The 56,024-nt window shown below is 60.9% G+C and carries 59 protein-coding genes (2 of these 59 only partly in view); 27 read left to right on the top strand and 32 right to left on the bottom strand.

Features of this window, described 5'->3' with window-relative positions:
• Positions 1 to 530, top strand: partial view of an alpha/beta hydrolase family protein gene (locus R8871_RS04315; RefSeq protein WP_175049203.1) — the 3' portion only. The gene continues 331 nt to the left of window position 1, outside the view; only the last 530 of its 861 coding nucleotides appear in the window; the start codon falls outside the window, past its left edge; the stop codon is at positions 528 to 530.
• A gap of 6 nt (positions 531 to 536) precedes the next feature.
• Here R8871_RS04315 and R8871_RS04320 read toward each other — a convergent pair whose 3' ends face one another.
• From R8871_RS04320 to R8871_RS04350, 7 genes are all read right to left on the bottom strand, one after another.
• Entirely contained in the window at positions 537 to 1,541 is a 1,005-nt protein-coding gene (locus tag R8871_RS04320) for a helix-turn-helix domain-containing protein (RefSeq protein ID WP_175049204.1), read from the bottom strand.
• Positions 1,542 to 1,634: 93 nt separating this feature from the next.
• On the bottom strand, positions 1,635 to 2,405 hold the full coding sequence (locus R8871_RS04325) for an aldolase (RefSeq protein ID WP_175049205.1): 771 nt from the start codon (positions 2,403 to 2,405) through the stop codon (positions 1,635 to 1,637).
• 28 nt (positions 2,406 to 2,433) lie between these two features.
• A complete protein-coding gene (locus tag R8871_RS04330; protein ID WP_175049206.1) occupies positions 2,434 to 3,753 on the bottom strand; it encodes an MFS transporter in 1,320 nt (439 codons plus the stop codon).
• Positions 3,754 to 3,929: 176 nt separating this feature from the next.
• A complete protein-coding gene (locus R8871_RS04335; RefSeq protein ID WP_175049207.1) occupies positions 3,930 to 4,961 on the bottom strand; it encodes an alpha/beta fold hydrolase in 1,032 nt (343 codons plus the stop codon).
• 241 nt (positions 4,962 to 5,202) lie between these two features.
• Complete coding sequence (locus R8871_RS04340; RefSeq protein WP_175049208.1) at positions 5,203 to 6,519, bottom strand: ATP-binding protein; 1,317 nt, start codon at positions 6,517 to 6,519, stop codon at positions 5,203 to 5,205.
• Entirely contained in the window at positions 6,516 to 7,256 is a 741-nt protein-coding gene (locus tag R8871_RS04345; RefSeq protein ID WP_175049209.1) for a response regulator, read from the bottom strand. Before R8871_RS04345 ends, R8871_RS04340 begins: the two co-directional genes overlap by 4 nt.
• 126 nt (positions 7,257 to 7,382) lie before the next feature.
• A complete protein-coding gene (locus R8871_RS04350) occupies positions 7,383 to 7,754 on the bottom strand; it encodes a GFA family protein (RefSeq protein WP_175049210.1) in 372 nt (123 codons plus the stop codon).
• A gap of 237 nt (positions 7,755 to 7,991) precedes the next feature.
• Here R8871_RS04350 and R8871_RS04355 point away from each other — a divergent pair, with 237 nt between their 5' ends.
• The gene (locus R8871_RS04355; RefSeq protein ID WP_175049211.1) at positions 7,992 to 8,573 is read left to right on the top strand and encodes a thioredoxin family protein; all 582 of its coding nucleotides are present in this window, start codon (positions 7,992 to 7,994) and stop codon (positions 8,571 to 8,573) included.
• 209 nt (positions 8,574 to 8,782) lie between these two features.
• Positions 8,783 to 9,019 (top strand): DUF4148 domain-containing protein, encoded by a 237-nt coding sequence (locus tag R8871_RS04360; RefSeq protein ID WP_175049212.1) that lies wholly within the window; start codon positions 8,783 to 8,785, stop codon positions 9,017 to 9,019.
• A 23-nt stretch (positions 9,020 to 9,042) separates the two neighbouring features.
• On the opposite strand, the gene R8871_RS04365 is transcribed toward R8871_RS04360, so the two are convergent.
• Complete coding sequence (locus R8871_RS04365; RefSeq protein ID WP_175049213.1) at positions 9,043 to 9,207, bottom strand: hypothetical protein; 165 nt, start codon at positions 9,205 to 9,207, stop codon at positions 9,043 to 9,045.
• On the opposite strand from R8871_RS04365, the gene R8871_RS04370 reads away from it, so the two are divergent.
• Positions 9,206 to 10,564, top strand: a complete 1,359-nt coding sequence (locus tag R8871_RS04370) for an epoxide hydrolase family protein (protein ID WP_175049214.1) — start codon at positions 9,206 to 9,208, stop codon at positions 10,562 to 10,564. The genes R8871_RS04365 and R8871_RS04370 overlap by 2 nt on opposite strands.
• Positions 10,565 to 10,676: 112 nt before the next feature.
• Here the strand turns inward: R8871_RS04370 and R8871_RS04375 are convergent, their stop codons facing one another.
• Positions 10,677 to 11,759 carry an aldo/keto reductase gene (locus R8871_RS04375; protein ID WP_175049215.1) on the bottom strand — a complete coding sequence of 361 codons (1,083 nt, stop codon included), beginning with the start codon at positions 11,757 to 11,759 and terminating at the stop codon, positions 10,677 to 10,679.
• Positions 11,760 to 11,925: 166 nt separating this feature from the next.
• On the opposite strand from R8871_RS04375, the gene R8871_RS04380 reads away from it, so the two are divergent.
• The 5 genes from R8871_RS04380 to R8871_RS04400 all read left to right on the top strand — a co-directional run bounded on the left by R8871_RS04380 (position 11,926) and on the right by R8871_RS04400 (position 18,130).
• A complete protein-coding gene (locus tag R8871_RS04380; protein WP_175049216.1) occupies positions 11,926 to 12,834 on the top strand; it encodes an AraC family transcriptional regulator in 909 nt (302 codons plus the stop codon).
• Positions 12,835 to 13,083: 249 nt separating this feature from the next.
• Positions 13,084 to 13,998 carry a LysR substrate-binding domain-containing protein gene (locus R8871_RS04385; RefSeq protein ID WP_175049217.1) on the top strand — a complete coding sequence of 305 codons (915 nt, stop codon included), beginning with the start codon at positions 13,084 to 13,086 and terminating at the stop codon, positions 13,996 to 13,998.
• Positions 13,999 to 14,179: 181 nt separating this feature from the next.
• Positions 14,180 to 15,469: a dicarboxylate/amino acid:cation symporter gene (locus tag R8871_RS04390; RefSeq protein ID WP_175049218.1), complete on the top strand. Its 1,290-nt coding sequence runs from the start codon at positions 14,180 to 14,182 to the stop codon at positions 15,467 to 15,469.
• Entirely contained in the window at positions 15,466 to 16,944 is a 1,479-nt protein-coding gene (gene cuyB, locus R8871_RS04395) for a cysteate racemase (RefSeq protein WP_175049219.1), read from the top strand. The genes R8871_RS04390 and cuyB overlap by 4 nt, the downstream gene beginning before the upstream one ends.
• Before the next feature lie 22 nt (positions 16,945 to 16,966).
• Positions 16,967 to 18,130, top strand: coding sequence for an asparaginase (locus tag R8871_RS04400; protein WP_175049220.1), 1,164 nt, complete (start codon positions 16,967 to 16,969; stop codon positions 18,128 to 18,130).
• Positions 18,131 to 18,485: 355 nt separating this feature from the next.
• Here R8871_RS04400 and R8871_RS04405 read toward each other — a convergent pair whose 3' ends face one another.
• The 15 genes from R8871_RS04405 to nac all read right to left on the bottom strand — a co-directional run bounded on the left by R8871_RS04405 (position 18,486) and on the right by nac (position 31,525).
• Positions 18,486 to 19,241 (bottom strand): glucose 1-dehydrogenase, encoded by a 756-nt coding sequence (locus tag R8871_RS04405; protein ID WP_093642075.1) that lies wholly within the window; start codon positions 19,239 to 19,241, stop codon positions 18,486 to 18,488.
• 19 nt (positions 19,242 to 19,260) lie between these two features.
• A complete protein-coding gene (locus R8871_RS04410; RefSeq protein WP_175049221.1) occupies positions 19,261 to 19,857 on the bottom strand; it encodes a gluconokinase in 597 nt (198 codons plus the stop codon).
• Positions 19,858 to 19,913: 56 nt separating this feature from the next.
• A complete protein-coding gene (locus R8871_RS04415; RefSeq protein ID WP_054033536.1) occupies positions 19,914 to 20,762 on the bottom strand; it encodes a transporter substrate-binding domain-containing protein in 849 nt (282 codons plus the stop codon).
• Positions 20,763 to 20,883: 121 nt separating this feature from the next.
• The gene (locus R8871_RS04420) at positions 20,884 to 21,612 is read right to left on the bottom strand and encodes an amino acid ABC transporter ATP-binding protein (protein ID WP_054033538.1); all 729 of its coding nucleotides are present in this window, start codon (positions 21,610 to 21,612) and stop codon (positions 20,884 to 20,886) included.
• Positions 21,613 to 21,639: 27 nt separating this feature from the next.
• The gene (locus R8871_RS04425) at positions 21,640 to 22,389 is read right to left on the bottom strand and encodes an amino acid ABC transporter permease (RefSeq protein ID WP_175049222.1); all 750 of its coding nucleotides are present in this window, start codon (positions 22,387 to 22,389) and stop codon (positions 21,640 to 21,642) included.
• A gap of 1 nt (position 22,390) precedes the next feature.
• Entirely contained in the window at positions 22,391 to 23,092 is a 702-nt protein-coding gene (locus R8871_RS04430) for an amino acid ABC transporter permease (RefSeq protein ID WP_175049223.1), read from the bottom strand.
• Between the two features lie 368 nt (positions 23,093 to 23,460).
• The gene (locus R8871_RS04435) at positions 23,461 to 24,471 is read right to left on the bottom strand and encodes a 2-hydroxyacid dehydrogenase (RefSeq protein WP_175049224.1); all 1,011 of its coding nucleotides are present in this window, start codon (positions 24,469 to 24,471) and stop codon (positions 23,461 to 23,463) included.
• 32 nt (positions 24,472 to 24,503) lie between these two features.
• Positions 24,504 to 25,262, bottom strand: a complete 759-nt coding sequence (locus tag R8871_RS04440; RefSeq protein ID WP_175049225.1) for an SDR family oxidoreductase — start codon at positions 25,260 to 25,262, stop codon at positions 24,504 to 24,506.
• Between the two features lie 170 nt (positions 25,263 to 25,432).
• The gene (locus R8871_RS04445) at positions 25,433 to 26,200 is read right to left on the bottom strand and encodes a LamB/YcsF family protein (RefSeq protein WP_175049226.1); all 768 of its coding nucleotides are present in this window, start codon (positions 26,198 to 26,200) and stop codon (positions 25,433 to 25,435) included.
• Between the two features lie 84 nt (positions 26,201 to 26,284).
• Positions 26,285 to 26,755, bottom strand: a complete 471-nt coding sequence (locus R8871_RS04450; RefSeq protein ID WP_175049227.1) for an acetyl-CoA carboxylase biotin carboxyl carrier protein — start codon at positions 26,753 to 26,755, stop codon at positions 26,285 to 26,287.
• Positions 26,756 to 26,758: 3 nt separating this feature from the next.
• Complete coding sequence (locus R8871_RS04455; protein WP_175049228.1) at positions 26,759 to 27,766, bottom strand: 5-oxoprolinase subunit C family protein; 1,008 nt, start codon at positions 27,764 to 27,766, stop codon at positions 26,759 to 26,761.
• Positions 27,763 to 28,434, bottom strand: coding sequence for a 5-oxoprolinase subunit PxpB (gene pxpB, locus R8871_RS04460; RefSeq protein WP_246287474.1), 672 nt, complete (start codon positions 28,432 to 28,434; stop codon positions 27,763 to 27,765). The genes R8871_RS04455 and pxpB overlap by 4 nt, the downstream gene beginning before the upstream one ends.
• 83 nt (positions 28,435 to 28,517) lie before the next feature.
• Positions 28,518 to 29,870, bottom strand: a complete 1,353-nt coding sequence (accC, locus tag R8871_RS04465; RefSeq protein ID WP_175049230.1) for an acetyl-CoA carboxylase biotin carboxylase subunit — start codon at positions 29,868 to 29,870, stop codon at positions 28,518 to 28,520.
• A gap of 6 nt (positions 29,871 to 29,876) precedes the next feature.
• Complete coding sequence (locus R8871_RS04470) at positions 29,877 to 30,374, bottom strand: acetyl-CoA carboxylase biotin carboxyl carrier protein (protein ID WP_175049231.1); 498 nt, start codon at positions 30,372 to 30,374, stop codon at positions 29,877 to 29,879.
• Positions 30,375 to 30,598: 224 nt separating this feature from the next.
• Positions 30,599 to 31,525, bottom strand: coding sequence for a nitrogen assimilation transcriptional regulator NAC (gene nac / locus R8871_RS04475; RefSeq protein WP_054033557.1), 927 nt, complete (start codon positions 31,523 to 31,525; stop codon positions 30,599 to 30,601).
• 275 nt (positions 31,526 to 31,800) lie between these two features.
• On the opposite strand from nac, the gene R8871_RS04480 reads away from it, so the two are divergent.
• The 3 genes from R8871_RS04480 (at position 31,801) to R8871_RS04490 (ending at position 35,529) form a co-directional block, all read left to right on the top strand.
• On the top strand, positions 31,801 to 33,009 hold the full coding sequence (locus R8871_RS04480; protein WP_175049232.1) for an aspartate transaminase: 1,209 nt from the start codon (positions 31,801 to 31,803) through the stop codon (positions 33,007 to 33,009).
• A 123-nt stretch (positions 33,010 to 33,132) separates the two neighbouring features.
• Positions 33,133 to 34,245, top strand: a complete 1,113-nt coding sequence (locus R8871_RS04485; protein ID WP_246287376.1) for a porin — start codon at positions 33,133 to 33,135, stop codon at positions 34,243 to 34,245.
• A gap of 249 nt (positions 34,246 to 34,494) precedes the next feature.
• A complete protein-coding gene (locus R8871_RS04490; protein WP_175049234.1) occupies positions 34,495 to 35,529 on the top strand; it encodes an L-idonate 5-dehydrogenase in 1,035 nt (344 codons plus the stop codon).
• A 119-nt stretch (positions 35,530 to 35,648) separates the two neighbouring features.
• Here the strand turns inward: R8871_RS04490 and R8871_RS04495 are convergent, their stop codons facing one another.
• Positions 35,649 to 36,317 carry an RraA family protein gene (locus R8871_RS04495; RefSeq protein ID WP_175049235.1) on the bottom strand — a complete coding sequence of 223 codons (669 nt, stop codon included), beginning with the start codon at positions 36,315 to 36,317 and terminating at the stop codon, positions 35,649 to 35,651.
• A 272-nt stretch (positions 36,318 to 36,589) separates the two neighbouring features.
• On the opposite strand from R8871_RS04495, the gene R8871_RS04500 reads away from it, so the two are divergent.
• Positions 36,590 to 36,973, top strand: a complete 384-nt coding sequence (locus tag R8871_RS04500) for a hypothetical protein (RefSeq protein ID WP_175049236.1) — start codon at positions 36,590 to 36,592, stop codon at positions 36,971 to 36,973.
• A 119-nt stretch (positions 36,974 to 37,092) separates the two neighbouring features.
• Here the strand turns inward: R8871_RS04500 and R8871_RS04505 are convergent, their stop codons facing one another.
• The gene (locus tag R8871_RS04505; protein WP_175049237.1) at positions 37,093 to 38,028 is read right to left on the bottom strand and encodes a LysR family transcriptional regulator; all 936 of its coding nucleotides are present in this window, start codon (positions 38,026 to 38,028) and stop codon (positions 37,093 to 37,095) included.
• Positions 38,029 to 38,144: 116 nt separating this feature from the next.
• Between R8871_RS04505 and R8871_RS04510 the strand changes: the two genes are divergently transcribed.
• Positions 38,145 to 39,002, top strand: coding sequence for an oxidoreductase (locus R8871_RS04510; RefSeq protein WP_175049238.1), 858 nt, complete (start codon positions 38,145 to 38,147; stop codon positions 39,000 to 39,002).
• A gap of 182 nt (positions 39,003 to 39,184) precedes the next feature.
• Complete coding sequence (locus R8871_RS04515; RefSeq protein ID WP_175049239.1) at positions 39,185 to 40,873, top strand: hypothetical protein; 1,689 nt, start codon at positions 39,185 to 39,187, stop codon at positions 40,871 to 40,873.
• An 83-nt stretch (positions 40,874 to 40,956) separates the two neighbouring features.
• Here the strand turns inward: R8871_RS04515 and R8871_RS04520 are convergent, their stop codons facing one another.
• The gene (locus R8871_RS04520; protein ID WP_175049240.1) at positions 40,957 to 41,979 is read right to left on the bottom strand and encodes an aldo/keto reductase; all 1,023 of its coding nucleotides are present in this window, start codon (positions 41,977 to 41,979) and stop codon (positions 40,957 to 40,959) included.
• Positions 41,980 to 42,091: 112 nt separating this feature from the next.
• On the opposite strand from R8871_RS04520, the gene R8871_RS04525 reads away from it, so the two are divergent.
• The gene (locus R8871_RS04525; RefSeq protein WP_175049241.1) at positions 42,092 to 43,003 is read left to right on the top strand and encodes a LysR family transcriptional regulator; all 912 of its coding nucleotides are present in this window, start codon (positions 42,092 to 42,094) and stop codon (positions 43,001 to 43,003) included.
• Positions 43,004 to 43,088: 85 nt separating this feature from the next.
• Here the strand turns inward: R8871_RS04525 and R8871_RS04530 are convergent, their stop codons facing one another.
• Positions 43,089 to 43,421, bottom strand: a complete 333-nt coding sequence (locus R8871_RS04530) for a DUF2322 family protein (RefSeq protein ID WP_172177735.1) — start codon at positions 43,419 to 43,421, stop codon at positions 43,089 to 43,091.
• A gap of 220 nt (positions 43,422 to 43,641) precedes the next feature.
• On the opposite strand from R8871_RS04530, the gene R8871_RS04535 reads away from it, so the two are divergent.
• Positions 43,642 to 44,103, top strand: a complete 462-nt coding sequence (locus tag R8871_RS04535; RefSeq protein ID WP_175049242.1) for a TerB family tellurite resistance protein — start codon at positions 43,642 to 43,644, stop codon at positions 44,101 to 44,103.
• Here the strand turns inward: R8871_RS04535 and R8871_RS04540 are convergent.
• Positions 44,076 to 44,957 (bottom strand): LysR family transcriptional regulator, encoded by an 882-nt coding sequence (locus R8871_RS04540; protein WP_175049243.1) that lies wholly within the window; start codon positions 44,955 to 44,957, stop codon positions 44,076 to 44,078. The two genes, R8871_RS04535 and R8871_RS04540, sit on opposite strands and share 28 nt — an antisense overlap.
• A gap of 121 nt (positions 44,958 to 45,078) precedes the next feature.
• On the opposite strand from R8871_RS04540, the gene R8871_RS04545 reads away from it, so the two are divergent.
• From R8871_RS04545 to R8871_RS04560, 4 genes are all read left to right on the top strand, one after another.
• Entirely contained in the window at positions 45,079 to 45,831 is a 753-nt protein-coding gene (locus R8871_RS04545; RefSeq protein WP_175049244.1) for a TerC family protein, read from the top strand.
• A gap of 37 nt (positions 45,832 to 45,868) precedes the next feature.
• Positions 45,869 to 46,186: a TFIIB-type zinc ribbon-containing protein gene (locus R8871_RS04550; protein ID WP_175049245.1), complete on the top strand. Its 318-nt coding sequence runs from the start codon at positions 45,869 to 45,871 to the stop codon at positions 46,184 to 46,186.
• Positions 46,187 to 46,470: 284 nt separating this feature from the next.
• The gene (locus tag R8871_RS04555; RefSeq protein ID WP_175049246.1) at positions 46,471 to 47,481 is read left to right on the top strand and encodes a YVTN family beta-propeller repeat protein; all 1,011 of its coding nucleotides are present in this window, start codon (positions 46,471 to 46,473) and stop codon (positions 47,479 to 47,481) included.
• A gap of 48 nt (positions 47,482 to 47,529) precedes the next feature.
• Complete coding sequence (locus R8871_RS04560; RefSeq protein WP_175049247.1) at positions 47,530 to 48,534, top strand: sterol desaturase family protein; 1,005 nt, start codon at positions 47,530 to 47,532, stop codon at positions 48,532 to 48,534.
• A gap of 25 nt (positions 48,535 to 48,559) precedes the next feature.
• On the opposite strand, the gene R8871_RS04565 is transcribed toward R8871_RS04560, so the two are convergent.
• Together R8871_RS04565 and R8871_RS04570 are read right to left on the bottom strand one after the other, a co-directional pair.
• Complete coding sequence (locus R8871_RS04565) at positions 48,560 to 49,414, bottom strand: DUF2182 domain-containing protein (protein ID WP_246287379.1); 855 nt, start codon at positions 49,412 to 49,414, stop codon at positions 48,560 to 48,562.
• An 8-nt stretch (positions 49,415 to 49,422) separates the two neighbouring features.
• Entirely contained in the window at positions 49,423 to 50,196 is a 774-nt protein-coding gene (locus tag R8871_RS04570; RefSeq protein ID WP_175049248.1) for a DUF899 domain-containing protein, read from the bottom strand.
• A gap of 130 nt (positions 50,197 to 50,326) precedes the next feature.
• On the opposite strand from R8871_RS04570, the gene R8871_RS04575 reads away from it, so the two are divergent.
• Complete coding sequence (locus tag R8871_RS04575) at positions 50,327 to 51,544, top strand: helix-turn-helix domain-containing protein (RefSeq protein WP_175049249.1); 1,218 nt, start codon at positions 50,327 to 50,329, stop codon at positions 51,542 to 51,544.
• 13 nt (positions 51,545 to 51,557) lie between these two features.
• A complete protein-coding gene (locus R8871_RS04580; RefSeq protein WP_175049250.1) occupies positions 51,558 to 52,226 on the top strand; it encodes a Vgb family protein in 669 nt (222 codons plus the stop codon).
• Position 52,227: 1 nt separating this feature from the next.
• On the opposite strand, the gene R8871_RS04585 is transcribed toward R8871_RS04580, so the two are convergent.
• Entirely contained in the window at positions 52,228 to 53,127 is a 900-nt protein-coding gene (locus R8871_RS04585; protein WP_175049251.1) for a LysR family transcriptional regulator, read from the bottom strand.
• 108 nt (positions 53,128 to 53,235) lie between these two features.
• Between R8871_RS04585 and R8871_RS04590 the strand changes: the two genes are divergently transcribed.
• The 4 genes from R8871_RS04590 to glnQ all read left to right on the top strand — a co-directional run.
• A complete protein-coding gene (locus R8871_RS04590; protein ID WP_175049252.1) occupies positions 53,236 to 54,219 on the top strand; it encodes an aldo/keto reductase in 984 nt (327 codons plus the stop codon).
• 289 nt (positions 54,220 to 54,508) lie between these two features.
• A complete protein-coding gene (glnH, locus tag R8871_RS04595; RefSeq protein WP_175049253.1) occupies positions 54,509 to 55,240 on the top strand; it encodes a glutamine ABC transporter substrate-binding protein GlnH in 732 nt (243 codons plus the stop codon).
• A 64-nt stretch (positions 55,241 to 55,304) separates the two neighbouring features.
• On the top strand, positions 55,305 to 55,961 hold the full coding sequence (glnP, locus tag R8871_RS04600) for a glutamine ABC transporter permease GlnP (RefSeq protein ID WP_175049254.1): 657 nt from the start codon (positions 55,305 to 55,307) through the stop codon (positions 55,959 to 55,961).
• Positions 55,958 to 56,024: the 5' portion of a glutamine ABC transporter ATP-binding protein GlnQ gene (glnQ, locus tag R8871_RS04605; protein ID WP_175049255.1), read on the top strand. 662 nt of this gene lie beyond the right edge of the window; 67 of the gene's 729 nt are visible here — the first part of the coding sequence; its start codon is at positions 55,958 to 55,960; the stop codon falls past the right edge of the window. The genes glnP and glnQ overlap by 4 nt, the downstream gene beginning before the upstream one ends.

The raw sequence follows: 56,024 nt of genomic DNA on the forward strand, positions 1-56,024 counted from the left end.
ATGCGATCGCTATCGTCGATGCGCCATCGGATCGATCATCCGGCATGAATGACGCATTCCGCTTGAGCGAAACTCACGCTCAAGACCTGCACGTCATTGTTGCGACGCTCAAGCAACGCTTTCCAGCCGCAAAGATCGCTCTTGTGGGCACCAGCCGGGGCACGATTTCAGTTGGCAATGTGCTCCAACGGGAACCACGGCTGGCTGACGCGTATGTCCTGACTTCGCCCGTCACGATCGGCATGCGTGGCGAGGCCGGACTTTCGGGCATGCACTGGGAAGTCGGTGCGACTCCGGTGCTGGTGGTGTCGAACGAAAATGACGGATGCCGGGTTTCACCGTTTAGCGCGGCACGCACGCTTGCCAAGGACAACCGGTTCCAGTTCCTGCAGGTATCAAGCAGCGAGCGCGGCGGGATTGGCGCCAGTGAATGCGGGGCGAAGTCGCCACATGGTTTTCTTGGCATCGAGACGCAGGTACTGTCCGCTGTCTCACGATGGCTGGCAGATCCGGGAAGCGTGCCGCACTAGTCCCAACTACAACGCTGCGCCTCTTCTTTCCTTAACAGCGCCACTGCATTGCTTCCTGTACGCACCCGGCGTAGTACCGAACATCGTTCGAAAGCTTCGGCTGAAATGCGCAGGATCGTTAAAGCCATTTCTGTACGCAATGCGCTCGATCGACAATTCCGTGCAAAGTGGATTCGTCATATCGTCACGGCTGCGCGCCAGGCGATGCTCCAGCACGAACCTCCCGTAGTGCGTGCCGTTGGCTTCGAACATCTTGTGAACATAGCGTTTCGACACGCTTAGCGCCTTCGCGCACGCCTCGACGTCCAGTTCGGGATCGTGGAGATTGGACGCAATGAACGCGCGCAGTTGCGACCATCGCAGAGGATTCGCGCCTCCCGCAACCGGCTCGACGGTTGCGTCCCCCGCCGACTCCAGATACGCCGCCGCGAGCAACGACACGAGCGACTGCTCCGCTGCCGCCGCCGTATTTGCGCTCTGCTGCCTGAGCGACGGCAAGACCGATTCGATGAACCGATGCACCGTGAGGACAATCCCCGATTCGCCGCTGGCGCAGGCAGGTGCAAAAGGCGAGAAGCGTGACATCGCACGGCCGAAAAACCGCGTGATTGGCAAACGAAGCATGACAAACTTCGCCGGCTCGTCAATGCGCGCCGTCGACGGCACGCGTGCACGCCGGAATGTAATGTCACCGGCGTTGAAAGGCAGCGTGCGCTCCTGTTGTGTGACCGTGCCGCAGCCATCAAGGACGATCAGAACGATAACGTCGTCGCCAGCGAGATTCTGCAGGTGCGACCATTCGTGACGCACTTCCGACAGCCCCAGTTGCACGGTCGCGAGCACACCGCCGCCCATCAGCCTGCCCGCGCGGATTTCACCCTCGGACATGTCTCCGGGAAGCAGAATGTCGCCCGGCGTGACAATGTCGTCGAGTGAGAGCTTCCAGTCGTCGAGACAACGCGCGGGCATGTCGCAGAGCGTCGGAGCGTACGGCAAATCGATAGTGCGCATGACAAACTCCCGGAAACTGCGTTGGAGGCGGTGTCCGCCCATGTCATGCGATTATCGCGCAGCCCGCTGTCCGCCAAAAGTGAGAGGAACTGACTAGAAAAGAACCTCCGGTTCACGCCGGATCACGCGTCGGCCGAACAGCGCGAAACTCGCCTTGACGATGCTGGGCAGCAGCAGAAAATCGTGCGACTCCTTCGCCAATGCGGGATCGATAGGCACGATCTGCCCCATCGACCTGGCCAGAATCTGGCTGCGCGCAGCGCGTTCAATCAGCACGGACAGATAGGCCGACTCCTCTATCGAGGAAGTGGCCGCGAGAAATCCATGATTCGCCAGCAGGATCGTCCGCTTGTTGCCGAGCGCAGCGGAGATGATCTCGCCCTCATTGTCGGCGATCGGGAGCCCCGGCCATTCTTTCAGAAAAGCGCAATCGTTAAAGAGCGGTGTGGCGTCCATGTGGGCGACTTCGAGCGGCACGCCGACCATGGACAATGCGTTCACATACGGTGGATGCGTATGGACAATGCAGTTGACATCCGGCCTGCGCCGGTAAATCCACAGATGAAAACGGATGGCGGGATTCGCCATACCATTGCCTTCGATCACATGCATTTGATCGTCGATGCGAATCACGCTGCTGCGCGTGATTTCATCGAAGCCAACGGCCATCGCCGTCGTCAGGAATGTACCGTCGGCAGCGCGCAGCGTTATCTGCCCCGCGAGCGTCTCCGAATGTCCTTCGTGCGCGAGCATCCGGCACGCCAGCGCGAGCTTTTGCCTGTCGTCCCATGCGCCCTGCTCGAGTTTATGGTCCATCTCGGCGGCGATGCCGCGGCCCAGGTTCGATTTATCGTGGTCGCTCATGTGAGCCTCCTTGTGGTCGGATAAGTGTTCAGGATTGGCCGACTTGCGATTGCGCGGCCGGCTCAGGAACCGCGATCGATACGCTCCCGCTGCGCGGCGCAAGCAACACGAAGCCAGCGGCGATCAAAGAACTCGCTGCGACATAACATGCAACCCACAGCGGGTCGCCGTTGCGTGCGGCGAGCAGCGCGGAGCAGATCACCGGGCTCATGCCGCCGCCAATGACTGCACCGATTGCACCAATGGATACGCCGGAAAAGCGCACCTTGACGTCGAACATGTCAGCAAAGAAGCCGCCTTGCGGGCCATACATCAACGGATGGATCAGACCGATTGCAATGACGATGGCGAGCTTGACCAGCGCTGGGTCGCGCGTGTTCAGCAGATTGAAATACGGCCAGACGTAAAGCGCACAAGCAACGAGGCCTGCCAGATAGATCGGCTTGCGTCCAATGCGATCGGATAGCGCCGCGAACAGCGGCACCATGAAGACAGCCAGCGCGGCACCCGCCATGATCGCGACGAGCACCACCTGACGCGGCAGTCCAAGATGAACGGTCATGTAGGCCACGGAAAACAGCAGCACGAAAATCGACCACGTGATTTCGCCGAGTCGCGCCATGAAGACAATCGCGATTTCCCGGCGATGGTTGCGAAGCAGGTCGGCGAGCGGGAAACGCGCGACGGTCTGGGTCGCCCTCATCTGTTCGAATTCACGCGTTTCCGGCAACCGTGCGCGTCCAATCAGTCCGATCACGACCAGCACCGCGCTGAACAGGAATGGAATGCGCCAGCCCCAGGCGAGGAAGTCCGCTTCGGGTAGTCGCGACATGAGAAGCAACGCGCCCGTCGATAACAAGGCGCCGCCGTAGCTGCCTGAATTGCTCCAGCTTCCGTAGAGGCCGCGGCGTCCGGCCGGTGCGCTTTCCACACCAAGCACGGTGGCGCCGCTCTGCTCGCCGCCGATCGCAAAGCCCTGGAAAATCCGCAGCAGCGTTAACAGGATGGGCGCCCAGATACCGATTTCGGCGTAGGTCGGCAGGCAACCTACGAGCGTCGACGCAATGCCCATCACCAGCAGCGTGGAGAGCAGCAGCGTCTTACGGCCGAAGCGATCGCCGAAATGCCCGCAGATCAGCGCCCCCGCACCGCGTGCAAAATAGCCGGCCGCGTAGGTGCCGAGCGAAGCGATCGTCCCGGCGAGCGGATCGAGAGTCGGGAAGAAAATCTTGCTGAAGACGAGCGCCGATGCCGTCCCGTACAGCAGAAAATCGTATTGCTCGATCGCCGTACCGAGAAACGCCGAGATGAAAACGTACGGCCGGTGTTTGCGTGGGCTCGGGGACATGTGCTCCTCATGGCATTTGTTTTCGTGCCCCCAGCTTAATTTTTGGCCGCCCCAGTGGATTGTCCCTGCCGGAATCCAGAACTTGATCCAGAGTGAACCAAGTACACCCTATGCGTTGGTTTAGCCCGCCCGGGGGGCCATCGCCGACCTAAGCCCCCCGGACTCCTTCATGCCACTTAAAGCCGGACGACGTCGACGATGGCATCGGCAAATGCCTTCGGCGCTTCCTGTGGTAAGTTATGTCCGATGCCGCCATCGATGTTCCGGTGCTGATACTTGCCCGTGAATTTCTTCGCGTAGGCTGTCGGCTCGGGATGCGGTGCGCCGTTGGCGTCGCCCTCCATCGTGATGGTCGGAACCGAAATGGTCGGCCCCTTCGCCAACCGCGCTTCGAGCTCGTCGTATTGCGGCTCGCCCTTAACCAGACCCAGACGCCAGCGGTAGTTGTGAATCACCACCGCGACGTGATCGGGATTCTTGAAGGACTCAGCCGAGCGGTCGTACGTTGCATCGTCAAAATTCCATTTCGGCGACGCGAGACGCCAGATCAACTTGTTGAAATCGTGGCGGTTCGCTTCGTAACCTGCACGACCACGCTCCGTGGCGAAATAGAACTGATACCACCAGGCCAGCTCAGCCTTCGGCGGCAGCGGCGCCCGGTTGGCTTCCTGACTGCCGATCAGATAACCGCTGACCGACACCATCGCCTGGCATCGTTGCGGCCACAGCGCGGCGATAATATTCGCCGTACGCGCGCCCCAATCGAAAGCGCCAAAGATGGCTTTGTCGATCTTCAATGCATCCATCAACGCGATGACGTCGACGGCAACCACCGCCTGCTGACCGTTGCGCGGCGTATCCGCGGATAAAAACCGCGTCGAACCATAGCCCCGCAGATACGGCACGATGACCCGGTAGCCGGCGGCTGCCAGCAACGGCGTGACTTCGGCGAAGCTGTAGATATCGTAGGGCCAGCCGTGCAGCAGGATAACAACCGGTCCATTCTGCGGACCCGCTTCCGCATAGCCCACGTTGAGCGTTCCGGCATTGACCTGGCGAATGTTCTCGAACGAAGCAACACGCGTTGCAGTATTCGTGCCGTTCGACTGCGCCTTGGCGAGCCCGCTCAAACCCAACTCCATCAAGCTGATACCAGCAACAGTCGTCCCAAGCAGACGACGACGTCGAGTATTGATCTGATCCGGCATCGCGGATTCTCCTCAAAGGTTAGCTACAGAAGCGCAGGACATCTCCGGCCTGCGAAGCCAGACGATCTGGCCTGGAATCATTAAAACCCGTGGACGTATCTGGCGTGTGTCTGCGAAAAGCGCCAGTGAAACCTTATGTATTTACCGACGGTGCAGATACATTGGGATACAAAGACCGGGGTAGTTGACGTTCATCGACGAACGAGTACTGCATACAACGCGATAGTCGAATCATCTGGATCTAGCCGACGCCTTTCAACACAAGCGTGGCTTCAAGGCCGCCATCGGGCCGGTTACGCAACGAGAGTGTCGCGTCCATCGCCAAAGCGAGTTGCCGCGCAATCGCGAGGCCCAACCCGGTACCGCCGGTTCCGCGATTGCGCGATCCTTCCAGCCGATAGAACGGTTCGAATACCGCTTCCAGCGACTCGTCCGGAATTCCGGGCCCACGATCGAGCACGGAGACTCTCACGCGTCCATCCTGCGAGGCGACCCTGATCTCGGCAGCACCACCAAACTTCAGCGCGTTATCGACGAGATTGCCCACGATCCGGCGCAACGCCTGCGGACGCGTCACCAGTGCAGTGTCGATTCGACCGTGTAACGAAACGTCCTGCCCGGCATCGACGTAGTCGAACACGAGGCTGTCGAACAGCGCGTTCGGATCGATACGCAGGGGCGCCTCGCTGGCGCCGTGCATGGTGCGCGCGTACGTGACGCCCTCCTTGACCATCGTTTCCATTTCCTTCAGATCCTGCTGCAGCTTGGCACCCTCCGGGCTCTCGTCCATCACGTCGACGCGCAAACGCATGCGGGTAATCGGCGTTTGCAGGTCGTGCGAGATCGCCGCGAGGATCTGCAAGCGCTCGGTCATGTACAGCCTGATGCGGTCCTGCATGGCGTTGAACGCTCTCGCTGCGCGCGCCACTTCGTCCGGGCCGTCTTCAGGCAGGCGCTCCACCTTAAGGTCGGGGCCCAAGGTATCCGCCGCTCGCGCCAAATGGCTCAACGGGCGCGTTGCCAGCCGTACCGCCAGCCAGCAGCACGCAGCCAGCACCACCAGTTGCAGCACCAGCAACCATGACAACCACGGTGACAGCGGTGCGCCCGGCATGGGGCGATAGTCGATCGTCAGCGGCGTGCCGTCGCTCAACTGCAGATGAACCTGCAAGCGGTCCGGATCGCCGGGGACGGCGTTGGCGGTGAGCGGATAGCGCTTACCGATGCCGTCGGCGATCGATTGAGCCACTCTCGCTGAGAGCTTCGCATCCGGCGGTGCGCCCGCGACCCCGGGTCCGAGATTGAAGGTATAGGTACGCCGTGCCAGCCTCGGCAGCCATTCGGCGCGTTCGTTAGCAGGCAAATGATCGAGCAGCGCAACGGAACTGGTGACCTCGCGTTCGATGTATCCCATCATCACGTTCGTCATGGTCTGGTCCCGCTCCGTCATGGTGAGCCAGACCGACAGCGTTTGCACCAGCGCAAGGCTGACAAAGAGAATCAGGGCAAGCCGTGCGAATAAGGTACGCGGCCATCGCAGCAATGTACTCAGCTTCATGGACTGCCTTCGATCATGGTCACCGCCGCCGAAAATACATAACCCTCGCTGCGCAGCGTCTTGATGTACCGAGGCTCACGCGCAGTGTCCTGCAAGCGTTGCCGCAAACGGCTGACCAGCAGATCAATCGAGCGGTCGAACGCATCGGCCTGGCGGCCCTGGGTCAGATTGAGCAACTGATCGCGCGTGAGCACGCGCTGCGGATGATCGAGAAACACGCGCAGCAGACGATACTCCGCGCCACTTAAGGCCACCATGGTGCCTTCAGCGTCGAGCAAATGACGCGCCGTGGTATCGAGGCGCCAATCGCCGAAGGCAATCATTGGCGCCGTTTCCGTCACCTGCATGCCGGGCGGCAGCATCCGCGCGCGGCGCAATACCGAGCGGATGCGCGCCAGCAACTCGCGCACCGCAAACGGCTTGGACAGGTAGTCGTCCGCGCCCATTTCCAGCCCGACGATGCGATCCGTCTCCTCGCTGCGGGCGGTCAGCATCAAGACCGGCACTGCGCGAAACTTGCCGGCACGCAATTCCCGGCACAGCACGAGACCATCCTCGCCGGGCATCATCAGATCCAGCACGATCAGATCAGGCGCGCCCTGCTCGAGGACGGTGCGCATCTGCCGGCCGTTGGCGGCCAGCGAAACGCGCATGCCGTTCTTCTCGAGATAGGTGGCGAGCAATTCGCGGATGCCGCGATCGTCGTCGACGATCAGCACGTGGTCTGTGGTTTCCATCAATGAATCAATCCCTTCGACGATTGACGCGCACCCGGTTCACGTTGATCAGCGAACAGTGCACGGGGTGCGCCAGTTCCGCCGCCAATCCACCCGCGAGGAAGGCGAGAATTGTCATGAGCCTTCTCATGCATCCTCCACGACCGACAGGCTGGCGCCATTGGCGACGCTCGCCTCCAGCGTATACGGATCGACACCCTCCAGGCAACCGATGTTGACCCGCCACAGCTGCGGATCTCTACGCGTCTGATGGAACGGATAAATTCCGCAATGCTTGCAGAAGTAGTGCTTCGCCGTGCGTGTATTGAACTGATAGAGCGTCAGCGCTTCCTCACCCTGCAGGATCTTCAGTTCGCCCGCGGCAAACGGCGGCGTCATCAGCGCGCCCTTGCGCCGGCACAGGCTGCAATTACAACGCCCGGCAGGCTGAACATCGGTATGGACTTCAAATTTCACGGTCCCGCAATGACAGGATCCTTGCAGCAGTTCGGTACTCATGTGGCTTCTCCACGGTAGGGATGGCTGCTTTATAGCCCAGGACGCACGACGCTTTGTATCTCAATGTATCTGGGCGTTCCCCCGACACAAAACATTGCACCCGCGCCGTCCCGGCGACACAAGCCAGATACGAACGGGCGTTCAAATGCACCCATGCCAACCACTGGAATGCCCGATGCGGCGTACGGGTTCATGCCCGGATCGCCGCTCTGCTCTCCGCTCTGAAAGGACACTGACATGCTCTCCCGACTCAAAACCACCGCTACCGTCGCCCTATTCGCCGCAACCTTCGCAGCCGGCGCCGCTGCAATCGCTACGCTCGTTGCAAGCCCCTCGGCCAGCGCTGCCGCCGGTCCCGTTGCAAACCAGCTCGACAACAACGCGACCGCGCCGGAATTCACCGGCATCGATAAATGGCTGAATAGCGATCCCCTGACCATGCAACAGTTGCGCGGCAAGGTCGTGCTGGTCGATTTCTGGACCTACACCTGTATCAACTGCATCCACGTACTGCCCTACGTCAAGACCTGGAATCAGAAATACAAGGACCAGGGCCTGACGGTGGTCGGCGTCCACACACCCGAGTATCCGTTCGAGCGCAGCACCGACAACGTCAAGACGGCGATCAAGCGCTTCGGCATTACGTTCCCGGTCGCGCAGGACAATAACTACGCAACATGGCGTGCCTACGACAACCAGTATTGGCCTGCGTTTTATCTGGTCGACAAGAAAGGACACGTGGCCTACACGCACTTCGGCGAAGGCGACTACGAACAGACCGAAGCGAAGATCAAGGCGTTGCTGGCGGAAAATCCGTGATTCGTATCGCAATGTATCTGGGCATGCAGGTGATACAGAACATTGCAATTGACCCGGTTTCCCGACACAAGTCAGATACGTCGGCAGGTTCTAATGCCTCAACGCCGGATGCAAGACACACGCAAATCGCAGATGACGGATCGAATTGCTGCCCTTGCTCCTGACATCGCGGCGCCTTCCTTTTAATCTATTGGTTCACGGAGAACGACATGAAAACCTCAATGATCGCTTTGGCATTCGCTGCATTCGCTACCGCTGGCTTCGCTCATGCATCCGAAGCTCCCGCAACAACCAGTGCTCAATCGGCCGCCCCGCAAGTGCAGCAATGGAACCCGAGCCAAACCGGCGCAGCGCAGAAGACCCGCGCCGAGGTCCGCCACGAACTGGTGCAAGCCCAGCGGGATGGTCAACTGGCGCAGCTCAGCAGCTTGTATCGCGGCAGCTGATATCTGAGTTCCGCCGGATTGAACTATGCTTCCAATACGGTAAGCAATCCTCCTGGTTCAAGATCCTTCGTACGCTCCACAACGCCCACACTGAGCACGCTCGGCGTGGGCGTATCGCGTTCAATCGCTCGTGAGATCACGCTGCCATTGATCGGCAACCCCGCTTTGTCGCCCATCGGAAATGCCATGTCAGACACCATCCTTCCCCAATCGCCGTCTCGCCGTCGCTTTGTTAGTGTGGCAGCGGCGGCTGTTGCCGCGGGCTCGCTGAGTCAGCTCGCTTTCGCAGAAACGAATCAGGCAATTATTGAAGTTGCCCAGCCGTCCGGCGGCGGCGACAAGACCGCTATTCGTCCGCTTCGCGTGCATGTGCCGGAATCGCAACTGATCGATTTGCGCAGGCGCATCAAAGCCACGAGGTGGCCCGACCGCGAAACCGTGATGGATGACTCACAAGGCGTGCCGCTTGCGATGATTCAGGAATTCGCGCGCCATTGGGCGACCGATTACGATTGGCGCAGGTGCGAAGCGAAGCTGAATTCGCTGCCGAATTTCGTGACCGAGATCGACGGGCTGGACATTCATTTCATCCACGTCCGCTCGAAACATGAAAATGCGATGCCGCTCATCGTCACGCACGGGTGGCCCGGTTCGGTCATCGAGATGTTGAAGATTATCGATCCGCTGACCAATCCCACGGCATACGGCGCGAGCGCGTCGGATCCCTTTCATCTGGTCATTCCGTCTCTGCCGGGCTACGGTTTTTCAGGCAAACCTACCACGACCGGCTGGGGTCCTGAGCGTACCGCCCGTGCCTGGGTCGTACTCATGAAGCGCCTTGGATACGAGAAATTCGCGGCGCAAGGCGGTGACCTGGGCGGTGTCGTCGCGAATGTCATGGGTAAGCAGGCGCCACCTGAATTGTTGGGCATCCACGTCAACTTCCCTGCCACTGTTCCGCCCGCGATTGCAAAGGCGCTCGCCGCCGGCGATCCGCCACCATCCGGTCTCTCGGACGATGAAAAGGACGCTTACGAACAGCTAGGCAGCGCGGCCAGGAAACGGCGTGCCTATGCGCTGGAGATGGGAACACGCCCGCAAACGCTCTACGGATTGGCGGACTCGCCTGTTGCACTGGCAAGCTGGCTGCTCGATCACGGCGACGGATATGTGCAGCCGGCAGCAGCGCTGACTTCGGCCGTGTTCGGGCGACCCATCAATGGAGAATCTGCGGGCGACCTGACGCGGAACGATCTCCTCGACGACATCACGCTCTACTGGCTGACGAACACGGGGATTTCCGCGGCGCGCTTCTATTGGGAGTCTCACTTCAACTTCCTGGCCGCCGCCGATGTATCCGTGCCGGCTGCCGTGAGTGTCTTTCCCCGCGAGAACTATCAGGCCCCGCGAAGCTGGACGGAGCGCGCGTATCACAACCTCGTCTATTACAACAGGCTCGACAAAGGCGGACACTTTGCGGCGTGGGAACAGCCGCAATTATTTGCCGAAGAGGTTCGTGCCGGGTTGAGACCGCTGCGCACATAGCGAATCATTCTCCGCTTTGGACCGACTTGATGAGCTTGTTGCGCAGCGTCACGTTCGCCTCAGTGCGAGCCCTCTCCGTCTTCCGGTTACGATCCTCGGTCTTCTGTTCGCATCAATACCGAACGCTGCTTGCGGTGACGAGCGGCAACGCTTGCGTCGCCTGTCCATCGACTGTGGCGCCGGCGAAGATAAAACTCGGCGAAAGATGAGCGTTGATATCTGCGGGGAAGTTGAGCGCGGGCTTCGACACCTCGTCGAGCATCGCGATCTGCGCAGCGCTGAGTTCGAGATCCAGCGCAGTCAAGTTGGTCCGCAGTTGATCGATACGTCGCGCGCCGACGATCGCCGAGGTCACGCCGCGACGTTGGTTAACCCACGCGAGCGCGACCGCAGCGGGGCTCACCTGAAGTTCGGCTGCGACCGCAACAAGCACGTCGATCACCGGAAACTCCTTGTCGCCTGGGACACCGACAAGCGCCGAGCGTTCTGACTTCACAGCCTGAGTGTTTTCGCGCGTATATTTGCCCGACAACCAGCCGTTCTTCAGCGGACTCCACGGCATGACGCCAATGCCGAGCTCTTCGGCCATCGGTATCAGTTCGCCTTCGGCCGTCCGCTCCAGCAGCGAATACTCGACTTGCATCGCAATGATCCGGTTCCAGCCGCGAAACTGCGCCATGGTCTGCGCTTGCGCGACCTTCCAGGCCGGTGTGTCGGAGATTCCGATGTAACGAATCTTGCCGGAGGCGACCAGATCGTCGAGCGCGCGCATCGTCTCCTCGATCGGCGTGGTCCTGTCCCAGTTGTGAATCCAGTAGAGATCGATGTAATCCGTCTGCAGCCGGCGCAGCGACGCTTCGCATTGTTCGACCATCGCCTTGCGTCCGGCGCCTCCGCCGTTCGGATCGCCAACGTGCAGGTTGCCGACAAACTTCGTCGCAATGACGCTGCGATGGCGACGGTCTTTGCGCGCCGCAAAGAAGTCTCCGATGATTTTTTCCGAGTGGCCCAGCGTATAGATGTTGGCCGTATCGATGAAATTCCCGCCGCGCTCCAGGTACTCCGAAAGTATGGCTTCGGATTCAGCGGGGCTCGTGCCCCAACCCCAGTCTTCACCGAAAGTCATCGTCCCAAGACAAAAGGGACTCACGCGCAGACCAGAGGATCCGAGTGTGACGTATGAATCGAGCGACATAATGTTTCTCCTGGAAAATGAGCCGACTGGCTAACCCCAATGAGACCATCGCGCGGCTGCGACGCGGTAGACCGAAACGCGCAAGCTCTTGCACAATCCTCTCAGATTGGGTCGGTTCAGGCAGATCCGCTTGCGCTTTCATGGCCGCCCAGGATACGTTTGACTTATGGATACGCTCGCTGAACTTCGCACCCTGATTTCCCGCCATGCCGTCGACGACGTGACGGCAACGAACCTGCCCGGGGTCGTCCTGTCGGTGTCGACTGCACAAACACAGTCGGTTCATCGCATCTACGAGCCAGTATTCGCTCTGGTCGCCCAAGGCGCAAAGTGCGCGACTCTCGGTGACCAGCTCCTCGAATATCACGCGGGACAATGCCTGGTCGTGACCGTCGATCTCCCGATGTCCGGACACGTGATCGAAGCGAACGCGAAAAAGCCGTTTCTGGCAGTGGGCCTGATGTTGAAACCCGCAACTATCGCTTCGTTATTGCTGGACACTGCTTCGGACGCCCCGGCGATGGCGAACCCGTTCGGCGCGGCTGTCGGCGAAGCGACGCCCGAACTGCTTGACCCGTTTGTGCGGCTGCTACGGCTGCTCGAGCATCCGGAAGACGTGCCCGTTCTCGCGCCGATGATCGAGCGCGAGATCTTGTGGCGGATACTCACAGGCAGCCAGGGTGCGTTGCTGCGGCAGGTCGGCCTTGCCGACAGCCGTCTGTCGCATGTCGGGCGCGCGATTCGCTGGATCCGCATGCACTATGCGGAGATGCTGCGCACTGAAGAGCTTTCGGCGCTGGCGGCGATGAGCGTCTCCTCTTTCCATCGGCACTTTCGCGCCGTCACCGCCATGAGCCCGCTGCAGTATCAGAAGCAGATCAGGCTTCAGGAAGCCCGCACGCAACTGCTGACCACCTCGAAGGACATTGCCAGCATAGGGCTGAGCGTTGGCTATGACAGCGCCTCGCAATTCAGCCGTGAGTACAGCCGGCTGTTCGGAAGGCCGCCGGGGAGGGATGCGGAGCGGCTGCGGTCGTCGACTATGCAGGCAAGTGACGCGACTGCGCGATCGTGAGTGACCTCAGCGTCGGCTCATCGCAACCGCCCAAAGTAACCATCGTTTTTTGGCCGGTTATCTGGGAAAAGTACATATAACCGGCAAAAAACTGTCGGTTTGCAATCTATGCCCCCGGTACATTGCTGGCGGAAAATCCGTGATTTGCATCGCAATGCATTGCAGAGGAGGCTAAGCGGGTGTCGAGCCCGCGTAAAATCATCCACTCGTTTCGAGGCACACTCACTCGCCGCACACATCGGACCCGACATGGAAATCAAGTGGATTGAGGACTTCATCGCGCTCTCCCAGTATCAGAGCTTCTCGCGCGCGGCGGAATTTCGGAATGTCACCCAGTCGGGCTTCAGCAGGCGCATTCAGTCGCTTGAGCAGTGGGTGGGCGCGGACCTCATCGACCGAAGCAGCTTCCCGCCCACACTGACGCCTGCCGGACAACTGTTTCGTGAGGCAGCGGTAGACATTCTTGGAAAGCTATTCGACACGCGAGCCATTATTCGCATCGATCAACGCATGGCGGGCAAAGGCCTGCAGATCGCAGCGGGCCATACGATCGCGCTAAGTTTCCTGCCTGCCTGGTTAAAAGCGCTCACTGCGCGCTTCGGAGAGGTACGTGCGCGTGTGATACCCACCAATGTCCACGACTCCATCCTGATGCTCGTGAACGGCAACTGCGAGTTGATGTTTGCCTATCATCACCCGGAACTGCCTCTCCATCTCGATCCGATCAGATACGAGCATCTCACCGTAGGCGTCGATGTGTTGATGCCTGTCTGCCGGCCGAATCCGCGTGGCGCGCCGATATTCCGCTTACCGGGCACGGCGGCTCGCCCATTGCCGTTGATTACGTACACGGAAACTAGCTATTTCGGCCGCTGCCTCGCACTCCTTCTCGGCCGGGTCGATGCCACCCCAGCTTTGCGGCCCCACTACGAGTCCGACATGGCCGAGGTTCTCAAGAAACTGGTACTGGAAGGCGAAGGCGTTGCCTGGTTGCCAAAAAGCTCGATCGTCGCCGAGCTTGACGCGGGCGAACTCGTCCCAGCCGGCCGGGATGCGTGGCATCTCGAAGTTGAGCTTCGCGTCTACCGCGATGCCTCGAACCGCAGCGAGTTTCTGGACACGCTTTGGCGCCACCTTCGCGCCGAATCGCAGGTTGTTGATTAAGGGTAATCCCGTGTTATGCGAGTCTCGCATATCCCCATGCAGGACCCGCATTGAGTCTTTTTTGATCATCTCTATCATCCGTCCATACACAGAAACGTCGCTCCGCTAGCGGCGTTTTTGCCTCCTGCCAGCGTACGGTGGTCACGTCAGACCCTTGTGCGCCTTCCTCGGACTGATGGAAATGAAAAACCGCCTAACGTTCTATATCGTGGTCGGCATGGTGCTCGGCGTGATTGTCGGTTACGTGTGCCATCGAACCGTAGCCGATGCTGCAGAAGCCAAAACAATCGCCGGTTACTTCTCGATCATTACCGATATCTTCTTGCGGCTTGTGAAGATGATTATCGCGCCGCTCGTCTTCGCCACGCTGGTGTCCGGGCTCGCCGGAATGGAAGGAACGAGCGACGTGCGCAGAATCGGGCTCAGGTCGGTGGGCTGGTTCGTGTGCGCCTCGCTTTTCTCGCTCGCCCTTGGCCTCGTTCTCGCGAATGCGTTGCAGCCTGGCGCCGGCTTGCATATGACGCAGACCAGTTCGGATGTTGCCACCGGTCTCAACACCGCGGGTCTGAACTTCAAGGACTTCGTCACGCATGCGTTTCCGTCCAGCATCATCGACGCGATGGCTCGGAATGACATTCTTCAGATTCTCGTCTTCTCTGTGCTGTTTGGCGTGGTGCTGAGCGCCATCAAGACGGACCCGCGCGTCGCACCGTTGATCGCAGGCATCGACGCACTCGTCCCCGCGATGCTGAAGCTGACCGACTATGTGATGCGGCTCGCTCCGATTGGTGTCTTCGGCGCGCTTGCCTCCGCGATTACGGTGCACGGCCTGGACGTGTTGACCACCTACGGCAAGCTCGTCGGAAGCTTCTATCTCGGCCTCGTCCTGCTGTGGGCAGCGCTTATCCTCGTTGGCCACGTCTTTCTGGGCAAATCGATCTGGAAGTTGCTAAGAGCGGTCCGGGAACCCGCGATGCTCGCCTTCTCTACCGCAAGCAGCGAAGCCGCTTATCCGCGCCTGACCGAGAAGCTTGAACAGTTCGGTATCGACAAAAAGGTCGTCGGCTTTACGTTGCCGCTCGGCTACGCGTTCAACCTGGACGGATCAATGATGTACCAGGCGTTTGCTGCGATTTTTATCGCGCAAGCCTTCGGCATCGACATGCCGCTCAGCGCCCAGATCATGATGTTGCTCGTGCTTATGTTGAGCAGCAAAGGGATGGCCGGCGTCGCAAGAGGTTCCGTGGTGGTGGTTGCGGCCGTTGCCCCGATGTTTCATTTGCCGCCGTCCGGCGTGGTGTTGATCCTCGCCATCGATCAGATTCTCGATATGGGGCGAACCGCCACGAACGTGATCGGCAACAGTATCGCGACGGCCGTTATCGCGAAGTGGGAGGCCAAGCGCGCTGCCAGGCAGAACGACGTAGAGAACAACGTTGTTCTCGGCCAACTGCAAGGCGAAACAAAATGATCAGCGCAAACGTGCTGAGCGGGAAGAAGTTTGGCGTGGTGGGCGGCCTGGGTCCACTAGCGAGTGCGGATGTCTTTTTCAAACTCGTCAAATCGACGCCCGCCTCGAGCGATGCCGAACATGTCGATGTCATTTTTGAGCAGCATCCCTTCCGAAGCGCAGCCATAGGAAGTGAGGCGACGACTCAACGGAAACTGTACATTTTCGACATGATTAGCGGCTTCGAGAAGAGGGGTGTGACGACCGTTGTACTCCCCTGCTTTCTCAGCCACACGTTTATCGACGAACTGAAGGCTAACTCGCCCTTGCAGATCGTCGATATGGTGGAAGCCGTCCGCAGCCACGTTCGAAGAAAATTTCCGGCTGCACGGCGAATCGGCGTGCTGACCTCGGACTACACCCATCGAAAGGGACTATTCGAAAAGTACTTCGCGGAGCCGGAATTTGAAATCATTCATCCCCGTCCGCGCGACAGTGTCGATCTCATCACCGAAGCCGTCTACGGCGCGAACGGCATCAAGAGCGGAAATCTGTCCGGCCGGCCCGTCGCGCTTTTGCGCGAGGCGTGCGAGGACCTCATTGCGCAAGGTGCACAAATCATCGTGCCGGGTCTGACGGAGATTGCGCTTGTGGCGGAGGAAATGGGCTCGTTTCGAGTGCCGCTGATCGATTCGAATCTTGCGTATGCGCAGTACGTAATTGCCGGCGAATACGGTTTGCCCGAATCCATTTTCAAAGTGGGCGTGGTCGGTGGCGTCGGGCCCGCGGCGACGGTCGATTTCATGCAGAAGATCGTACGCAATACGCCGGCGAATCGGGATCAGGACCATATCAGGCTTCTGATTGAACAGAATCCGCAGATTCCCGATCGCACAGAAAACCTGATTGGTGACGGCCCCGATCCGACTATTTCGCTTTACGCGACCTGCAAGAAGCTCGAGTCGGGCGATGCGGATCTCATCGCTATTCCGTGTAACACCGCTCACGCATTTGTCGAACGTATTCAGCCGTATCTGGGCATACCGATCGTCAATATGCTGACGGTGACGGTCCGCCATCTGCGCGAAACGTTTCCACTGCTGCGCTCCGTTGGTGTGCTGGCCACCTCCGGCACGATCGCAAGCGGTGTCTATGAAAAGGCCCTCGAATCGCAGGGTTTGCGGCAAATCGTTCCAACAGCGCAATTGCAAGCCCGCGTGATGGAAGCGATCTACGGCAAGGAAGGGGTAAAAGCGGGATTCACTACCGGGCGATGCCTCGACGACATCTCCGCAGCGATTGATGGGCTCATAGCGGAAGGCGTCGAGGTCATCGTCCTCGGATGTACCGAGTTGCCGCTTTTATTGCCACAAACGAGTTTCGTAGGCACGACTGGCGCACGCGTGAGTCTTGTCGATCCAACCGATGTCCTTGCACAGCAATGCGTGGCCTTGGCGACAGCGGCCGCAGAACGCCCCGTTTCTTTGCGCTGTTAAATCCTTTTGTAGGAGACTGGATATGAACATCAACACTACCCTTCAACGGGTCGCCTCCCTGCGCACGCCGAGCACGACGCTCACCGCTGCGCTTCTCGTCTGCGCTAGCTGCTTGTGTGGTACGAGCGTGTGGGCTGCAGACGCCACGTCTGATAGTGCGACAGCCACTGCGGCAGCAAGTCCGGCGGCCGGATCTCCCCGGATTCTTGTTCTCGCAACCGGCGGCACGATCGCCGGCACAACTGACCCGCGTTCGGCCATCGGCTACAACTCGGGCAATGTCAAAGGCCAGGAACTGGTTCGGGCGGTTCCGGGCATTGAGAAACTCGCGAGCATCAACTCCGAGCAGATTTCCAATGTCGGGTCGCAGGATATGAACGACGAGATCTGGTTCCGGCTTGCGCGCCGTATCCAGGAGGCCTTCGATCGAAACGAAGCAGATGGGATCGTGATCACTCACGGTACGGATACGATGGAAGAAACGGCATTCTTCCTGCAAAACGTGGTGCGCTCGGACAAACCGGTGGTACTCGTTGGGTCAATGCGGCCGGGCGGATCGACGAGCGCGGATGGCCCCGGCAATCTTTACGAAGCGGTGGAAGTCGCAGCGAGCCCGAAATCCCGAGGCAGAGGTGTGATGGTGGTCATGAATGACCAGATTCACGCGCCGCGCTGGATCACCAAAACCAACACGACTGCCGTGCAGACTTTTGCTTCGCCCAACGCGGGCGTGATTGGCTATGTCGATCCGGCGAGCATTCGTTTTGTCGCGCCCGCGCCTGTGCTTGCGTCAACGCGCGATGTGCTTGACTTGCCGGCGAATGGCCACCTGCCGCGTGTAGAAATCGTTTATGCACACAGCAATATGGACGGCGCCCAGATTGATCACGCTATTGCCGATGGTGCAAAAGGAATCGTATTGGCGGGCGAAGGCGATGGCGATGCGTCCAAGGAAGCACTGGCTGCCCTCGACCGGGCGGCGAAGAAAGGCATTGTCGTCGTCCGTTCGACGCGTGTGATGTCTGGATTCGTCAACAGAAATGTGGAGGTCGAAGACGACAAGCGCGGCTTCGTCGTCTCGTTCGATCTGAATCCGCAAAAGGCGCGCTTGCTCACCCAGTTACTCGTTGCAAACGGCATCACTAACCCCGGCAAGGTTCAGCAGGCCTTTTCGGCTACCTTTTGACCGTGGTCCGGCAAGCGCTGATTAGCGGCCTGCACCGCTAATCAGGCAGGCGCTCGATGTGAAGTCGTGCGCGATACGTGTCCCCTTTGTTGCCGAGCGCCTGTCACCCGGTGTACATACGGGCCCGAAAGCGAGAGGTGCCAGCGGGATCGCACGGGCACGGTCCGCCTCCGGATACAAGGTGAGATCTCACGCAATGACAAGATCAGCGCCTTCCGAGCTGATCCGTATCGAGCGTGAATTCGGTTCGCAGGCAACGTTTGCTGGCGCGACACCGTTCGCGGCTCGCTCGTTGCGCAGCGCGCAAGTCGCATGACGCGCCGCGCAGCATGACCGCCACAACCTGATCCACGCCCTACAACGTGGCAGTCACGCCGCCATCCACGTAAAGGATATGGCCGTTCACGAAGTTCGAAGCGTCGCTCGCCAGAAACACGGCAGCGCCGACGAGATCTTCCACATCGCCCCAACGTCGCGATGGCGTGCGTCCAATCAGCCAGTTGCTGAACGTTTCGTCCTTGACGAGCGCCTCGGTCAGCTCCGTCTTGAAGTAGCCCGGGCCAAGTCCATTGACCTGGATGCCATGTTGCCCCCAGTCGATTGCCATGCCTTTCGTCAGCATCTTCACCGCGCCTTTGCTCGCGGTGTAGGCCGCGATGTTGGGGCGCCCCAGTTCGCTTTGCACCGAACAGATGTTGACGATCTTGCCGCGCTTGCGAGCAATCATGTGCCGCGCGACCGCCTGGCCGACCAGGAACACGCTGTCGACATTGGTCTTCATCAATTCTTCCCATTGGGCATGGGAAAACTGTTCGAGCGGCGCACGGCGTTGCATGCCGGCGTTGTTGACGAGAATGTCGATCGCACCGATGTCGCGTTCGATATCGGCGATCGCAGCGTCGACCTCAGTGGCCGACGTCACATCGAAACTTGCCGCATGGACGGTCGCGCCCTCGTCGCGCAACCGGCTGACAGCCTCTGCCAGTCTGGCCGCATTGCGGCCATTCAGAATTACTTCGGCGCCGGCGCCTGCCAATCCTTTGGCCAGCGCGTAACCGATACCCGTACTCGACCCGGTAACCAGAGCACGACGCCCCGACAGATCGAACATCTTCAGATTGTTGTTCAACTCAACTCCTCTTCGACTCTAATTCGTCCGGCTTCCATCCAGTACCGTTCGGCGTGCCCAGCCATTGCATGACCTCTCTCAGACTGCATGCGTTGTCCTGCAAAGCAGAAAGATGGAGCACACCATCTTCACCGACAGGCGACTCGAGCGTTGCGAACTGATCCGCCACCAGCGTCGCTGGAAACTCATGATGCAGCCGCCCGGAAACCCGTGCAACCGCCTCGGCCAAGGTGATGTCGAGAAACACAAATCTCAACCCGGCGACACGCGCGCGTAAGCACTCCCGATAGCGACGTTTCAACGCGGAACAGGACAGCACCGCCGTCCCATGCATTTCATCCACCAACTCGGCGAGGCGATCCAGCCACGGCTCGCGGTCACTGTCGCACAACGCGATTCCGCGACACATCTTGTCGCGGCTTTCCGCCAGGTGATGCTCGTCTCCTTCGATGAAAACACCTTCCAGCGCCACGGCCAACTCGCGCGCAAGTGTCGACTTGCCCGAGCCCGACACGCCCATCACCACTATTTTATGCGTCACGTTGCAAAATCCAGCTGTGTTGTCACGGCACGCGATCCAGGGAATCGCGCCGGCCATTCAACCGGCAGCGGTGTGCGGATGAAAGCGCACCGCTGCATCACACGTTTTCCGCTTCAGGACACCGGCGTGAACTTGAGCTGGTCGATCGGCGTGACCTTGTCGGTTCGGGTCAAACCATACGGCGTCTTCGGTCCGAGCCACTTGTTGAAGATACCGCTCATCTCGCCACTCTGCTCCATCGAAGCCAGGGCCTTGTTGACCGCGCTCAGCATGGCCGGCTCGTTCTGGCGCAGGCCCACCGCGATCGGCTCGATCAGCATCGGCTCCGACGCAATCGCCACTGCGCCGTCCGTGCCGTCCACCTGCTTCGCGATCTTCGTGGCCGTCATCTGATTGGTCACGAAGCCTTTGACCTTGTTCTGCTCGAGAGCCAGAAACGCCGAGCTGGTATCGTGAAACGTTACCGCCTGGCCGTCCTTGATCGAAATTGGAATCGACTGAGCAGAAGTCGAGCCATCGGCAGCGCTGATTTTCTGGCCCGCGAAATCGGTCAGCTTCTTGCTCGCGTCGGCCTTCTTCACGACAAGGACTTCCTTGGTGGAGTAGTACGAATCGCTAAAGGCAATCTGCGTAGCACGGGTTTTGGTGTAGGCCAGATTGGCAACCACAATGTCAACGCGCCCCAGCTTCAACTGCGGAATGCGTGCCTCAACCGCCAACGGTTCGAGCTTGGCCTTCACGCCCAACTGTTTCGCCACCGCGTTGCATAGGTCCACGTCCATGCCTTCCAGCTGACGCGTTTGCGCATTGGGATACGAGAAGGGCTCGACGTTCGAATACACACCGCAGCTCAATTCGCCACGGCCCTTGATATCGGCCAATTGATCAGCATGTGCCGGGGCAATCGATGCAACCGCGCCGCCAACCACCAACATCCCCGCGAAAATCTTCTTTACCTGCATCGTGATGCTCCTGAAGTTTATGTGTAAAGCAATCGACTGCTGATCAAAGGTGGCCAAACCGAGCCTGAATCTGAACCTCAATCTGTACTTGTGCCGCGAAAGTCATACCGCCATGCTTGCCTCAATGCGAGCGGAGATCGGACAGAAATCTCTGCGCCCGTTCGTGTTTCGGGCGCAAAAAGAATTCCTCCGGCTCCGCCGTTTCGAGAATCTTCCCTGCGTCCATAAACCAGACGCGATCGGCAACCTCGCGTGCAAACCCCATCTCATGCGTGACGCACATCATCGTCATGCCTTCCTGGGCGAGGCTCTTCATCACGTTCAACACTTCGCCAACCATCTCCGGATCGAGCGCACTGGTGGGCTCGTCGAACAACATTGCCGGCGGGTCCATCGCCAATGCTCTCGCAATCGCCACACGCTGCTGCTGACCACCGGACAATTGCGGCGGAAACGCACTGGCCTTGTTCGACAGACCGACGCGCGCGAGCAGATCCGCCGCTTTGCGTTCCGCATCCGCGCGCTTGAGGCCGTGCACGCGCATCGGCGAAAGCGTGATGTTGTCCAGCACCGACAGATGCGGAAACAGGTTGAATTGCTGAAACACGAAGCCGACACGGCTGCGGTACGCATTCAGACCCAGTTTCTTGTCGTGAATGTTTTGACCGTCGAAGAAGATCTGCCCACGGTTGATCTCCTCGAGCCGGTTGACGGTGCGAATCAGTGTCGACTTACCCGATCCTGATGGTCCGCAAACCACCACGACTTCGCCTTTGCGAACTTCGGCGTTCACGTCCACGAGAGCGTGATATTCGCCGTACCATTTGTTGACGCTGGAAAACTTGATCATGCGAAATACCTCGAAGTGATTGAGCGCCTAGTTCTCGGTGGGCAGCGGATCGGTCAGCGCAACGTTGGCCGCCTTCTGAGTCCTCGCTGCGACGCCGGCTCGCTTGCGCGTGACGCGCCGCTCCAGATACTGCGCAAGCTGTGTGAGCGCGTAACACAGCGCGAAGTAACTCAAGGCGAGAATCAGGTACACGGGAAAGGGCTTCGTCAGCAGCCGGTTGTTGATCTGATCCGCGGCGAAAGAGATTTCCTGGACGTTGATGATGTAACCCAGCGAGGTTTCCTTGATCGTCGACACGAACTGCGTGACCATGCTCGGCACCACGTTGTAAAGCGCCTGCGGCAGGATGACCGCGCGCATGGTCTTCATGTAGCTCATGCCGAGCGCTCTCGAAGCCTCCGTCTGCCCTTTCGGCAGCCCCTCGATACCCGCGCGGATGATTTCCCCGAGATACGCCGAGTCATAGATCACAAGCGCACACAGCATCGTGACAAACCCGGTGACTGGATAGCCGGTCAGAACAGGCACGAGGAAGTACACCCAGAAAATCACCATCAGGAGCGGGATGCCCCGCACCATATAAACGAGCCCTGTGGCCGGCGCCCGCAGAAACCGGAAAGGACTGATGCGGGCCAGGGCGACCAGGATACCCAGGGGAAATGCGATGACGAGCGCGGAAAGCGACAGCAGGATCGTCAGTACGATGCCGCCCAGCGGGCCATGCGGATACTGCCCGATGAGCAGCAGTGTCCAGTTATCGCGCAGGATATCGAACATGTCACTTCACTCCCGGAATGCGGTAGTGCATCGCGATTTTGGCGCCGCACAGCATGATGACGAGAGAGAGGCCGAGATACACCGCCGTGGCGATGAAATACGATTCGAAAGACAGGAAGGTTTCGTTCTCGATCTGGCGAGTGACATAGGTCAGCTCCGCCGCGCCGATCGCCATCGCGAGACTCGTGTTCTTGAACAGCAGGACCGCGTGATTGACCATCGGCGGGATGGCATTGCGCAGCGCTTGCGGAAGCACGACGAAACGCATGCCGTTCAGGAAGTTCAGACCCAGCGCGCGCGAGGCTTCGTATTGACCGTAAGGAATCGCACGCAACCCGCTGCGGATATCTTCGGAGAGGTAGGCCGCGCTGCACAGGCCGATGGCCACGACCGCAAAAATAAACTGGCCGTTGTAGTGGTTCAGCAGAGTCTGCAACGATTCCGGCAGGATGTTCGAAATGCCGAAGTACCAGAACAGGATCTGGACCAGCATCGGCACATTGCGATGGTAGGCCACGAATGACGCAACGAAGGCCGTCGCGAGGCGGTTGTTGGTCAGGCGAATCAGCGTGAGAAGAATGCCCACCACCAGCGAGAGTATCCACGCCAGCGCGGCCATTGCGAGGGTGAGCTCGATCCCATGGAGAAACAGCGCCCCATAGTCGCCTCGCAGCACCGTCGCCAGGTCAAAATGAAGTTTCATGTTGCACGTCCCAATGATTCGGATCGAAGCGATGATCCGGGCCTGACTCGACCCGCGGCAGCATCGTCATCCCCCGGAAGCCGTCATTGACTTCCGTGTTGAATTGATACTAGCTCGCGAAAAAAGGCCGTTGCAGAGGCCTTTCTTCTGGCGCAATAAGTTTCGGGAATGATGAGTCGGAACGGCTTCCGGCAGTGGGACAGGCGTGCTTGTGCATGGTGTTTGTCTCCAGTATGCGGCGCCTCTGCGGGTGCCTCATCGTCAGTGGCGCGCCCCCTTGTCGGAGCGCTCATGCTTGAGAAACAACGGTGGCCAGCGGTGGCCACCGTTGGCATTAAGCCGGCGCAGCATGCTGCGCCGGTCATCGTTCAGGCTGTGGCCGTCGGGCGCGTCAGCACCTGCGGGTTCACCGGCGTCGGCGGCTTGCCGGCCGCTGCGCCGTGCCCAAGCGCAGCGATCAAATTGTCTGCGCAAAGCGCGGCCATCGCTCGCCGCGTGCTGACAGACGCGCTGCCGATATGCGGCGTGAGCACCACATTCTTTTGCGCAAGAAGCGCCGGGCAGATAACCGGTTCACCTTCGAATACATCCAGGCCGGCCGCCGCGATGCTGCCTTCGTTCAACGCCACCGCCAAAGCGGCATCGTCCACGACGCCGCCGCGTGCGATGTTGGTCAGCGTGGCCGACGATTTCATCTGCTTGAGCTCCGCGGCGCCAATCGCGTGGTGCGAGCTGGCCGAGTAAGGCACCACGATGATCAGATGATCCGACTCTCGCAACAGCGTTTCCTTGTCGACATAGCGTGCCTTGCAGCTCTCCTCGACATCCGGCGCCAGTTGCGAGCGATTGTGATAGATCACGCGCATGCCGAAACCGAATGCACCGCGTCGCGCAATGGCTTGCCCGATACGCCCCATGCCGAGAATGCCGAGCGTCGACCCATGCACGTCGTTACCGACGAACATGTCATAGCGTCCGGTCTTGGTCCATTCGCCGGCGCGCAGAAAGTGTTCCGACTCGGTGATGCGCCGCGCCGTTGCCATCATCAGCGCGAAGCCGAAGTCGGCGGTGGTATCCGTCAGCACGTCCGGCGTATTCGTCACCAGCACGCCGCGCGCGGTACAGGCTTCCACGTCGACGTTGTTGTAGCCCACGCCGATGTTGCATACCGCCTTCAACTGCGGGCAAGCGTCGAGCAAGGTCGCGTCGATCCGGTCGCTGCCGGCCGTCATGGCGCCCACCTTGCCTTGCAGCCGGGCAATCAGCTCTGGTTGCGTCCAGATCGTGTCGTCAGGGTTGTCGGTCACGTCGAAGTTCGCGCGCAGGCGGTCGACGATATCCGGAAATGACGCACGGGTAACCAGTACCGATGCACGCATGGAAAACCTCCTTGTTGGACTCTGGATTGCACTTACTCGTTGTGGTCGGCGGGATCGCGTTTGATCGTCGTCAGCCCGCCCGGCACTTGCAGCGTGGGCAGAATTTCCATATTGCTGATGTTGACCGCGAGCGGCGCGGCGATCGCAAAGGCGATGGCGTCGGCAATATCGGACGGCAGCGGCAGTTCGAAGCCGTCGATGAACTGCTTGCGCGCCGCCTCGATGTCGCCATGCACATGGCCGAAAATGTCGGTGGCAACACGGCCCGGACAGATCTCCGTCACGCGTACGCGTCTGCCGGTCGCGTCCACGCGCAACTGGCGCGACAACGCATGGATACCGGCCTTCGTCGCGGCGTAAATGGAGTTGCCGTTGAAGTTGTAGATCCCTGCGATCGAGCTGATGTTGACGATATGACCGCGATCGCGGGCAACCATCCCCGGCATGGTGAGCCGCACGATGTGCAGAACGGCTTGCAGGTTGACTTCCACCTGAAGGTCGATGTCTGCGGCAGCGGCATCCAGAATCGAGCCTTTAGTCGATATGCCGGCGTTATTCACGACGATATCGAACTGCACGTCCTGCGTCAGCCTGGTGACGGCCGGCAGATCGCACACGTCGATCGCGTGCGGGATGCAACCGGTTCGCGCCGCCAGTTCATTCAGACGTTCCGCGTTGCGTGCGAGCGCATGCACTTCGAGTCCTTCACGGCAGAAGCGCTCGACGATCGCAGCACCCATCCCGGTCGAAGCGCCCGTCACCAGCGCGGTCTTGTAGTCTGAAAACGGCATGAATGACCTCTATCTGTAGTTCTGAACTGTCGCCCTTTGAGGCGTGCGATAAGCCTGTTACCAATGTATACGCCGTGAAAACGTGGGGCAAAGACGGATTGGCTTTGTGGCGATAAGACTGGCTTATGGTTGGGTAATGCGGATTGGTCGATGCGGATTGGCCGGCGCGCCTAGCGTACGAGCTTCGACACCGGCACGACGCGTCCACCCGCGGATTCGATCACGCCGCGCACCGTGCGCGCGAGTTCGACGGCGCCGGGCGTATCGCCATGCAGCAGGATCGATTGGACCGCGATCTTAAGCGTGTTGCCCGTGATCGTCGTGATCGTGCCGTCTTCGAGCAACTGCTTGACGCGCGCCAGGACGGCCGCGCGGTCCTTGATAACCGCGCCTTCCAGCTTGCGCGACACGAGCGCGCCCTGATCGTCGTAGGCACGGTCGGCGAGAAACGTGTTGGCCGTGCGCATTCCGATGTGATCGGCGGCCCGTTCGATTTCCGTGTTCGTCGAGACGCTGATGATCAGATCGCGATCGAATTCGGCGAGCGCCCGCACCAGCGGCTCGGCCAGTTCATACGATGCCGCAGCCATGTTGCCCAGCGCGCCGTGAAAGCTCATGTGCGTGACGCGATGTCCGGCCCGCTTCGCGATGCCCGCAAGCGCGCCCATCTGGTACACCACGTAATTCGCCAGTTCAAGCGGGTCCGCCTGAATCTGCCGGCGGCCGAAGCCCATCATGTCGGGAAAGCCGACATGCGCGCCAACGTCGATCTGTCGCGCCAGGGCCATCCGCACTGTCTTGTCCATGATGACGGGGTCGCCCGCGTGATAGCCGCATGCGACGTTGGCGGACGAGACGATATCGAGCATCGCTTCGTCTTCGCCCATTTGATAGGGTCCAAAGCCTTCGCCCAGGTCCGCGTTCAGGTCGATTTCCACTATCCACTCTCCATTCTTTAAGCGGTCTGTGCCGGGCTATCCGCAGCGGACCACACCGGCTCAGTGTCTATCTATCGATATGGGCTACGCCGACGGCGAGAGTTCGAGCAAGGGCGTTCCGTAACCGACCGTTGCGCCATGCGCGACACACAAGCGCATAACCATGCCATCCGCCGACGCGACCACAGGCACGCACAATTGCGCAATCTGCAGCAAGCCGACTATGTCGCCCGGTTTGACGTAATCGCCCGCGTTGGCCAATGGCGTGGAGCGCGCCGGATGCGTCGACAGAAAGATGCCGGCCGACTTTGCGGTGATGCTGACGGACTGCGTCTGCGCAGTGTCCGCTGCGCGCGCGAGTCCGCTGGGAACCATATGCGAAACCGCCTGCACCGGCGCCGGTGCATCCGCACCGATCGAGTAAGGCGCCCGCTCCATCGTCAACCGGACCGTCGCCCCGGGCTTGCTGATTTCGATGAACTCGATATCGACTTCTGCCAGCCACGACGTGATTTGCCGCAGTTCGCCGATATCCACTTCGATTTTTTGTGTCATGTGTCAGTGTCGGGAAGGGCAAAACAGTGCAACGAGATTGCGCACCCTGACGAGATAACTGTCCAGTTCTTCCAGCGCCGTGACGGCTTGCGCGTACGTCGTCTGAACAAAGCGAATCTTCGTACCAATTCGCGCTTGCGCGAGCCGCCACAAGTCGGCTTCGATCACGGTGCCGATCTTCGGATAGCCACCCGAGGGCTGCGCATCGCGCAACTGAATGATCGGCTGTCCGCTATGCGGCACCTGGATCACGCCCGGCACGATGCCATGCGAGCGCTTTTCGATCGAATGCGTCGCGACCAGGGTCGGACCAGCGAGGCGATATCCATAGCGATCGCTCTGCGGCGTCACTTTCCACCCGTCGCGCCAGAACGCTTCGAGCGATTCCGGCTCGTAGCAGTCGTATTCCGCGGCGGGCAGCACGCGCACCACGGTTTCGCCTGCGTCTGCTGCGGGCAGGGATAAGGGCGCCGGCAGCGAGTACTCCGGCGGCACCGTGCCGAAACCCGCAGCGAGCACAGCATCTTGCGGCACGACGCGCTCGGCGAGACCCACTGCCTTCACCACATCGCCCTTCTGCAATTGACGACCGTTGAAGCCGCCAAACTGCCCGCGCAATTGCGTGCTGCGCGAGCCGAGCACGACCGGTACGTCCACGCCACCCGCGAGCGACAGGTAACAGCGCGTGCCCGTGGTCGGCACGCCGATCGTCAGCACGTCGCCCTGTTTGGCATGCACGGTCCACCACGGCAGCACCGGCCGGTCGCCTAAGCGCGCTGAACAGTCGGCACCGGTGATGGCGAACGAAAGATCTTCAAGGAAGCGAATGCGGAAAGGAAACATCGGAATTTCGATGCCGGCCGCGTCGTCCGGATTACCGAGCAACAGGTTGCCGACCGCGAGCGCCAGGCGGTCCATCGCGCCGGCCGTTCCAACGCCGTAGCGCAGATAGCCTTCACGCCCCTGGTCCTGCACCGTCGCGAGCGCGGACGAAGACAAGATCTCGATCATGGAACAATCCTCTCGACGCGAAAACGGATCATGTCGCCCGGTGCAAGCGTGGCCGGGTTATCGCGCGTGGGGTCGAAGAACGACATCGACGTATGACCGATCGTGTTCCAGCCGCTCGGTCCCGTCGAGGCCGAGACTCCGGTCTGCACTCCGCCGATCGACACTGCGCCGCCAGGCAAACCCAGCACGGGCACTTTGCGCCGTGGTGTGGCGATACGCGGATCCATGCCGCCCAGATAGCAGTACCCTGGATGGCTGCCGAGCGCATAGACCGTGTAGAGCGGCGCGCAGTGCAATTGCACGACCTCGTCGACAGACAGGCCGGTGTGATTCACCACGTCCTGCAGATGCGGACCGAACTCGCCGCCGTATTCCACCGGCAAGTCCACCACCCTCCCTTCAATCTGCAACTCGCCCGCAGCGGCCCATGCGTCGCGCAACGCGGCGCCAAGCGAGTCAGGGTCTGCGGGCGGCGTGGAAAACGTCAGCATCAGATTGGTCACGCCGGGCACCGCTTCACGTACGCCCGGCCATGATTCGACCTCGCGGGCGAGTGTCCAGATGCGGCGCTGCGCATGCAGATCGAGCGCGCCCGGTGCTTCGAACAGCATGGCCGTGGTACCTAGCATGCTGATACAAAGCGCCTGCTCCGATTCATCCTGTTTCATTGCAAGGACAGTCCTCTGTGAATCCGGACGCAGCCGTTCGACTACATCCCCGTGCGCAATCGACGCATGCTCAACAGTCAGCGTCATGTCTGTTTCCTCTTTGCGAGCCAACGCTCCAGATGATGAATATCGACACCGCCCTCACTGAACCCTTCGTCCTCGAGCATGGCCTGATGCAATGGCACGTTGGTGCGAATGCCTTCGATGCGCATCTCCGAGAGCGCGATGCGCATGCGCGCCAACGCCTCTTCACGGGTTGCACCGTGGGTGATCACCTTGGCGATCAGCGAGTCGTAATACGGCGGCACGACTGCGCCGCCACTCATATGCGAGTCCACCCGCACGCCGTTGCCGCCCGGCAGTTCCCAGACGGAAATTTTCCCGGGACAAGGAGCGAAGGTGAACGGGTCCTCGGCGTTGATCCGGCATTCCAGCGAATGGCCGAGCGTGCGAATGTCCGACTGACGAATCGTCAACGCGTGCCCCTGCGCGATCCGGATCTGTTCCCGCACGATGTCGATACCCGAGGTCATTTCCGTCACGGGATGCTCGACCTGCAGCCGCGTATTCATTTCGATGAAGTAGAACTGGCCGTTCTCAAACAGGAATTCGAAGGTGCCCGCGCCGCGGTAATTCGTCTGCCGGCAGGCCTCGACGCAGCGCTCGCCGACTTGCCGGATCAGTTCCGGGTCGATGCCGGGTGCAGGCGCCTCTTCCAGGACCTTCTGATGCCGCCGTTGCAGCGAACAGTCGCGCGAGCCGAGCCACAGGGCATTGCCGTACGTATCGCACAAGACCTGAATTTCGACGTGGCGCGGATGCTCGAGAAACTTCTCGACGTAGAGTTCGGGTTTGCCGAAGGCGCGGCGTGCTTCTTCACGCGTGACAGAAACCGCCTCGAGCAACTGCTCGGGGCCAGGCACGACGCGCATGCCTCGTCCACCACCGCCACCCGCCGCCTTGACGATCACCGGATAGCCGATCTCCTGGGCGACCCGCAGAATCTCCGTGGGATCGTCCGGCAAACCGCCGTCCGGGCCCGGCACACAGGGCACGCCGGCCGCGCGCATGGCCCGTTTGGCGGCGACCTTGTCGCCCATCGTTCGGATGGAGTCAGGCTCGGGGCCGATGAAGGCCATGCCGGCGGCTTCGACCTGCGCCGCAAAATCCGCGTTTTCCGAGAGGAAGCCGTAGCCGGGGTGAATCGCCTGCGCGCCGCTCACGTGCGCCGCGAACAGAATCGCGGCACGGTTCAGATAACTTTGCCCCGGCGCGGCGGGACCGATGCACAGCGCCTCGTCGGCAAGCCGCACATAGCGCGCGTCAGCGTCGGCCTCGGAATGGACCGCGACGGTTTTCAGACCGAGTTCACGGCAGGCGCGCTGGATTCGAAGCGCGATCTCGCCGCGGTTGGCAATCAGTACTTTGTTGAACATGATCGATCAGCCGATCCGGAACAGCGGCTGCCCGGACTCCACTTCGCTGCCCGGAGCGACAAGAATCTCCAGAACGGCGCCGCTGAGTTCAGACTCGATCGCGCTGAACATCTTCATTGCCTCGATCGTGCAGAGCACCTGCCCTTCCTTGATCGTGTCGCCGGCATTCACGAAGGGCGCCTCGCCCGGCGCCGGTGTCAGATGAACGACGCCGAACATGGGCGCACGAACGAGTTGCGGCTCACTGGCGATTGCAGGGGCGGCCTGAAGGGTGTCGACAGATTGCGCAGACTCGGCGAGCGGTGATTGAGCCCCTTGGCTCCCTTGCGTGCCCGAAGTGGACGTCACGGCTACATGGTCATCGCTCGAAGGCGCCTCAGCCCGCTTGCCGCGTCGTTTCGCCTTCACAAGCTTGACCCGTTCGTCGCCCTCGATAACTTCGAGCTTGGCCAGCGGAGAGTCCGCCAACAGGTCGATAAGCGCCTTAATCTTCTGGAGATCCATCTTTGAGTCCGTAGCCGGTTGGACGCGCGCCGGTCGATTGGCGTGCGCGAAGCACCGCTGGGGCTGTACGGCAACCGGATTCAATCTTCGGTTGCCCCGCCCGCGTGACGGCTAGCCTCGTCGCGCCGGCTCACTGCGAACCGGGGCGATCGACGATGGACTCAATGTATCCGGCGCATAAAAAATGCGCCAAGACGGTTTGGCTTTGTAGCGATAAGGCGCGCTTATGTATCGGCGCCGGACTCGAAACGCACGTCGAGCGCAAGATCGCCGGCCAGTTCCAGCAAGATATCCTTGACGGCCGCGGCGGGCTCGGAAAGCGGCAAATGGTCGGACAGACAGACCGAAAGCGGGATCTTGATGACGGGTGAAACGATCCGGCATTGCACGACGTCGCCCGCCGCCGCCACGACCCGTGCGGTGGAATCGGGCAGGATGGTCGCACCGATCCCGGCGCTTACGGCGGCCGACAACGTCGACGCGGATTCGATTTCGGCCACGACCTTGGGGATCATCTGCACGCGCGCGAAACCTTCGTCGACGTACTTGCGCAGATAGTTATAGGGACGCGGCAACAGCAAAGGCACGTCGCGCAACGCCGTCACGGCGATCTGCTCCTGCGTGATTCCCATGCTGCGGGGCGCCACGAGGAACAGTTCCTCGTTCATCAGAAGCTGGAACGACAGGCCGTGGACGGGCTTGTCGCCATACAGCACGGCCATGTCCATACGCCCGTTCATGATCAGCTCGCTCAACGTCGTGCCGAAATTCTCGTTGATGTAGAGCAGGATGTCCGGATGGCGGGCGCGCACGGTCCGCAACAGCGGCAGCGACAGCGCCGACGCGCCGGTGCCAGGCGCGAGCCCCACCGAAACCTGGCCTGACAGCGTCTGGCCGGCGCTCTTCACGTCGGCCTGAGCCTGTTCGTACTGGCGCAGGATCAACTGGGCGTGGCGATACAGCGTGGCGCCCGCCTCAGTGGCCGTGACGCCCCGCTTGGTGCGCACGAGCAGCTGCTGCTGGAACTCGTCTTCGAGCGTGATCAACTGCTGGCTCAGCGCCGGCTGGGCGATGTGAAGCACCTCGGCGGCCTGCGTCAGGCTGCCGATATCGACGATCTTCACGAAGTACTTCAAACGCCGCAGGTTCACGGTAGTCGCGTCTCAACGTTAAGTGATGGCAACAATGATAGGGCAAGCGCCGCGCCGCGCACAGTGCTTAAAAAAACCTCGCTCGCGCTTCTGCAACGCTAAAAGCGTGGCCTGTCAGCGTATTCCCGCATGGACCCCTACGGGTAAATGCCGGACGCGCACGTGTAGCTTCACGTCATAAGTGGATGTTATTGCGCCAGCGGAAAGACGTCTTGGCTTGAACTTTTTCGCGCGCTTAAGGTGAAGCCTCATCAAATGCCGTTGAGGAGGCAAGTGTGAGTGCATCGCGAATTGCCGCGCGCGTCCAGCGAATCAAACCTTCGCCGAGCAGCGCCGCGGCCGACCGGGCCGCGGAATTGCGGCGGCAGGGGAAAACCATCGTCAACCTCGTGGTCGGCGAACCCGATTTCGACACGCCCGCGCACATTCGCCAGGCCGCCTTCGACGCGATGGAACGCGGCGAAACGCGCTATACGCAAACCGCGGGCACGCCGGCGCTGCGCGCCGCCATCGCGGCGAAACTGCAACGCGAGAACGGTCTTTCGTACGATCCCAAACACATCATCGTGACGTGCGGCGCCAAACACGCGATCTTCAACGCGCTCGCCATCACCGTTGAAGCCGGCGATGAAGTCCTGATTCCCGCGCCTTACTGGGTGTCCTACCCGGACATGGTGCTCGCCTGCGACGGCGTTCCGGTCGTCGTGCCCTGCACCGAAGCAGACAGCTTCAAGCTCACCCCCGCTACCCTCGAAGCGGCGATTACGCCTCGCACGCGCTGGCTGATCATCAATTCGCCGACCAATCCCACCGGCGCAACATACAGCGCCGCCGAACTGCGCGCGTTGGCGGACGTGCTGTTGCGTCACCCGCAGGTGCTGGTGATGATGGACGACATCTACGAACACATCCGCTTCGAAGGCGAGGCATCAGAGCACCTCCTGTCGATTGAACCCGAACTCAGCTCGCGCACCCTGGTCGTCAACGGCGTGTCCAAGACCTACGCGATGACAGGCTGGCGCATCGGCTACGCCGCCGGCCCCGCCGACCTGATCGCGGCCATGGACACACTCCAGTCCCAATCCACCAGCAACGCCAGTTCGATCAGCCAGGCCGCGGCGCTCGCGGCGCTGAACGGCGACCAGACATTCGTGCAGCAATCGGTGCGGACCTATAAGGAACGCCGCGACCACGCACTCGAAGCCCTTAACGCGATTCCCGGCCTCAGTTGCAAAACGCCGGGCGGCGCTTTCTATCTGTATGTCAATTGCGGCGGCATGCTCGGCCGCACCACGCCGCAAGGCAAGCGCATCGAGGGCGACGTGGATGTCGTTCTGTACCTGCTCGAACACGCCGGCGTCGCACTGGTTGCAGGATCCGCCTATGGCGTTTCACCTTTCTTCCGGATGTCGATCGCGACAGGCATCGACATCATCGATGAGGGCTGCAGGAAGATTGCCGCCGCGGTCGCCGCACTGAACTGAGAGTACGGCGACGACGCGAATATGTCGCGCCGTCGCTTTGTAAAAAAGACATGCCGCGCCGATAGGACGTGGCAGTCGGTTTGGAGTTTTCCATTTTTCGTCAATCTGCAAGGGGATCTACTCGTGAAAAAGCATACATTAGGCATACTAACTGGATTAGGACTGGCAGTTTCTGGGATCGCGCACGCGCAGTCGAGCGTCACCCTGTACGGCATCATCGACGAAGCGGTGCGCTACGACACCCACCAGAACAAATCCGGCGGGAAGCTTTTCACGATGGGTAGCGGCGGCGAGATTCAGGGTAGCCGCTGGGGCTTGCAGGGCACCGAGGATCTCGGTGGCGGCTTGTCCGCGATCTTCCAGCTCGAAGGCGGCTTTACACCGAATACCGGCGTGACGCAGCAATCCACGCCGTCCGGCACCGCCCGCCTGTTCGGCCGCACCGCGCTGGTGGGCCTGAGCAGCACGTCCTACGGCACGTTGACGATGGGCCGGCAATACACGCTGGTGCATGAAATGGGCTGGACGCACGATATCTATGCGTTCGCCAATTACACCGGCACCGTCGGCTTTCAGGGCGCCGGTCTGACTGGCGGCGGCCGTCTGGACAATTCCGTGCGATATACCTCGCCGACGCTTGCCGGTTTTACCCTCAAGGGCTCGTATACGTTTGGCGGTGTGGCGGGAAATACTCACCAGAACTCGTCGCCGGCAGTCAGCCTTTCTTACGACCACGGCCCCTTGAGCGTTGGCGCCGCCTATCAGATCGTCAACGACATTGGCGGTCTGACGCCTGCGACCAGCACCTATGGCAGCACGTACTTCGGCGTGACGATTCCGGACAGCTCGCAAAAAATCTTCACCGCGGGCGCAACGTATAAGTTCGGCGCGGCGAAGGTGTTCGGCTCGTATATCTACAGCCACGTCTATCCGGCCGACTATCGCAACGACTCCTTCTCCACTGCGGTCCAGTACTTCATCACGCCGGGACTCGTGCTCGATCTGCCGTTCTACATCGACTTCGTTCATCACGCGGGCCAGAGCGGCACGCGCATCACGACCGGTCCGACGCTCGATTATTTCCTCAGCAAGCGCACCGACGTCTATGTCGGCGTGGACTATAACCACCTGACCGGCGCATGGACGACCCTCGCCGCCGCCTCCGGCTCGAACCAGCCGTTCTATGGCTTCAACTCGCTGTTCGAAGCGACGATCGGTCTGCGTCACAAGTTCTAAGGTTTGCAGTCTGGCACGTCTGCCCGGTGTCGCCCGACGCCGGCAGACCTCTCCGAAGGCCGAACGGCATCGGGATACGAAGTTTTGTCCCGATCGTCAGCCATGTCGTCGAGAACATGACCTGGGCGCTCGAATGAGCATCCATAAGCGTCGACTATCGGCCCAGACAACTTTGATCTTTGTCGACTGGGCCTTGAGAGGCTACCGTATAGCGTGCTGATCCCGCATTCACCGTTATAGGCCCTCACCATGCATGCACTTGTCATTCACGCCCCACTCGATCTGCGCATCGAGGACGTTCCCACGCCTGAACCGGAAGCCAACCAGTTGCTCGTACGGGTTCGGGCAGGCGGCATCTGCGGTTCGGATCTCCACTACTTCAACCATGGCGGTTTCGGCACGATCCGGATCAAGGAACCCATGGTGCTCGGCCATGAAGTCTCGGGAGCCGTCGCGCGTGTGGGATCTGGCGTGACGGATATGCCGGTCGGCACGCGGATCTCCATCAGCCCGAGCCGGCCGTGTGGCCTGTGTCAATACTGTCAGCAAGGGCTGCAGAACCACTGTCTGGATATGCGCTACTACGGCAGCGCCATGCGCACGCCGCACGTGCAGGGCGCATTCCGGCAGGAGATCGTGATCGACCGTTCACAGGCGCACGTCGTGGCGGACTCGTTGAGCGATGCCGAAGCCGCGATGGCCGAACCGCTCTCTGTCGCGCTTCACGCCGTTCGGCGCGCGGGTCCGTTGCTCGGCAAGCGGGTGCTCGTCACAGGATGTGGACCAATCGGCGCGTTGATCGTGGCGGCCGCGCGCCGAGCCGGTGCGGCGATGATCGTGGCAACCGACGTGAATACGCTGCCGCTCGACAGCGCGAAAAAGGTCGGCGCCGACCTCGCGTTCAACATCGCGGAGACGCCGGACGCGCTCCAGCCGTTCGCCGTCGACAAGGGCAGCTTCGACGTTCTGTTCGAAGCGAGCGGCAACGCGGCGGCATTACGTGGTGCGTTCGACGTGCTCAAGCCGCGTGGCGTGATCGTCCAGGTGGGCCTCGGTGGCGACATCTCGTTGCCGATCAATGTGATCGTCGCGAAGGAATTCGATCTGCGCGGCGCGTTCCGCTTTCACGAAGAATTCGCCATTGCGGTCGAACTGCTGAACAAGGGATTGATCGACGTGAAGCCCTTGATCTCGGGCATTTTCCCGTATCAGGATTCGGTCAAGGCGTTCCAGACAGCAGGGGATCGTTCAAAATCGATGAAGGTGTTGGTGAGCTTCGATTGATTGCGCATGTGTGGCGACGATTGCGCGGCAAGCCGCGTTCGTCGCCATACATAAAGCACCCATAAAAAAGCCGACGTCGCGATGCAGACGTCGGCTTTTTCCTTCCCGTTGCGCGATGCTCAGTTATTGCATCGTGCTTCGAGCGCATCGATAAACGCGCGATTCCAGCGGCCTTCCTTCATCGCTCGCATCGTCTCAGCCTCGGCTTCCAGAACGGCCAGCGCTTTTTCGATGACAAGCTCGGCATCCTCCTGCGGAATGGCCAGCAAGCCGTCCTGATCGCCGACAACGATATCCCCCGGATTGACCACCATTCCGCCGACTGACACCGGCACATTGATTTCACCCGGACCGTCTTTGTACGGCCCACGGTGTGTGACCCCACGGGCGTAAACCGGGAAATCCCGATCGCGGATTTCCGCGACATCACGGATCGCGCCGTCGATGACCAGACCGACAACGCCTATGCTTGCCGCGTAGAAAGACAGAATGCCACCGACCACGGCGTTGTTGAGATCGCCACCTGCGTCCACGACCAGCACGTCGCCTGGACGGCAAAACTCCAGCGCACGCAGGTAAGTCAGGTTATCCCCGCCACGCGAGCGCACCGTGACTGCGGTGCCGGCCATCGTCTTCTTGCCGGGCCGCTGATACGGGTGCAGGCCCGCGCTGCCGATGTTGCGGTGCATGTTGTCGCTGAGCGCAGAGACGGGGATGTCACGCAATGCGCTAAGGATGGTATCGGCAGCCTGAGCCGCCGACGGGTTCTTCCTGATGGCTTTGTACATGGTCGATCTTCGCTTCCGGATGTAAAGGGAGCGGCTCATGCAGATCAGGAACGAGTAGGCACGACACCGCTGCAACACGGATATAACGGTATATCGCCCCCAAAGATCGCGCCAAGACGGGTTCGTTCTCGCGCGATAGGAAATGCTTATGAAACGCAGTTGCCGGGGGAAGGGGCGCTGAGATACGTCGAGGTCGACTCTCAACAGTCAGTCATAGGCAGCGAAAGCAGACTTTGGTTAACATCGCTCATTGCCCTTGGGATTTCACACCGATGCCCTCTTCCATCCGCAACTCGCTCGTCTGGATCTTCGATGCGTTCGAGCGCGACGCCACCTACATTCGCAAACGGATGTTCGGCAGCGACGCCGCGTATATCGACGGCCTGCTGCGCCTGATTGCCGCCGATCGCGACAAGCCGTGGAATGGCCTGCTGGTATGCACCTCGCAGGAGCGCCATGCCGCGCTCATTGAAGAAGTACCCGCTTTGCGGCCGCATCCGGTGCTTGGAAAATGGCTTTATGTGCCGCAGGACGATCCGGCATTTGAAACCACCGTCGAAACGATGACCGCGCTCGTGCTCGCGCGCGACCCGCGCATAGGTGTCGAGCCGAAGCCGCGCAAACGGAGCGGCAAATCCACGTTGCCGAAGACATGAAGCATCGCTGCCAGCCGCGTCGCCGTATGACGTCCGCGCGCTAACGGGCGGCCCGACGCTGCAGTAGGTTGCCCGCGTTCAGAGGCTTATCGACTCATCGAACCCGACACGCTCAACACTCAACGTGCCGCACGAAGCTCAGACGGCTCAAGATAGAAATTCCTGTTCCCTGCGAGGCGCTCGACCATAAAGTCGATAAACGCCCTCACGCGCAGCGGCTGCTCGGTTCGATGGCGATAGTAGACGTAGATGGCCTCACGCTGAGTGACATGCCTGACGAGCAGCGGAACAAGTTCGCCACGTTTGATAGGCAAGGTCGCCGAAAAGCTGCCGAGTTGACCGATTGCGAGGCCGGCCAACACGGCTTGAGTCTCCGCGTCCGTGTCATTGACACACACGCTAGCTGCGACGTCGCGATAGACGATCTCGTCATCGATCAGAAATTCCCACGGAGACTGCTTGCCGGTATTTGCCCGCCGATAGCCGGTGCAGCGGTGCCCGTCGAGCTCGTCGATGGTGCGTGGCGCGCCATAACGCTCGATATAGGCAGGCGACGCACAAACAATCAGTTGAATCGGCAACAGCCGTCTCGCGATCGTGCCGCCCGACGGCGGCGAACCACCGCGAAAACCCACGTCGGCGCGATCGCTGACGAGGTCGGTGAAGTGATCGTCGAACTGCACGTCCAGTTGCACGTTCGGGTGCAATTCGGCGAATTCGAGGAAATACGGCCACAGCACGGTGCGCGAGAACGCGCTTGGCGCGCTCACCCGCAGCGGCCCGGCGATCGCGTCTTTCGATCGCCGCGCGTCGTCGAGCGCCGACGACAGTATGGCCAACGCAGGTCGCACGCTGTCGAGAAGCCCCTGCCCCTCCTCGGTCAGGCTCAACTTGCGTGTGGTTCGGTGGAAAAGCCGAACTCCCAACTCCTTTTCCAGCTGCATGACCGCGTGGCTCGCGGCCTGCGGCGAGATGCCCTGATCCACGGCGGCCTTGCGCAGGCTTCCCAGCGCCGCGGCCCGGACGAATATCGTGATCGCGCGTACTTCGTTCATGGCCGCCCGAATTAGCAAATAAAAGTTGATTATCAGTCTACCAACCGAAGTCTAGTTTGTGCCAATCGACACTCCTATTATTCGTTCACTTTCACCCGAACCGTAGGAGAAACATCATGGCTAGCAACACGAACAATGGCTTCAAACGCGTCTGGCTCATCACCGGCGCAACGCGCGGCCTGGGCGCCCTTATCGCCGAGGCCGCTCTCGCTGACGGCAATGCGGTCGTTGCCACTGGCCGCAATATCGCAGCGATCACCGAACGCTTTGGTCACTCGGCGGCACTCCTTCCCGTCGCGCTGGACGTGACCGACGAAGCCCAGGCGAAGGCCGCGGTTCAAGCGGCAGTTGAACGGTTTGGCCGGATCGGCGTTCTGGTCAACAACGCGGGCTTCGGTTTGCTTGGCGCCATCGAGGAGTCGAGCGATGCCGATGTGCGTCGCATGTACGACACGAACGTATTCGGCTTGCTGAACATCACACGCGCCGTTCTGCCGGTGATGCGCACGCAGCGAGCCGGTCACATCATCAATATGTCGTCGATCGGCGGCTATCGGTCAGCCGCCGGGTTCGGCGCCTATTCTTCGACCAAGTTCGCCGTTGAAGGCCTGACTGAAGCATTGCACGCCGAGCTGAAGCCGCTCGGTATTCACGCAACGGTCGTGGAGCCCGGATACTTCCGCACGGACTTCCTCGACGCGTCATCGCTTGTGGTTGCCGGGAACGTGATTGCCGACTATGACGAGACGTCAGGAGAGGTTCGCCGCCGCGCGACCCACATGAATCACAACCAGCCGGGCAACCCGGAGAAGCTCGCGGCCGCCATGGTCCAATTGGTCGACGCACCAACGCCTCCGCTGCGGCTGCCGCTTGGCACCGACACGCTGAAGGCGATCGCTGAAAAGAATGCGTACGTCACGCAGGAAACCGAGACCTGGAAGACGCTGTCGGCGTCGACTGACTTTTCTGAATAAATGCTGACAGTATCCGCTTCCCGTTTGCATTGGCTAATGGGAAGCGGATAGGCCAATACACAATGGGGGTTTGCACCGAAGTCGCCGCCACTAATCCTTCATCATGCGTTGTTACGGTAATCGGGTTGTACGTGCCAGTCCGTCTGAAAAAGAACTTCTACTTCCCCACCCGGAACCTACAGATGAAAACGACTCCCGTCTGCAACGCGACACGCCGCCTGTCATTCCCCCGACCGGCTTCCACGGTAGCACTGGTGTTATGCGCCGCCGCCCTCAATGCACATGCCGAACAGTCCGATTTCCGCGGTGACAATCGCTTTGAGCCAGGCTTACTGGTTGTAAGTCGAAGCGTGTACGACAACCAGTCGAGCAACGTTCAGGTTGGCGCGGTCCTGCCGCCGAATTGCGGAGCCACTAAGGGTGGTTGTAGCGCGGCCACTGGCGCACCGAACGACGGCACCTATCCGTTTGTGTGGAACAACGACGGCTATGACGGCAGCTTCGGCATCACGTCGCGAATCTTTCTCGATCAGATCACGCCGTCAGGTGAGTGGGTCAGCTCGCTCGAAGTGCCCAACAGCTTGCAGAAAACGCCGCGACGTGACCAACTCGTCACCAGCTTCAGCTCCAAATCGGAACTCGGCCTGCACCTTTCGCTCGACGGCCAGTACCTGACTTTTATGGGTTATGTCGCGCCGGTGAATACGCTGGACGTCTCCAATTCGAACACGCCTGGCGCCGTCGATTCCACGAATCCGGTAGGGCAGAATTTCTATCGGGCCGTCGCGCGCGTCGACCGTGACGGGCACTTCCGCATCACCGAGACGAATGCATACAGCGGCAACAACGGCCGTTCGGCGATTCTGAATAACCGCGACGGCGAAGATTTTTTCTACACGGCCGGCAACGCGGGTAACGGCGCCAACCCTCAACCGGCCGGGGTGATCCTCGGCGCCGGCGCACAACTCATCGACGCCACGAAGAAGCACGAGGCGCAGCAGGACCCGGGCGCACCGACGCCGGTCGCCAGCTTCTCGGTCACTGAACTTGGCAAGCCGGCGGACAAGATCGGCAAGGACGACAACTTCCGTGGCATGACCGTATTCAACAATGTCCTCTACTTTACGAAGGGTAGCGGCAGCAACGGCGTGAACACGGTGTACTTTGTGGATACCACTGGAAACGCCTGCCCGTCTGGCACGGGTGTGCCGGCTGCCAATGCGGCATTGCCCAGCAAGGCGCTTGCTTACGACGCCACCACGGTCCAAACCAACGGACTGCCAAACAATATGTGCGTGCTAGCCGGTTTCCCGTCGACGCCCAACAAGACCGCGACGACGCTCTCCTATCCGTTTGGCCTCTGGTTCGCCAACGCAACGACGCTCTATGTCGCGGACGAGGGCGATGGCTACACGGGCGGCGCCGATCTTTACACGCATGCGGCCGCGCAGACTGGCGCCGGTTTGCAGAAGTGGGTGTATAACGCCGGCGCAAAAAAATGGACGCTCGCCTACACCTTGCAGGCCGGTCTGAACCTGGGCCAGCAATACACGGTCTCCGGATATCCGACCGGCTCCAACACGGCAACTGGACTGCCGTGGGCACCGGCGACGGATGGGCTGCGCAACCTGACCGGCCGCGTCGAACATGACGGCACAGTCACGCTCTGGGCAATGACGTCGACCATCAGCGGCAATGGCGATGTGGGCGCCGATCCGAACAAGCTGGTCGCCATTCGCGATCTGCTCGCGAATACGACGGTGTCCGGCGCCGCTCGCGAGAAATTCGTGGCGTTGCGAAGCGCGGGCTTTGGTGAGGTATTGCGCGGCGTCTCGTTCACGCCGGGTACTGATCAGGACCACCGTTTCTGACGCACTGACAACACGGTGAAACCACGCCGCGGCGCATTCAACCGCGCGCGTGGCTCAGCCGGATTGCACGCCCCCTCAACGCACTACGCAGCGTGGCCCTTACTTCCCTGTTCGCTGTCGAGATGCGCCATCTGCGCCGCTGCGTAACGTTCACCTGCGGCGGCCCCATGCGGCACCGCCTGCGCAATTGCTGCCAGATCCTCGGCGCTGAGCGCCACGTCAACCGCACCGAGTGCTTCGGCAAGACGATCACGGCGGCGCGCGCCAACGAGCGGCACGATATCGCTGCCTTGGGCCGCAACCCAGGCAATCGCGATCTGCGCAACCGAGACGCCTTTAGCATCGGCCACCTTGCGCAGCGCATCCACCAGCGCGAGATTGTGATCGACGTTGTCCCCCTGAAAACGCGGACTCATGGCGCGAAAATCGCCTTTCCCCGCAGCGTCCTTGCTCCAGTGACCGCTGATCAAACCGCGTGACAGCACGCCGTACGCCGTCACGCCGATGCCGAGTTCGCGGCACGTCGGCAGAATTTCGTCTTCAATGCCACGTGAAATCAGCGAGTACTCGATCTGCAGGTCGGCCACCGGGTGCACCGCTGCCGCACGGCGAATGGTCGTGGCGCCGACTTCGGACAAGCCGACGTGCCGCACATAGCCGGCTTTGATCATGTCGGCAATCGCCCCCACCGTGTCTTCGATAGGCACGTTGGGATCGAGCCGCGCAGGACGGTAGATGTCGATATGATCGACGCCCAGGCGCTGCAGCGAGTAGGCAAGAAAGTTTTTGACCGCTGCGGGGCGCGCATCGTAGAGCGACCAGCCACCTGCCGGGTCGCGCATGGCGCCGAATTTCACGCTGATGATCGCCGAATCGCGGCGTGACGGCGGCGCGCTTTTCAGGGCCTCGCCGATCAGGATTTCGTTGTGGCCGGAACCGTAGAAATCGCCGGTATCGAGCAGCGTGATGCCCGCTTCGAGCGCAGCGTGGATCGTTGCAATGCTTTCAGCACGGTCAGACGGACCGTACATGCCCGACATGCCCATGCAGCCAAGACCGATGGCGGAGCTTTGCGGACCCGTCTTACCCAGTTGAAGTTGCTTCATGATGTTCCTCGGTAGGTGCGCCGCAAGAAAGGCGCTTGCGCTGAAGTATCAGTCGATTTCCGGCGTGCGATAATCCATCTCAATCCGGATGACCCGTGCGGAAAAGCGAACAATGCAGGAACCTGACCTTTCCGATCTGAAAGCATTCGTCGCCGTCACACGGGCACGCGGGTTCCGCCATGCCGCACTGACTGGCGGCGTGTCAGCCTCATCGCTTAGCGAAGCGGTTCGACGGCTCGAACAACAACTTGGTGTCAGGCTGCTCAACCGCACGACGCGCAGCGTCACACCAACGGAAGCCGGGCAGCGTCTTTTTGAACGGCTCGCGCCGGCCTTCGGGGAAATCACCATCGCGCTCGATGCGGTGAATCTCTTTCGCGAGAGTCCCACTGGAACATTGAGATTAAACGTTCCGTCGATCGCGGCAAGAGAAATTCTGCCTGCCCTACTCTCCCGCTTCCTCGCCGCTCACCCTGGCATCACGGTGGATATCGGCACCAACGACACGTTCATCGACATCCTCGCGGCGGGCTTCGATGCCGGCATCCGATACGACGAACGCCTCGAGCGCGACATGATCGCCGTGCCGATTGGCCCGCGCGTTCAACATTTCGTTGCGGCGGCCTCGCCGTCCTACCTCGCGGCCCGCGGCACACCGCAACACCCGAGTGAACTGCTGAACCACGCGTGTATCGGACACCGCTTCGACAGCGGCGTGCTCGCGACATGGGAATTCAAGCGGGGCGACGACGTCGTGCGGATCGAGCCAAACGGACCGATGATCGCCTCCGTGATTGAACTGGAACGAGGCGCGGCCATCGCGGGACTTGGAATCGTCTATTCGTTCGATGAATTTCTGCGGCCGGCCATAGAGCAAGGCGCCCTCGTACCGGTGCTCGGTGAGTGGTGTCAAACCTTCACTGGACCGTTTCTGTACTACCCGAGCCGGACGCATATGCCGGCTCCGCTCCGGGCGTTCGTTGACTTTATTCTTGCCGGTGACGATTCAGGTAATCACTCATAGGCTGGGGCGCCACGGTGAACCGGCATGGGTTACGGCGCGGACCGGTGTCACAGGATCCACGCCACGCGGCACAACAGCGGCGCGCTTAGCCCGCTGCAACGACGTCGATGCGCAACGCTTCTCCACCGGCCACAATCGCGAGCAGATGGTCGACGTTCGGGTGTGCACCCGGACGGTTGCGCGCGTCGGCGGTATGTTCGGCGAACACTGCGAGGCCGTGTTCGGCTGCCTTGGCGTCCAGCGTGCCGAAGGCCTGCTGCAGATAGTTGTACACCGCCAGCGAGCCCTGCTTGCCCGGCTTGTTCTCGATGCTGGCCACCACAGCGCCCTTGCCGTCAAGCAGATCGATACGCTCGATACCGTCAATGGCGGGCAGTTGGGCGAGGTTGTCCTTGAACACGTTGCTCGGTTGAATCACTGAAAACACTCCTTCTATTCGGAAAAAATACGGCGAACCGTATCTTATCCGATAGGGTGTTTTGCATCGCGCCGAACCATGAGGCTTTGCACAGTCTGCTGCGGAAGGTTCGGTTTTTCCGAACCTTCGCTCCGGGATTAGCAGATTTATCAGTTCCCTAACCTGACGCAGACTGAGGCTCATCACCACTGCGGACATTGTCCGCGCCAGGAGCCCAAACATGCGTACCTATCCGCGCAACAGTCCTCAAGCCGCCGCCCGTATCGTCGCGCTGGCTCTCACTTCCGACGGACACGTCAGCAGTTCGGAAGAGCTCGCCCTCGAAAGCCTGGATATAGCGGGCCAACTCGGTCTCGCACCCGAGCAATTTGCGCAGATCGTGCAGACGCTGTGCGAGGATCAGTCCGTCGCGAACACACCGTTCGCGCCGCCGGTCGGCCAGCTCGGCGCGGCCCTGCTCACCACGTTGCTGGACGAGATCGACGACCCCGCGTTGCGTCGCAAGGTGATGCGCCTGTGTATCGCCGTCGCGATAGCGGACAACTATCTGGCGGATGGCGAAATTGCCTTGCTGGCTGCCGTGTTCAACGCATGGGGGCCCAAGCAAGACCAGACGGCAAGCCGGCACATTCCGTTGCCAGACACGCCGTACATTCACGCACGCCCGGCAGCCACCACCTGAGAAGCGAGCGCATGATGTTGCCCGCGTCGCGAGCGGATTGCGTGGATCTCTTCGACCACGCCTTCCGCTCGACCGAGCCAACGCAGTCCGCGCAGCAGCGCCACGTCCCCCGCGCCCAACTCCGCGAGCGGAAACACGCCGAGGCCACGCGCGGCGAACACCGCCATCAGCGCGCTGTCTTCGAACTCCCCAACAATCCGCGGCCGGATCCCTTCAGTTTCGAACCATCGGTCAAGCCGCGCACGCAACGCACCGTGCCCGGTGGGCAGGAGCACAGGCAGCTCGGCCAGGCATTGCGGAAAGCCGGTACGGGCAGACTTGCGAATGATCTCCGCGGGGCCATACCAGTCGACCGGCGAACCGACGAGGCGCTGGCTCACGACGCGCAAGTCCGCATTGTGCGGCGCAGGCTGGCACGCCAGCACGAGATCGAGCCGATGGAGCGCGAGCTCCGACAACAACTGCGCATGCTCGCCCTCATGGCAGAGCAGCCTGAGCGATGGCGTTTCGAGCACCGGCGCGAGCAACGCGTGCGCCGCCAGCTTCGAGATGCCGTCGGAGAGACCCACGGCAAGCCGGGCAACACGTTCGCCGCCCGTCTCACGCATCTCGTCGAGTAACGCCTCGCCGATCTGAAAAATCTGTTCCGCGCGATTGAAGGCCGTCTCGCCGGCTTCAGTCATTGTGACGCCGCGGCCTGCCGGTTTCAGCAATTGGCGGCCGATCGACTTCTCCAGTTCGCGCACCTGTGCGCTGATCGTCTGAACTGCCATGTCGAGACGCTCGGCCGCGCGCGCGAAGCCGCCCTCTTTCACGACGATCCAGAAATAGTAGAGATGGCGATAGTTAAGCATGTTGGCGACACTTCGAAAAAATCGATATGTCGATCAGATTATCACTGATTTATCCGAACCATGAAGACAGCGATGATGACGGCATACCGACGTTGCCTGTCACCCTTTGCTTACGGACCCCATGGACTCTTTACTCACACTCGCCGCCGACCCCGCCGCATGGGCTGCGCTCCTCACGCTGGTCGTGATGGAAATCGTGCTCGGCATCGACAATTTGATCTTCATCTCGATCCTCAGCAACAAGCTGCCGGAAGCACAGCGCGCTCGCGTGCAACGCATGGGCATCATGCTTGCGCTCGTGCTGCGGCTCGCCCTGCTCGGCACCGTCGCGTGGATTGCGCAACTGACCGCGCCCGCCGTGACGCTGTTCGGCCACGCGTTTTCATGGCGTGACCTGATCCTGCTCGGCGGCGGCCTGTTCCTGGTCTGGAAGGCAACGAGCGAAATTCGCCACCACGTTGTCCATGCGGAAGAAGTGCGCGATAAGGCGAGCACGACCGTGCAGTTGACCGCCATGGCTGCGATCGGACAGATCCTCGTGCTCGATATCGTGTTTTCGGTCGACAGCATCATCACTGCGGTTGGGATGACCGAGCACATGCCGATCATGTTCGTTGCCGTGATTGCTGCGGTCACCGTCATGCTGTTCGCCGCCAACCCGCTGTCGCGCTTCATCGATCGTAATCCGACCATCGTCATGCTCGCGCTCGGTTTCCTGCTCGTGATCGGCATGACGCTCATCGCAGAAGGTTTTGGTTCACACGTGCCGAAGGCTTACATCTATGCGGCTATGGCGTTCTCCGCCTTTGTCGAGGCACTGAACATGCTCGTGCGCCGGGCGAATTCGAAGCGGATGGTTAGCGCGGAGCAATAAGCGCTAGATGAATTTTTTACTCTCAAGGAGCATGGAAATGAAATGTCCCGTTTGCAAGACCACTGACTTGCTGATGACCGAGCGTCGCTCGATCGAAATCGACTACTGCCCGGTCTGCCGGGGTATATGGCTCGATCGCGGCGAACTCGACAAGCTGATTGCGCAAGACGCAGGGAACGATGACGCGCAGGCTAACGCCACCGCACGCACGAGCCGGGACAGCCGTTCGGATCGGGAACGGGAACGGCATAGCGACCATACGTACGACAACAACCGCACGTATGACAATCAGCGAACGGATTATCGGGGACACAAGAAGAAGCGCTCGCTTTTCGATATGTTCGATTTCGATTGAACGTGTCCGCGAATACGAGAACCAGGCAGCAGTTATCAGATCAAAGGCGCGCGCTGTTTTCAGCCGCGCCTTTTTCATTTTCCCCTCTGACGTTGCCTCAGCCAGCGTCGAACCCTTCATACAAATAACAACGCGCCGCGTGTCATCGACACAGCGAAGTGGCGCGTTAAACCGTTAACGGTGTGAGCGCGAGTCTGGCACGATCCACGCCATGCGCGCTGAATCCGCTGTGCCCGCCGCCATGATGTTCCCCCAAATTGTTTTGCTGCCCGTCTATCGTTCAGATGCCACTTTCTATCGTTTCGATTACAAAGACCTGCGCGCTTACCGCGCTAACGTATTGCACGCTCACCATGGCGATGCCGGCGCAGGCGGCCGACAACGTGATCGTGCTCGACTCCGGCGAAGCCCAATTGACGCTGATCGATCCTGCCACGCATAAGGTGATCGGCACGGAGCCGACGGGTAAGGAACCGCACCATCTGATGATTACGCCCGACGGTCACTCGCTTATCGTCGCGGATTCGATCTCGAACGATCTCATGTTTCTCGATCCGCACACAGGCAAGGTGCAGCGCAAAGTCGACGACATTGAAGATCCCTATCAACTCGGTTTCTCGCCCGATCACAAATGGTTCGTGACAGCAGGTCTGCGACTGGATCGCGTCGACGTGTATCACTACGACGGCCAGAACATGACGCTCGCCAAACGCGTCCCGCTCTCGAAGACGCCGAGCCACATGACGTTCTCGTCCGATAGCAAGACCGTGTTCGTCACGCTGCAAGACACTGGCGAAGTGGCCGCGATCGATCTGGCGACGCAGTCGGTGCTGTGGAAACTGCATGTAGGCAACACACCCGCCGGCCTCTGGATGACGCCGGGCGACCGCTATCTGTTGATCGGCATGACGGGCGAAGACGATGTGGCCGTGGTCGACTGGCACAAACAGCAAGTCGTGAAAAGAATCCAGACAGGGCGCGGCGCGCACAACTTCCGTAATCTCGACGACGGCCAGCACGTAGCGCTAACGAACCGCGTGGAAAGCACCATCAGCATTCTCGATTACAACACGCTGACGAAGACAGCCGACATCACCGGACTCATGCCCGGTCCTGACGACATGGAACTGTCCGCGGATCACCGCTACCTGTGGGTCACATTCCGTTTTTCGCGGCATGTCGGCATCATTGATCTGACAACGCATAAACTTATCGACACGATCGCGGTCGGACGCTCACCGCATGGTTTGTATTTCGCCAACCGTGCGCCCGTGTATGCGCCCAATCCAGACTGAACAGGCTTTCGTTTTGATGACAGCACCCGCAATTTCTAGAGGTTTTTGATGATCCACGAAATCCTCGCGCTACTCGACAACGGCATCTCGACGTTGCAGACACTCCTGTACGTCGACGTGGTGCAGCCGTTTTTCTATCGCTTCGGTCTGATGGGATACGACGAGGACACCTACGATGCACTCTATTGGGTCATCGTCGGTGTGCTGGAAATCCTGGTCACGTATATCGCCTTGCGGCCGCTTGAAGCGCTGCGGCCGGTCGAGGCATGGTCCGATCGAAAAGCGCTGCGCGCCGATGTGATCTACACGTGGATCGCCAAGCTCGGCATCCTCAATATCGCGTTCTTCTTCATGCTGCAGCCACTGTTCAATCACTGGCAGAGTTTGATGGCGATCTACAACGTGCCGAACATCGACATCGACGGACTGTGGCCGGGCGTCACCGATCAGCCGGTCGTGTCGTTCCTCATCTACCTGATCGTGCTCGATTTCTTCGGCTACTGGTATCACCGCTGGCAGCATCGCTTCGGCGTGTGGTGGGAACTGCACGCGGTGCACCACAGCCAGCAGCAGATGTCGTTGTGGGCCGACGATCGCAATCACTTTCTCGACGACATCATTCAGGCCGCGTTCTTTGCTGCGATTTCGCTGTTCATCGGCGTGCAGCCAACGCAGTTCGTCGTGCTGGTTGCCGTCGGCAACTTCATGCAAAGCGTGCAACACGTGAACGCGCGCTTGCCGTATGGATGGCTGCTCGAACGCACGATCGTAAGCCCGATTTTTCATCGGCGTCATCACGCAATTGGCTACGGTCATGAAGGCACGCGCTATGGCTGCAACTTCGGCGTGCTGTTTCCGTGGTGGGACATGATGTTCAGGACCGCGTCGTGGGACCGTACCGTCGAGCCGACCGGCATTCGTGATCAGTTGCCCGTGCCGCACGGCGCAGCACGCTCCTATGGCGATGGGTTGATCGCGCAGCAATGGCGCGCGTTTGGCCGCATCGCGATGCGCCTGCGGGGACAACGCAATTACGGCGGCGTGACGGACTGATTTTCATCGGCATGGGGCGGGTAACTCATCCCAAACCGACGGCTCGCGCGATCAGCAACACGCCTGCGCCGACGATGCCCGCCCCGATCACGCGCGCCGCCCGGTCACCACGCGGTGCAAGGCGTTCAACGGTGATAGCTGCCGTCACGACAGCCATCACACGCAAATCCATGACCCCGGCAACGAGCAGGACTATCGTCAGGCCGGCACAGCAGTAGCTGCAATGGAGGCCGAGTTGCAGACCGTGGCGCCATGCCGTGGCGGCGTCCGCTGGCAATGCGGGCGACATGAGGCAGCGTCCCGGTGTTGCGCGACAGCAGGCAAGGCGGCGTGCCTTCCACGCCGTGAACTGCAGCGCCCCGGCGATCAGCACAATCACACCGACTGCAAGCGGAACGGCGCGCGCCAGCGCCGGCTGTTGCATCTCGAGCGCCGCCAGTGCAACGCCGAGCGGAAATGCGACTATGCCGAACGCCGTCCACACGAAGAAGTACCCCAGGCCGACCACCGTCGTCAGCCAGCCCAAGCCCGTTACGCCTTTTCCGCCTGTCCCGCCGACGGCATCGCGGTAGCGCCGCAGCATGGGGACGAGAGATGGCAGCATCATCGCGACCATCATCACCACCCACATGCCGAGGAACGACGCCGCGAGGCCGGACCACGTTTGTCCGCACATCGGCATCCACGCCGCCGACATCGTCCAGCCGCCGGGCATCGGCATCTCACCCATCGCCGACATAGACGCAGCGCCTGCAATCGTCACCGCCGTGCTGACTGCGAAGAGCAGTGCCGAGACGCCGAAAAAAGCTCGCTGCGAAGCGCGCGCTTCGATCGAGTGCGCCGGCATCGCCCGTCCTCCGGTTGCGCTAACGTGTTCCATCGCCCGGCTCAGCGCGCCGTCTCGTACTCGTCGTGACGCTTCCACCAGACGCCCGTCTCATTGCGCCCCTTCGGCGCACGGTCCAGCCACTGATACATGCCCCAGATGCCGTCCACGCCGCGCGCATAGGTGGAATACGTGTGATAGACAACGCCGTCCTCCAGTACAAATGCGCTCAGACCCGGCCTGTCGCGCGTGTACGTCGCCGCGTCGGTCCCGCATGTAGCCGCGAACTGGACGACGGGCTCGGGGACGACCTGCGTTTCGTCCATCGCGTGGCCGCCGCGTTCGTAGTTGTATTCGATGCTTCCTTCGCGCTGCTGCGCCTCGGTGAACGCGATGTTGAAGTCGAAGTTGAAGTCGCTGCCAGCCGAAGATGCCCAGGGGAACGTCCAGCCCATCCGGCGCTGATACGTCTGCAGCTTCTCGAGCGGCGCGCGCGACACCGCCGTCAGCGTGACGTCGTGATTCGCCAGATGAACGAAGATGCCGTCGAACCCATCGGCGATCGACGAGCACGACGGGCATCCCGCCTTGTAGTCGGGCCCGAACATGAAGTGGTACACGAGAAGCTGCGAGCGTCCCTTGAAGAGGTCCGCCAACGAGGCGCGTCCCGCTGCGGTTTCGAATGTGTACGCCTTGTCGATTCTCACCCAGGGCAGTGCCTGCCGTTGCTGCACCAGCGCGTCGCTCTGCCGCGTGAGCGCCTTCTCCGCCTTGAGCAGCTCGAGCCGCGCTGCCAGCCACTCGTCACGCGTCCCGGTCTGATGTGTCGTGGTCATGCTTCCCTCCTTGGGAGTCCTTCGTCGATCGTTCAGTTGTCGATACGACGAACTGGTTGATGGTCGTGCTAGATTAGCCACGGGCACCCGAACGGTGGGAGTGACAAGTGTGGCGGGATTCGAATAGACCATGGACTCGCTAGTGACGGCTGCGGCGCGTGCGCTCGCGGCGGGCGACCCGCTCGGCGCACTGAACCGTGTCGCCTTGCGAGACGACGCGGCTGCGCTCGCGCTGCGAGGTATCGCGATGGCGCAGCTCGGCGATCTCGTTCGGGCAAAAGCGCTGGTGCGAAGTGCGGCGCGCGCCTTCGGCCCGAAAGCGCCGGTGGCCCGCGCACGGTGCGTGGTGGCCGAAGCCGAAATCGCGCTCGCCTCGCGCGATCTGGGCTGGCCGGCGAAGGCACTCGACGCCGCGCGGGCGACGCTCGAAGCCCACGGAGACCGGCTGAACGCCGCGCATGCGCGGTATCTCGAAGTCCGGCGCCTCCTCCTGATCGGGCGCCTCGACGAGGCCGAGCGCCTGCTCGCCCACCTCGATCCCACACCCTTCCCGCCCGCGCTGCGCGCCGCTCACGAGCTGGTCGTCGCGGGAATAGCGATGCGCCGCCTCCAGACAAAAACAGCACGCGCCGCGCTCGCGAAAGCTGAGCAGGCCGCGCGTCACGCGGGTATCCCGTCGCTGGCGGCGGAGGTCGAAAGCGCACGCCTTCTGCTGGACACGCCCGCGGCTCGTCTGATTGCACACGGCAAAGAGCGGCTGCTCGTGCTCGAGGAAGTTGAGGCGTTACTGGCGTCAAAGGCGCTCGTGGTGGACGCGTGCCGCTATGTCGTACGTGAGGCAAACATCGTGGTCCCGCTCGCGAGGCGTCCGGTGTTGTTCGCGCTCGCACGCGCGCTGGCCGAAGCATGGCCCGAAGACGTATCGAGGGACACCCTCATCGCGCGCGCATTCCGGACGAAGCATGCCGATGAATCGCATCGGGCGCGGCTGCGCGTCGAAGTGGGGCGGCTGCGCGCGTTGCTTGGACCACTGGCCGGCGTGAGCGCGACGAAGCGCGGTTTTGCGCTGGTGCCGCATGGCGCGCGCGAGGTCGTCGTGCTCGCGCGGCCGGTAGAAGAACCGCATGCGATGGTGCTCGCCTTCCTCGCCGACGGTGAGTCGTGGTCGAGCTCGGCGCTCGCGATTGCGCTGGACGCCAGCCAGCGCACCATGCAGCGGGCACTCGATTCGCTGGCGGCAGCCGGCAAAGTACAGTCGTTCGGCCGCGGGCGGGCGCGACGCTGGATGACGCCACCCATGCCCGGATTCACGACGACTTTGTTACTCCCCGCTCCCCCTACCGAGTGATTAGGATCGAAACATGAACAAATCAGCCGCCAAAATCGTTCGCGAATATGGGCCCTTTCCGGGCGTCAACCAGGTGGGAGGCGTCACGTATGACGGTCAGCGTGTCTGGATTGCCGCCGGCGACAAGCTGAACGCCTTCGATCCCGTGAGCGGAGAAACGCTGCGCTCGTTCGACGTCACAGCGCAGGCGGGCACGGCCTTCGATGGCCAGCACCTGTTCCAGATCGCCGACGATCGCATCCAGAAGATCGATCCCGATACCGGCCACGTGCTCGCCACCATTCCGGCACCCGGCGGCGGTGGCAACTCGGGGCTCGCGTGGGCCGAAGGCTCGCTCTGGGTGGGACGATATCAGGACCGGAAGATCCACCAGCTCGATCCCCAAACCGGCGCGATTCTGCGCACGATCGAATCCAACCGCTTCGTCACCGGCGTCACGTGGAGCAACGGAGAGCTCTGGCACGGCACCTGGGAAGATGACGCGAGCGAGTTGAGGCGAATCGATCCTCGCACGGGAGAAGTGCTGGAGAGTCTGGAGATGCCACCCGGCCTGACCGTGTCGGGGCTGGAAGCCGACGGCGGCGATCTGTTCTTCTGCGGCGGCGGCAACAGCGGGAAGGTGCGAGCCGTACGTCGGCCCGCGCGAGACGCCGAGGTCCCCGTCGAGTCCGCGAGCGAGTAATTTACCGCTTGCTTACCCAGTCGCGCACCGCTTGCGCGAACAATCTCAGTGCGGTCGGAGGATGGCGGTTCGCGGGGTAATAGAGACACAAGCCGGGGAAAGCTGGACTCCATTCAGGCAGCAACTGGACGAGGCGCCCTGACGCCAGATGCTCCGTCACATGATCTTCCGGAACCCAGGCAATGCCGATACCGGCCAGAGCGGCCTCGATCATCAGATTGAGATTGCCGAGCGTCATCGGGCCGGCAACATCGATATTCGCGCTCTTGCCGCGATGTTCGAGATCCCACCGGTAAAGCACGCCGCTATCAAAGCGGAAGCGGATGCACCGATGCTGCATCAGATCGTGCGGCGCTTTGGGCGGCACATGATGCGCAAGATAGTCCGGCGAGGCCACCGTGGCGAAACGCATGTCGCCCCCGAAGCGGACGGCGATCATATCGCGCGGCACGTCGTCATAGACGCGTATGCCGGCGTCGAAACCGTCGGCCACGATATCCACGAGCCGTGTGTCCACGACGAACTCGATGTGAATGTCGGGATATGCCGCGAGGAAGTCAGGAAGAACATGGCGGATCAGCGGTCTCACTGACGCCTCCGACGCGCTGATCCGGATCGATCCCGACGGCCGGTCGTGCTCCGACGCGACCTGATTCACCGCCTCTTCCAGATCCGCGATGGCGGGCCGCACCCGCCGCAGGAGCTGCTCGCCCGCCTCGGTGAGCGCGACGGATCGAGTCGTGCGGTTAAGCAGGCGCACGGCCAGCCTGGCCTCCAGACCCCGCATCGAATGACTCAGTGCCGACGGAGAGACTCCCAGCATACGCGCCGCCGCGCGAAAGCTTCGGTGCTCGGCGATGGCGACGAATGCAGTTAATTCGGACAGACCGGCGCGTGCCATAGATGAATTTTCCTCAATACCTTGTGCAATTTTAGCCAGATTGTTGAGCGATTCACAACAGCATAAGATCGTCTGCATCAATCGATCACGCACGAAAGGAGCAGGAACATGCAACATCGCACACTTGGAAACAGCGGTCCCGACGTATCGGCGATTGGCCTCGGTTGCATGGGTTTGAGCTATGGCTATGGACCCGCGACCGAAAAATCCGAAGGCATCAAACTGATCCGGGCCGCTTTCGAACAGGGCGTGACGTTCTTCGATACCGCCGAAGCCTATGGGCCGTTTTTTAACGAGGAGCTCGTCGGCGAGGCGCTGGCGCCGTTTCGCGATCAGGTGATGATCGCCACCAAGTTCGGTTTCAAGGACGGCGACGTGAGCCAAGGCCTGGACAGCCGGCCCGAGCGCATTCGTGCGGTCGTCGAAGCTTCGTTGAAGCGCCTGAATACCGATCGCATCGATCTTTTCTACCAGCATCGCGTCGACCCGAACGTGCCGATCGAAGACGTCGCCGGCGCCGTCAAGGAGTTGATCCAGCAGGGCAAGGTGAAGCACTTCGGCCTCTCCGAAGCCGGCGCGAATTCGATTCGTCGTGCCCACGCCGTGCAACCCGTGGCGGCACTGCAGAGCGAATATTCGATGTGGTGGCGCGAGCCGGAAGAAACGGTGCTCCCCACGCTGGAGGAGCTGGGCATCGGCTTCGTGCCGTTCAGCCCGCTCGGTAAGGGCTTCCTCACCGGCGCCATCGACGCGAACACCGCGTTCGACAAAACCGATTTCCGCAATATCGTGCCGCGTTTCTCGGAAGAAAACCGCAAGGCCAATGCGGGCCTCGTCGGGGTGCTGGGCCGGATCGCCGATGGCAAGGGCGCGACCCGCGCACAGATCGCTCTCGCCTGGTTGCTGGCGCAGAAGCCGTGGATCGTGCCGATTCCGGGTACGACCAAGCTGCATCGACTAACGGAGAACGTCGGCGCGGCCGCAGTCGAACTGTCGGCTGACGATCTGTCGGCCATCGAAACGGCCCTGCATGAGGTCAAGGTGGTCGGCGACCGGTACCCGGCCCACCTGCAGCAACGCGTGGATCGCTAATGCGGCTGGCGCGCCCGATCTCTGCCTGACGGCTGATTTCATGCAACGCCCGGATCGACACAGCAACCTATAAACAACAAATGTTGTCGATCCAGGGATTACATCAACACAAATAGCTGTTGCCAGACTTTTTGTTGTCGTAGTATCCGCCATGACAACACATGTTGCCATACAGGCGGGTTGTGCATCGCATGTTGCGACGCCGCCCGGTGTCCGTCAGCCGTCCCTTGACTATGTCAGGGGCATTGCCCACCACCGCGGAGAAATTACGGGACGTCGCTCCTTCCTCATGTCTATGGTTGCTGTCGCCATGCTCGGCACAACCCTCGCTCACGCCGACACCAAAGAACTTATCGTCGGAACCGACACGTCGTTCATGCCCTTCGAATTCAAGCAAGGCGACAAGTACGTCGGCTTCGACCTCGATCTGTGGGCCGAAATTGCGAAAGATCAAGGCTGGAAATACAAGATTCAACCGATGGATTTCAGCGGATTGATCCCGGCCCTGCAGACCCAGAACATCGACGTCGCGCTCTCGGGCATGACGATCAAGGAAGAACGCAAGAAGGCCATCGACTTCTCCGACCCGTATTACGACAGCGGGCTCGCCGCCATGGTGCAAACCGGCAACACCAGCATCAAATCCATCGACGACCTGAACGGCAAGGTCATCGCGGCCAAAACCGGCACGGCCACCATCGACTGGATCAAGGCGCATCTGAAGCCCAAGGAAATCCGCCAGTTCCCGAATATCGACCAGGCCTATCTCGCGCTGGAGGCGGGCCGCGTGGACGCCGCCATGCACGACACGCCGAACGTGCTGTATTTCGTCAGCACCGCCGGCAAAGACAAGGTGAAGGTTGCCGGCACGCCGGTCAGCGGTGACAAATACGGCATCGGTTTCCCGAAGGGCAGTCCGCTGGTCACGAAGGTCAACGAAGAGTTGGTCAGGATGAAGGCCGACGGCCGCTATGCGACGCTGTACAAGAAATGGTTCGGTTCGGAGCCGCCCAAGTCGTAATCGCCATCAGCAGGACGCGCAGCGAGGTCCGCTGCGCGAGAGACGACTCAACCAGGAGCGGTGTGTGGAATTCGATTGGTCAGTTATCTGGACTGCGCTTCCAGACTTGATGGCCGGCGTGAAATTGACGGTGTTCATTGCATTCGTGGGACTGGCCGGCGGATTCGTCGTCGGCGTTATAGCCGGCATGTTCCGCGCGTACGGTCCCCTCGCGCTGAACGTCATGGCGCAGGTCTACATTGAACTCATTCGCGGCACGCCGATTGTGGTTCAGGTGATGTTCCTTTATTTCGCGCTGCCATTGCTCATGCACATCAGGATCGACGGGTTCACTGCCGCCATCGTCGCGATCACAGTGAACTCGGGCGCCTACCTTGCCGAGGTCGTGCGCGGTGCATTGCTGTCCATTCCTAAGGGCTTGATGGAAGCCGGCCTCGCAATGGGATTGTCGATGCCGCGCGTACTGCTGAAAATCGTCGGACCGCTGGCGTTCCGGCGATTGATTCCGCCACTGGGCAATCAGTGCATCGTGAGTCTGAAGGATACGTCGCTGTTCATCGTCATCGGGGTGGGGGAACTGACGCGCCAGGGTCAGGAAATCATTGCCGGGAATTTTCGTGCGGTTGAAATCTGGTCTGCCGTCGCGGTGATTTATCTGCTCCTCACCGGTGTGATGACACTGTCGCTGCGTCTCGTTGAAAGAAGGATGCGCATACTATGAGCATGGTGGAATTTCAAAGCGTTTCGAAGAGCTTCGGCCACGTGCCCGTGCTCAAGGATATCG

This window comes from Paraburkholderia sediminicola, assembly GCF_902859805.1.
Taxonomy (GTDB): Bacteria; Pseudomonadota; Gammaproteobacteria; order Burkholderiales; family Burkholderiaceae; genus Paraburkholderia; species Paraburkholderia sediminicola.

Excerpts from the sequence above, each read along its gene's own strand:
- R8871_RS04320 (WP_175049204.1), bottom strand. The coding sequence starts at position 1,541 with ATGCGCACTATCGATTTGCCGTACGCTCCGACGCTCTGCGACATGCCC.
- R8871_RS04325 (WP_175049205.1), bottom strand. The coding sequence starts at position 2,405 with ATGAGCGACCACGATAAATCGAACCTGGGCCGCGGCATCGCCGCCGAG.
- R8871_RS04330 (WP_175049206.1), bottom strand. The coding sequence starts at position 3,753 with ATGTCCCCGAGCCCACGCAAACACCGGCCGTACGTTTTCATCTCGGCG.
- R8871_RS04335 (WP_175049207.1), bottom strand. The coding sequence starts at position 4,961 with ATGCCGGATCAGATCAATACTCGACGTCGTCGTCTGCTTGGGACGACT.
- R8871_RS04340 (WP_175049208.1), bottom strand. The coding sequence starts at position 6,519 with ATGAAGCTGAGTACATTGCTGCGATGGCCGCGTACCTTATTCGCACGG.
- R8871_RS04345 (WP_175049209.1), bottom strand. The coding sequence starts at position 7,256 with ATGGAAACCACAGACCACGTGCTGATCGTCGACGACGATCGCGGCATC.
- R8871_RS04350 (WP_175049210.1), bottom strand. The coding sequence starts at position 7,754 with ATGAGTACCGAACTGCTGCAAGGATCCTGTCATTGCGGGACCGTGAAA.
- R8871_RS04355 (WP_175049211.1), top strand. The coding sequence starts at position 7,992 with ATGCTCTCCCGACTCAAAACCACCGCTACCGTCGCCCTATTCGCCGCA.
- R8871_RS04360 (WP_175049212.1), top strand. The coding sequence starts at position 8,783 with ATGAAAACCTCAATGATCGCTTTGGCATTCGCTGCATTCGCTACCGCT.
- R8871_RS04370 (WP_175049214.1), top strand. The coding sequence starts at position 9,206 with ATGTCAGACACCATCCTTCCCCAATCGCCGTCTCGCCGTCGCTTTGTT.
- R8871_RS04365 (WP_175049213.1), bottom strand. The coding sequence starts at position 9,207 with ATGGCATTTCCGATGGGCGACAAAGCGGGGTTGCCGATCAATGGCAGC.
- R8871_RS04375 (WP_175049215.1), bottom strand. The coding sequence starts at position 11,759 with ATGTCGCTCGATTCATACGTCACACTCGGATCCTCTGGTCTGCGCGTG.
- R8871_RS04380 (WP_175049216.1), top strand. The coding sequence starts at position 11,926 with ATGGATACGCTCGCTGAACTTCGCACCCTGATTTCCCGCCATGCCGTC.
- R8871_RS04385 (WP_175049217.1), top strand. The coding sequence starts at position 13,084 with ATGGAAATCAAGTGGATTGAGGACTTCATCGCGCTCTCCCAGTATCAG.
- R8871_RS04390 (WP_175049218.1), top strand. The coding sequence starts at position 14,180 with ATGAAAAACCGCCTAACGTTCTATATCGTGGTCGGCATGGTGCTCGGC.
- cuyB (WP_175049219.1), top strand. The coding sequence starts at position 15,466 with ATGATCAGCGCAAACGTGCTGAGCGGGAAGAAGTTTGGCGTGGTGGGC.
- R8871_RS04400 (WP_175049220.1), top strand. The coding sequence starts at position 16,967 with ATGAACATCAACACTACCCTTCAACGGGTCGCCTCCCTGCGCACGCCG.
- R8871_RS04405 (WP_093642075.1), bottom strand. The coding sequence starts at position 19,241 with ATGTTCGATCTGTCGGGGCGTCGTGCTCTGGTTACCGGGTCGAGTACG.
- R8871_RS04410 (WP_175049221.1), bottom strand. The coding sequence starts at position 19,857 with ATGGCCGGCGCGATTCCCTGGATCGCGTGCCGTGACAACACAGCTGGA.
- R8871_RS04415 (WP_054033536.1), bottom strand. The coding sequence starts at position 20,762 with ATGCAGGTAAAGAAGATTTTCGCGGGGATGTTGGTGGTTGGCGGCGCG.
- R8871_RS04420 (WP_054033538.1), bottom strand. The coding sequence starts at position 21,612 with ATGATCAAGTTTTCCAGCGTCAACAAATGGTACGGCGAATATCACGCT.
- R8871_RS04425 (WP_175049222.1), bottom strand. The coding sequence starts at position 22,389 with ATGTTCGATATCCTGCGCGATAACTGGACACTGCTGCTCATCGGGCAG.
- R8871_RS04430 (WP_175049223.1), bottom strand. The coding sequence starts at position 23,092 with ATGAAACTTCATTTTGACCTGGCGACGGTGCTGCGAGGCGACTATGGG.
- R8871_RS04435 (WP_175049224.1), bottom strand. The coding sequence starts at position 24,471 with ATGCGTGCATCGGTACTGGTTACCCGTGCGTCATTTCCGGATATCGTC.
- R8871_RS04440 (WP_175049225.1), bottom strand. The coding sequence starts at position 25,262 with ATGCCGTTTTCAGACTACAAGACCGCGCTGGTGACGGGCGCTTCGACC.
- R8871_RS04450 (WP_175049227.1), bottom strand. The coding sequence starts at position 26,755 with ATGACACAAAAAATCGAAGTGGATATCGGCGAACTGCGGCAAATCACG.
- R8871_RS04455 (WP_175049228.1), bottom strand. The coding sequence starts at position 27,766 with ATGATCGAGATCTTGTCTTCGTCCGCGCTCGCGACGGTGCAGGACCAG.
- pxpB (WP_246287474.1), bottom strand. The coding sequence starts at position 28,434 with ATGAAACAGGATGAATCGGAGCAGGCGCTTTGTATCAGCATGCTAGGT.
- accC (WP_175049230.1), bottom strand. The coding sequence starts at position 29,870 with ATGTTCAACAAAGTACTGATTGCCAACCGCGGCGAGATCGCGCTTCGA.
- R8871_RS04470 (WP_175049231.1), bottom strand. The coding sequence starts at position 30,374 with ATGGATCTCCAGAAGATTAAGGCGCTTATCGACCTGTTGGCGGACTCT.
- R8871_RS04490 (WP_175049234.1), top strand. The coding sequence starts at position 34,495 with ATGCATGCACTTGTCATTCACGCCCCACTCGATCTGCGCATCGAGGAC.
- R8871_RS04495 (WP_175049235.1), bottom strand. The coding sequence starts at position 36,317 with ATGTACAAAGCCATCAGGAAGAACCCGTCGGCGGCTCAGGCTGCCGAT.
- R8871_RS04500 (WP_175049236.1), top strand. The coding sequence starts at position 36,590 with ATGCCCTCTTCCATCCGCAACTCGCTCGTCTGGATCTTCGATGCGTTC.
- R8871_RS04505 (WP_175049237.1), bottom strand. The coding sequence starts at position 38,028 with ATGAACGAAGTACGCGCGATCACGATATTCGTCCGGGCCGCGGCGCTG.
- R8871_RS04510 (WP_175049238.1), top strand. The coding sequence starts at position 38,145 with ATGGCTAGCAACACGAACAATGGCTTCAAACGCGTCTGGCTCATCACC.
- R8871_RS04515 (WP_175049239.1), top strand. The coding sequence starts at position 39,185 with ATGAAAACGACTCCCGTCTGCAACGCGACACGCCGCCTGTCATTCCCC.
- R8871_RS04520 (WP_175049240.1), bottom strand. The coding sequence starts at position 41,979 with ATGAAGCAACTTCAACTGGGTAAGACGGGTCCGCAAAGCTCCGCCATC.
- R8871_RS04525 (WP_175049241.1), top strand. The coding sequence starts at position 42,092 with ATGCAGGAACCTGACCTTTCCGATCTGAAAGCATTCGTCGCCGTCACA.
- R8871_RS04535 (WP_175049242.1), top strand. The coding sequence starts at position 43,642 with ATGCGTACCTATCCGCGCAACAGTCCTCAAGCCGCCGCCCGTATCGTC.
- R8871_RS04540 (WP_175049243.1), bottom strand. The coding sequence starts at position 44,957 with ATGCTTAACTATCGCCATCTCTACTATTTCTGGATCGTCGTGAAAGAG.
- R8871_RS04545 (WP_175049244.1), top strand. The coding sequence starts at position 45,079 with ATGGACTCTTTACTCACACTCGCCGCCGACCCCGCCGCATGGGCTGCG.
- R8871_RS04550 (WP_175049245.1), top strand. The coding sequence starts at position 45,869 with ATGAAATGTCCCGTTTGCAAGACCACTGACTTGCTGATGACCGAGCGT.
- R8871_RS04555 (WP_175049246.1), top strand. The coding sequence starts at position 46,471 with ATGCCACTTTCTATCGTTTCGATTACAAAGACCTGCGCGCTTACCGCG.
- R8871_RS04560 (WP_175049247.1), top strand. The coding sequence starts at position 47,530 with ATGATCCACGAAATCCTCGCGCTACTCGACAACGGCATCTCGACGTTG.
- R8871_RS04565 (WP_246287379.1), bottom strand. The coding sequence starts at position 49,414 with ATGGAACACGTTAGCGCAACCGGAGGACGGGCGATGCCGGCGCACTCG.
- R8871_RS04570 (WP_175049248.1), bottom strand. The coding sequence starts at position 50,196 with ATGACCACGACACATCAGACCGGGACGCGTGACGAGTGGCTGGCAGCG.
- R8871_RS04575 (WP_175049249.1), top strand. The coding sequence starts at position 50,327 with ATGGACTCGCTAGTGACGGCTGCGGCGCGTGCGCTCGCGGCGGGCGAC.
- R8871_RS04580 (WP_175049250.1), top strand. The coding sequence starts at position 51,558 with ATGAACAAATCAGCCGCCAAAATCGTTCGCGAATATGGGCCCTTTCCG.
- R8871_RS04585 (WP_175049251.1), bottom strand. The coding sequence starts at position 53,127 with ATGGCACGCGCCGGTCTGTCCGAATTAACTGCATTCGTCGCCATCGCC.
- R8871_RS04590 (WP_175049252.1), top strand. The coding sequence starts at position 53,236 with ATGCAACATCGCACACTTGGAAACAGCGGTCCCGACGTATCGGCGATT.
- glnH (WP_175049253.1), top strand. The coding sequence starts at position 54,509 with ATGTCTATGGTTGCTGTCGCCATGCTCGGCACAACCCTCGCTCACGCC.